The organism is Photorhabdus sp. RM323S, assembly GCF_042879375.1.
In the GTDB taxonomy this organism is placed as follows: domain Bacteria; phylum Pseudomonadota; class Gammaproteobacteria; order Enterobacterales; family Enterobacteriaceae; genus Photorhabdus; species Photorhabdus tasmaniensis.
The window spans coordinates 1-57,671 of the sequence record NZ_JBHFKZ010000007.1 but is presented as its reverse complement, the minus strand read 5'-3'; the positions used below and the strand labels follow the sequence as shown (position 1 = coordinate 57,671).

Here is a 57,671-nt window from a genome sequence, read left to right as displayed (position 1 = left end):
GCCTACTACCTCTACACATCAGGGACAACCGGAAGGCCGAAATGCGTTGTTTTATCCAATAAATCAACATCGAATGTCATCACCAGCACCCTTGACGAATGGTCCGTAACGCATCGGGATGTCTTCATTTCTGTCACGCCTTTGCATCATGATATGTCGGTCTTCGACGTTTTTGGCTGCCTGACTGCAGGTGCGACCCTTGTTCTTCCCGCTATCGGTGAAGAAAAGGATGCACTACTCTGGAACCAGTTGGTTGCCAAGCACAAGGTGACATTATGGTGCTCTGTGCCCGCTATTCTGGAAATGCTTCTCGCGTGCCGCCAGGGAAATGAATTGAAAAGCCTGCGGCTGATTGCGCAGGGTGGCGATTACATCAAACCTGCTGTTATTGGTAGCCTGCGTATACTCCTGCCGTCAGTACGGTTGATTTCGTTGGGAGGACCAACAGAAACGACTATATGGAGTATATGGCACGAAATAGGATGGGACGATGTTAGCCTGATCCCTTATGGAAAACCCTTACCGGCTAACCGCTATTTTCTGCTAAACGGGCGTGGCGACCATTGTCCGGTGGGTGTTACTGGCCTTATTCATACGGCAGGCGTCAATGTCGCATTGGGTTATCTGGAAAACGGAAGCCTCACCCAGGCCAATTTTGTGACCATTAAGGATACGAACGGAGAAGAGGTCCGCGCGTTCCGGACTGGTGATCACGGGCACTATCGTCGTGATGGCATCATTGTTTTTGATAGCCGTGTCAACGGTTACGTCAAGGTGCGTGGAATACGTATTTCGTTGCCGGACATCGAGAATGAACTGGTTCGTCACCCGTCGGTTAAGCATGTTCTTGTGGTGGACTATGGTGAGGAAATGCACGGTGAGACTTCCATCGGCGTACTTTATGTGCCGCTACAAGAGGATGCTTTGTCAGGAGCAGAATTGCGCAAATATGCCTGCCAATGTCTGCCACCATCGCATATTCCAACACGGATCCTGCCGGTCACCGAATTACCGCTCTCGTCAAATGGCAAGCCTGATCGCTCTAAAGCACGCAGCCTGCTGACGGAATCGGTGCATGAGCAACCGCCTATTCCGCACGACTCTTTCCCTGCACGAGAAACAGCGATGAAAAATAAGGTGCTGGAAATCTATCTGGACGTACTCGGCCAATCGCGCGCTAGCCATATCGATGGAGCCAGCGACTTTATCAGCATGGGGTTGCGTCCTCAGCATCTGAAAACAATTTCAGCACGGATCTATGAGGAATTTGCGATCGTGCTTTCACTCTCGCAACTGCTACGTTGCCGTAACGTGGCAGAAGTCGAACAGCATTTTAATGAAAAAACTTTAGAAAACAGTCCGGATTATTAATATGAATAATATTGACCTGATCGGTATTGGTATTGGCCCCTTCAATCTGGGATTGGCGGCGCTGCTTTCTCCACACTCTGATCTGACCAGCCTTTTCCTCGAACGTAAGCCTGAGTTTCGCTGGCATGAGGGTCTTCTGTTACCTGGTACAACGCTACAGGTTCCATTCCTGGCGGATCTGGTAACGATGGTAGAGCCTACACATCCTCTGAGTTTTCTTAATTATCTTCATAAGCATGATCGTCTTTACAAATTCTACTATTATGAAAACTTTCAGATCCCACGCCAAGAATATGACCATTATTGCCGCTGGGTGACGCAACAGCTTCCCTCCTGCCAGTTCGGTGAAAATGTCATTGATGTGGCTTATGATCCGGTTTCCGATCATTTCATTATTGAAAGTCAGCCTCATACGGGACCGACGCATCAGTATTACAGTCGTAACCTTGCTATCGGTATAGGAACCGCTCCGTTTCTGCCTAAGTGGGCTAAAATCCAGACCAAAGCTCCTATCTTACATTCAGCAGAGTTCATAAACAGACGTGCACAGCTCTCAACGTGCCGGCATGTCACGGTAATTGGTTCAGGGCAAAGTGCTGCCGAATGCGTGCTAGCGCTCCACAATGCGTTGACGCCTGAAATGATAGAGGCCGGCGCTTCAATCCAGTGGATCACCCGATCTGCCGGTTTTCATCCTATGGAATCATCGAAACTCGGTCAGGAATGTTTCACGCCGGCCTACATGAACCATTTTCACGGTATAACAAGAGAGAAACGCCGCAAGATCGTGGCGGGTCAGGGGGGGCTTTATAAAGGTATCAGCGTCTCAACTATCGCAGATATCTTCGACATTTTATATGAAGGCTCCATCGGTGGCCGTGATCCAGGACTTTTGCTTATTTCAAACTGTGAGGTCGAGCAGGTGGAAAACACCGGAGACTCTGAGGCGTTGCGGGTCGTTTTTCGTCATCGGCATTTCGATAAAGTCGGCGTCATTGAAACCGATGCTATTGTCGCTGCTACAGGTTATGAGCATACCAGCCCCGAATGGTTAGAAGGGCTCAAGAATACAGTGCTTGCAACCGACGATTATGGCGATTTTATTGTACAAGAGGACTTTAGTGCTCAACGCCTTGACAAAGGAAAAGGCCTTATTTTCGTCCAGAATGCTGAGATTTTTCAGCACGGTATTGGCTCTCCCGATCTGGGGCTTGGCGCGTATCGCAATGGGATTATTGCCAACCAGCTTCTTGGGCGAGAGTATTATCGCTTGCCTCAAAACTCTTCATTCCAGAACTTTAGTCTGCCAAAGTGTTACGATACCGGAGATAAAAATGACGTTGTCCCTTGCTGATAAGAACAGACTAGATGCGTTTTGGCATTACTGTGTTAAAAACCAGTATTTCAATATCAGCTATCCGGAGTCCTCAGACTTTGATTATTCTTATTTACAGAGATTCATGCAGTTCTCTATCAACAATTGTGGTGACTGGGGAGCGGAGTGCAACTATCTCTTAAACTCTTTTGAGTTCGAAAAAGAGGTCATGAAATACTTTGCTGAACTGTTCAAAATCCCTTTCGAAGACAGTTGGGGTTATGTTACCAACGGAGGAACGGAAGGTAATATGTTCGGCTGCTATCTTGGGCGAGAACTATTCCCGGAGGGGACACTTTATTATTCAAAAGATACGCATTATTCGGTGGCAAAAATCGTCAAATTACTGCGTATCAAATCTTGTTTAGTAGAATCCTTACCCACTGGTGAGATAGATAATAATGACCTGATACAGAAGATCATCGCTCATAAAGAACCACATCCAATCATCTTTGCCAATATCGGCACGACATTGCGCGGTGCGGTGGATAACATAAAGATCATTCAACAACGTATGCAGCAAGTTGGTATCGCTCGCGAGAATTACTACCTGCACGCCGACGCTGCCTTAAGTGGGATGATCTTGCCGTTCGTAGATAACCCGCAGCCTTTTACCTTTGCAGATGGTATCGACTCCATCTGTGTCTCCGGGCACAAAATGATAGGTTCCCCCATTCCTTGCGGGATTGTTGTTGCAAAACGGAAAAACGTTGAGCGTATTACAGTCGATGTTGATTACATTTCGGCTCAGGATAAGACCATCTCAGGTTCACGTAATGGCCAGACGCCACTGATGATGTGGGCGGCCATTCGCAGTCACTCGTTTGCCAATTGGCAGCGCCGCACCAAACACTGCCTAGAGATGGCACAATATGCCGTCAAGTGTTTCCGTGCTGCCGGGATAGACGCTTGGCGTCATGACAACTCCATTACGGTGGTATTTCCATGCCCGTCGGCAGCCGTCTGGAAGAAGCATTGTCTGGCAAGGTCGGGAGATGTTGCACATCTAATCACCACGGCACATCATCACGACAGTAGTAAAATCGATGCATTAATCAACGATGTCATTGCTGAATCGCACCAGATAGTTCAAGTGCTGGATACGGTCATGTGAGAGATAAAAACAACTACATTGGGGCTTACCCTGTGATTTTGGTATGCTAGCCAAATCATAACTATTACACTGTAATTTATTTTATATAAGGTAAAATGAAGGAGCCTTTGGTGCTTACAGCAAAAAATATCACCGCAACTTACGGCAAGAAAACCGTATTGCATGATTTGTCAGTAGACTTTGCCCAAGGGCGCATCACTGCACTTGTCGGGTCTAATGGCTGCGGTAAGTCGACGCTTCTGAAGTCCATCATGGGTTTCATCCCCCTGAAAAGCGGGGAAATTCTGTTGGAAGGTAAGCTGATTACAGGGATAGGTCGCAAAGCGCTGGCTCGAAAAGTCTCTTATCTGCCGCAGGAATGCCACTGTCCGGATTACATGACACTGGGAGATTTGATCGAGCTGGCAGCTTGTGGGCGCAATTCGCTTTTCGGCGGGCCATCCTCGCGGGATCGCAAATTGTTTCATGATGTACTGGAAATCGTCGGCTTGGCCGATAAGGCAGGCTCTCAAGTCAACTCCCTTTCAGGAGGGCAACGCCAGCGCGCTTGGGTGGCGATGGTGCTTGCACAGGACACTGACATCATTCTTATGGATGAGCCAGTGAACCACCTGGATATCAAATTTCAATACACGGTGCTTAAACTGGTCCGCGATCTCTCACTCCAGCACGGAAAAACCATCGTTGTGGTGTTACATGATTTAAATCTAACAACGACTTTTGCCGATGATGTGGTGATGCTGAATACTGGCAGCGTTATTGCAGCAGGTGCTGTCAATAAAACGATAACGGTAGATAATATCCGGCGCGTATTCGATATTCCAGCCGATATTTTTAGTTACAACGGCAGCCTTATCTGTCAGCCTTATCCGGGCATAAACCATCCTGGAAATCAGCCCGGAGTATGATAATGAAATCCAGTCTGTTCTTTATATTCGCGCCTTTTGTATTGCTGCTGCTCTTTTTTTCTAGTCTCTCTTCTGGCGTGAATATTGCGTCAGTTTCGCAAATTTATGCGGCCTTAACACAGTCCGAACCGCAAAACTATGAGCAAGCAGTTATTTTATACCAGCGGCTGCCACGGGCTTTGATTTCTGTTTATGTCGGTGCAGTGATGGCATCCAGTGGTCTCGTCTTCCAAGGACTTATCCGCAATCCACTGGCCTCCTCATCAACATTGGGAATCAATGCCGGTGCGACACTGTTTGTCATAATAGGCGCAATCAGCTTTGAGTTCGATCTGACATTACAAGGTATAGCAGCCCTTGCCGGCGGGTTATTCGGCTTTCTGTCATCTCTTGCAATATCTCGCTTGGCGGGTGTTAACGGCGTTTCTCGCGACTTGCTACTGATACTGTCAGGCACATTAATAGCGATGCTTTATCTTGGGATAAGCAATACTGTTCTTCTTGCCTATCCTACATTACGAACCGAATATTTGAGCTGGTTAGCAGGGGCTATAAATCATGCCTATATCACAAGACTTCACCATTTCTGGTGGTTCGGTATACTGGCCTTGATAGTACTTTTATTACTGGCACGTCCACTGACACTTATTCTGCTCGGTTACGAAAAGGCGCTTTCGATTGGCGCGAATGCAACGCTTATTTCACGTATTGCGCTAATTGCAGCCATAGTTGCATCCAGTTCTGCCGTTGCCATATGCGGTCCGATTGGTTTCGTGGGGCTGGTTGTCCCCCATATTGTCAAGCCTCTGGTTGGCCAGAATTTTATGTTGTCGCTGCCAGCTTGTGCTCTGACGGGGGCAAGTATCTGCTTGATTGCCAATCTCTGTGCGCAGACACTCTTCCAGCCTTATGTCATACATACCGGCATTCTGATGGATTTTTTGGGAGGGCTGTTTTTTATCTGGATTATCAGAAAGCGCTATCTTTCAGCAACATCGGAGAGATCGTTATGAACTTCGATCAGGCAACAGACGGACAAAGGGTATTACGTTTTGCCAACGGATTGCAGATGCGTACCCGTGATATAAAAGTCGGTTTATGCCTATTTACCATCACGATCATACTCGTGGCTATTTCTTTAAACGTCGGGGTTACGAACGTTGGTATACGTGAATTCACGCATATGCTTTTCGGATATTCCCTTGAGCACCACCAGTTTTATGCACTCTGGGTTGTACGGATACCTCATATTTTATTGGGCCTGATGGTGGGTTGGTGCGCAGCCCTTGCCGGTGCTATTTTGCAGCCGATTGCTCGCAATCCGCTGGCCGACCCCGGCCTTTTTGGCATAAGTCAGGGATCTATGACGATGATCATAGTCTTGCTGGCGTTTGTTCCTTCTGCACCTAAGATGCTGATCGTCCTTGCCGCACTAGCTGGCGGACTGATTGTTGCATTGTTTTTGACTTTGCTCGTCGGCAATAATCGCGCAAGTGGCTTGGCAATTTTACTGATGGGGATTGCCATCTCGTCCGTTCTTAGTTCTGTCAGCTCTTTTCTTATTCTCTATCTTCCGACAGAGTTATCCTTGAATCTTGCTGGATGGATGCAAGGATCGTTGTTTCAGGCCAGTTGGTCAATTATCGCATCATTCATGCCATTATTCTTATTGAGTATTATCGGAATTCTGATAACTGGCCCCGCCTTAAACCGCTATGAGCTTGGAAACGAACTTGCTACGTCCCTTGGGGAACCTATCAAATATTCCCGTCCGTTGCTAATGATGTTTGCTGTCTTGTTAAGCGCAGCATCTGTCACCGCAGTAGGACCATTGAGCTTTCTGGGGATACTGGCACCACATCTGGCCAGCTTTATTTCATCGGCCACAGGCCGCGCCCGACTGTTTCTTTCCGCTCTGGTAGGCGGCAATCTGGTTGTTACTGCGGATATCATGACGAAAACAGCACCTGCGGGAGTCTTTCTCCCTGTCGGGTTGAGCTTCACACTCATTGGAGTGCCCCTGTTCATACTGACGATGCGGTTGAGCGCACTACGTAAGCGCTGAATATCTGGGGCGTGATATCCATTTATTGAATTAACCTGAGGTTTGCTTAAGAAGGGAACTAAGTGCCTGAGGCACGATCAGAGTTTTTGTCAAAGAAAACAAAATCGTGGAGATCCTCAGGCATGCCTAATTTAGAAGAACTTTACTGCTGCGTCGATGACTTTTGCCAAAAATTTATTCCTCTCTGGCATCAACAGTTAATTGAACATGGTTTGCTCAAACCTCGCCGCGAAGCTTCCCTTTCTCTCAGTGAAGTGATGACGCTCCTCATTTCCGTAGTAACATGAAGACAAAAGCGTTATCTCTCTGGGATAAACTGATGTTAAGAAGGCGATTTTTGATATAAACGGTCGTGGATCAGCTCAAAAATATTTCTCAGATAGCGCATTCAAGACACCGCAATCAGCTCGGTTTTTTATTGGAAATCGTCGCTGGCCTAATTGCTTATACATTCCAACCTAAAAAACCGAGCTTGAATTTACGAGATTGTGATATCGCTATTTTTAAACGAAGCTGAGGTTTTTTAGATTGGTTTTTTATTCGTCTAAAATTCTGATCTTGGAACAGGATTTTAGTTCAATTTCTTATCCAGAATTCGGGTTAAATATCTTTTTATTTATATCTGTCATCTCAAAAGATAACTTATTTTCATTAAGATTTTGATAGTGATTTATATATTCGGCAGCATTAAAAAACACAGAAGAAAGTCAAATAAATCATTACCATCCTCTATTATAAAAGTTAATCACTTTTACTATGTGTAAATATCACCTTTCATATTTAAAATATAATAAACACCTTTATATTCACAGCATATAAAGGTGCCACAACTTTACTATCTCCCCCCCCCTAAGTTCCCTCTAATGCCAAAAACGGGCGAGTAACAATAATTGGCTACAGTTGCGATAACAACCTTATTTCATCAATATTTCTGTGTAAAAACTCAAAGCAGGCTCGCCTTTGCAAACAATGTAGCCATTCTTTACACGAAAAATCTATTGAAAAAATTTGATTTAATCGCAGTTTCTATAACGTAACCGACAAGTAAGTTCGTCGAATTATGTCGTAACCATCAGAATAAGATCAGACGCGAACTGGAAATTGTTTCTCTCAGAACGTATAAAGGGGTTTTTGCGAATATTTGAAGCCTATCCACCAGAAGAAAACACAACATGAATGAATCTTTAAGCCGAATTATTGCAAGTGAGCTACAGGCCCAGCCACAACAAGTACTTTCAGCGATGAGTCTGCTCGATGAAGGGAATACTGTCCCTTTTATTGCACGATATCGTAAAGAAGCCACCGGCGGTCTGGATGACACCCAACTTCGTCAACTTGAGAGCCGCCTTGGTTATCTGCGCGAACTGTCGGACCGCCGCCAAACCATTCTTAAATCCATTGACGAGCAAGGCAAGCTGACACCAGAACTGACCGAAGCAATTAATGGAACCCTGAGCAAAACAGAACTGGAAGATCTTTATCTGCCATACAAGCCGAAACGTCGTACCCGTGGGCAAATCGCTATTGAAGCAGGTCTTGAACCTCTGGCGAACTCTCTGTGGCAAGATCCACAACAAGAACCGGAACAAATTGCCGCTACCTTTGTTGATACCGATAAAGGGGTAGCTGATACCAAAGCCGCTTTGGATGGCGCTCGTTATATCCTGATGGAGCGTTTTGCCGAAGATGCAGCATTATTGGCAAAAGTTCGTGACTATTTATGGAAAAATGCCCATCTGGTCGCCAAAGTCGCCACAGGAAAAGAAGAGGAAGGCGCTAAATTCCGCGACTATTTTGATTACCATGAACCTATCGCACAGGTCCCCTCTCATCGCGCATTAGCCATGTTCCGTGGCCGTAATGAAGGAATACTGCAACTTTCCCTAAATGCTGATCCCCAGTTTGATGAACCACCCAAAGAGAGCTACTGCGAACAGATTATTACCCAGCATCTTAATCTGCGCCTGAACAATGCACCGGCGGATAGCTGGCGCAAAGCCGTCGTAAACTGGACCTGGCGTGTCAAAGTATTGCTGCATCTTGAAACAGAATTGATGAGCACTTTACGTGAAAAAGCAGAAGATGAAGCTATCAAGGTATTCGCCCGTAACCTGCAAGATCTGTTAATGGCCGCACCAGCGGGTATGCGTGCAACAATGGGACTTGATCCGGGTCTGCGTACCGGTGTTAAAGTTGCCGTCATTGATGCAACCGGCAAACTGATTGCCACAGACACTATCTATCCGCACACCGGGCAAACTGCCAAAGCAGCCGCCAGCGTGGCCGCATTGTGTATCAAACATCAAGTGGAACTGGTCGCTATCGGTAACGGCACCGCTTCCCGCGAGACAGAACGTTTCTTCGCCGATGTCCAAAAACAGTTCCCGGAGATAAAAGGCCAAAAAGTGATTGTCAGTGAGGCAGGCGCATCTGTTTATTCTGCCTCTGAACTGGCGGCACAAGAATTTCCTCACCTGGACGTTTCACTGCGCGGTGCAGTCTCTATCGCCCGCCGCCTGCAAGACCCACTGGCTGAATTAGTGAAAATCGATCCGAAATCTATCGGCGTAGGTCAATATCAACATGATGTCAGCCAGACTCAGCTTGCCAAAAAACTGGACGCGGTAGTTGAGGATTGTGTAAACGCCGTCGGCGTAGATCTGAATACCGCATCTGTTCTTCTATTAACCCGAGTTGCCGGGCTGACCCGTATGATTGCCCAGAACATCATAAACTGGCGCGATGAGAATGGCCGCTTCAATAACCGCGCACAATTACTGAAAGTCAGCCGTCTTGGGCCAAAAGCGTTTGAACAGTGCGCTGGCTTCCTGCGTATCAATCACGGTGATAACCCGCTGGATGCCTCGACTGTTCACCCGGAAGCCTACCCGGTGGTTGAGAAAATTCTGGCAGCCACTGAACAAAAACTCCAGGAATTGATGGGCAATCCTTCCTCATTGCGAGGATTGAAGCCTCAGGATTTCACCACAGAACAATTTGGTGTTCCAACCGTTACCGATATTTTGAAAGAGCTGGAGAAACCAGGCCGCGATCCACGTCCAGAGTTTAAAACCGCAACGTTCGCTGACGGTGTGGAAACGATGAATGATCTGCGACCAGGAATGGTGCTGGAAGGTGCTGTCACTAACGTGACTAACTTTGGCGCATTTGTCGACATCGGTGTTCATCAAGATGGACTAGTGCACATCTCTTCGCTGTCCGATCGCTTTGTAGAAGATCCTCACACCGTGGTAAAAGCAGGCGATATCGTCAAAGTCAAAGTGCTGGAAGTTGATCTGAACCGTAAGCGTATCGCGCTAACCATGCGGCTCGATGAACAACCGGGAGAAACCCACTCACGTCGCAGTAGTAATACTCAAACTGACCGCCGCCCTGAACGCAATGACAAAAACCGTACTACTCCGCGCGCTTCAACGCCAGCCGGAAACAGTGCCATGAGTGACGCACTGGCCGCCGCATTCGGAAAAAAACGTTGATAATCTTATAATTGCAAACAATATGCACTGCTTTAGCAGTGCATATCTCATCTCTGCCATCAGGCAAAATCCAAATCCACTTATCCTTGTCAACTTGAGTGACTTACTGAACATCCAATGATTGAAAATGCGATTAATATTGAAATTAATGTTGGTTATTATTCTTATTTGCAATTAACATGCATAGGATGAAAATCGTACTTTATCTAATATAAGTACGACTTTAGTTCTCAAGATTCTTTTACTTATCACACATCCCGGAAGGTTATATGCAATTTCTTCCAGACCATAGTTACAAGATCATTGGCTTTTCTCCCAAGATCAGCCCAGCTTACCGACAGAAATTGCTGTCATTAGGCATGTTGCCCGGTTCCTCTTTTCATGTTGTCCGTTTAGCACCTTTAGGTGATCCGATACAAATTGAGACCCGCAGAGTTAACCTGATTCTGAGAAAAAAAGATCTGGAATTTCTCACATTAGACGACGCCCAATGCAACGCATAATCCATTGCAAGCAATAAAACTGTTACTCCTAATTTGGCATCAAAAATATGAAAGCACTGACCATTGGCTTAATCGGCAATCCCAATGCCGGCAAAACGACGTTATTTAACCAACTTACCGGTGCCCGTCAACGTGTAGGCAACTGGGCAGGCGTCACGGTAGAACGCAAAGTTGGCCGTTTTACCACAGAGGACCATAAAATTGAGCTGGTTGACCTGCCGGGAACCTACTCTCTAACCACAATTTCTGAACAAACATCACTCGATGAGCAGATAGCCTGCCACTACATCCTGAGCGGTGATGCTGACATGCTGATTAACGTCGTAGACGCTTCTAACCTTGAGCGAAATCTCTATCTGACATTACAACTGTTGGAATTAGGCATTCCATGCATTGTTGCGCTGAATATGTTGGATATCGCTAAAAGCCAGCATATTCAAATCAATATTGCTGAATTGGAGAAGCAACTCGGTTGTCCGGTCATTCCAATGATTTCAACCCGCGCAACCGGACGCAATGAGCTGAAACAAGCAATTGACCGCCATAAACAAAATTCGGCGCAATCATTGATTTGCTACCCAGACAGCTTGTTACAAGAAGTTGAGCAACTCTCTGGTGTAATCTCAAACGATTTTAATACTCAACAACGCCGTTGGTTAGCCCTTCAGGTACTTGAAGGGGACATTTACAGCCTGGAACGCTCCGGCCTTGCGGCCTCAATGCTGGCTGAATCCAAAGAACGCCTGCAACAACAGCAATACGAAGAACCTGAACTGGTTATTGCCGATGCACGCTATCAAAGTATTAACACATTATGCATGGCCGTGATCGACAGCCAAAAAGCCATGCCAAACAAACTCACCCAGACAATTGATAACATCATCCTCAATCGCTGGTTGGGTGTGCCCATTTTCCTGGCTGTTATGTATTTAATGTTCGTACTGGCGATTAATATCGGTGGTGCATTACAGCCTATTTTCGACGCAGGTTCTATCGCTGTTTTCATTCATGGCGTTCAATGGCTTGGTCATACGTTACATTTTCCTGAATGGCTGACTATTTTCCTTGCGCAAGGTATTGGTGGTGGAATCAACACCGTTCTACCACTGGTACCACAAATCGGCATGATGTATTTGTTCCTCTCTTTCCTTGAGGACTCCGGTTATATGGCGCGGGCAGCGTTTGTTATGGATCGTCTGATGCAGGTTCTGGGGCTACCGGGTAAATCTTTTGTCCCGTTAATCGTTGGCTTCGGTTGCAACGTACCCTCAATTATGGGAGCAAGAACGCTGGATGCACCGCGTGAGCGCCTGATCACGATTATGATGGCACCATTTATGTCTTGTGGCGCACGGCTGGCCATCTTTGCCGTTTTTGCCGCTGCATTCTTCGGAAAAAATGGTGCAACCGTTGTTTTTTCTCTTTATATACTGGGCATTGTAGTCGCGATTTTGACCGGTCTGATGCTGAAATACACCATTATGCGTGGTGAAGCCTCGCCATTTGTGATGGAGCTGCCGGTTTACCATATTCCACATCTGAAAACCCTGCTGTTGCAAACATGGCAACGCCTGAAAGGTTTTGTTATCCGTGCAGGTAAAGTCATTGTTATCGCCAGTATGTTTATCGGTGCGCTCAATAGCTTCTCTTTCTCTGGTAAAACCGTGGATAGCATCAACCAATCAGCGCTGGCTTCCGTCAGCAAAGTTATTACACCACTGTTACAGCCAATTGGCGTTCACGCAGATAACTGGCAGGCAGCCGTAGGACTGATAACGGGTGCGATGGCAAAAGAAGTGGTTGTCGGGACACTGAATACCTTGTACACCGCAGAAAGCATTACAAATGAGCCATTTGATGCAGATGGATTCAACCTGCTTGGTGAACTGAAAGATGCTGCTGGTGAGACCTGGGAAAGCCTGAAAGACACCTTCACTTTGAGCGTGCTTTCCAACCCAATCGAAGCCAGTAAAGGCGACGGAGAGATGGATAGCGGTTCTATGGGAATCATGAGTACAAAATTTGGCTCCGCTATTTCAGCGTACAGTTATCTGATCTTCGTTTTGTTATATGTGCCCTGTGTTTCTGTGATGGGCGCGATTGCCCGTGAGACAAGTCGTGGCTGGATGACATTTTCCATTCTGTGGGGGCTGAATGTGGCTTACTCAATCTCAGCTCTGTTCTATCAAATGGTGACTTTCTCACAGCACCCACAAAGCAGTCTGATCATCATTCTGGCAGTTACCCTCTTTAACGCACTGGTGTTTTCCTTCCTACGACGCGCACGCAGCCGCGTGACGATGAAACTGAGCAGCAACACTGGAAATAGCTGCCACTGCTCCAGTGGAAACTGTCACTAGGAGTTGAAAATGATTAGCCTGTTAAAAGTAAGGGATGCAGTCGCTCTGAATGGACGGGCAGATGCCAGACTGTTGAGCCGCCAGCTTTGTGCGTCCGTACAGATGATTGCCGCTATGCTTGAACAGCTCGTAGTGATGGGCAAACTGGAAAAGGTTGATGCAACTGCCTGCCTGAGTGGCAGTTGCAAACAATGCTCTGAAATACAGAAATGTGATACGGCGGTTTATCGGATCACTGGGAAATACTGAATCATATTATAGAACAGCTCATCATATATTGATGAGTTCAAGATAAACCCTATTTTAAAAAAGTAGAGTTTATCAACAATTTATTTACCAAGTGGGTTATAAACCACAGGTTGATCCTACCGTTATTCATTTAAAAATAAAAACTCTTAGTTCAAGTACAACAGGCTATTGATTTACAGGCATTTGGAAAACAAATGCTCCTCCAAGCGCGGCAGCATAGCGGCTTAAAGTATCCAGATTTGGCACACTCTTGCCATTTTCCATACGGCTGATATTTTGCTTTTGAGTGCCAATTTTCTGAGCAACATCTTGCTGAGTAAGATGCAACGCTTTACGTGCATCCTTAAGCTGTTTCATCAATGTTTTACGGATCTGAATATCGTTATATGCTTCCAGAGTCGCGGCATCTTCTAAGAGCAGCGTTTTAGCTTCAGAAAATGGGATAATATCATAATCATTATCAGACATTGTTGAGACTCCGTTTAATCTCTTTCATTCGTTGGTTGGCCAGTTCAAGCGATTTCTTCGGCGTTTTTTGGGTTTTCTTTTGCAGTCTATGAACAACATAAAACTGTTGTCCAACTGCAAAAAAGAAAAACCCCCTCGCGATAACGTCAGTTCACCAACGAGATTGGCAGGTTTTTATTTATACACAGAAAAAATTAATTGAACCGCCGCATTCATGTGGCGGAAGCTCGACTCTTCCAAACCACGCCAATAATAAGTTGGTTATATTATCAGCCTCAAAACGCTTCTCTGCTGATAAAATCAATCAATAATCCAACAAATTCATCAGGATGAGAAATAAAAGGCGCATGGGCGGCATGACGCATCATAGCGGAAACTGAACGCGGCCATTTCTCATCAAGAATTCTGATAACTTTTCTTGGCACTAAACCATCCAGATAACCGTAAATACGCAAGAACGGTATGGAAAGTTCAGCCAAAGGCTCCCTTAAATCTTCAGTACTCAAAATCTCCAAACCAACATTAAGCACTTCAACAGAAGGCATCGGCTGCGCCAATACAACGGATTTCAGTAACCGCGCATCCTGACGGGCACTAGCTGTACCCAATGTCTGCAAAGCAAGGAAACGCTCTACTGTGCGCTGGAAATCTTCACTAAGCTGATGCTCGAAACCGCTCAAAACCTCAGGTTTGATCCCCGGCCAGTCACCTTCTGCACTGAAATGTGGTGAAGACGCCACAGTAATTAATCCGGCAACCTTATCCTGATGGTCAAGCGCAATCCGGCTGGCAACCAGCCCACCTAACGACCAACCCAGCCATAACGCATTTTTAGGTGCATACCGCCAGACTTCATCCGCCATATCATCAAGGCTCATCGGACCGTATTTTTGACTGCGGCCATAGCCCGGCAAATCCACCAGATGCAAACGAAAATGCGGAGCGCATCGCATTTCAATGGAACGCCAAACTTCCGCATTCAATCCCCAGCCGTGCAGCAACACAAGATCACGCGAATCTCCCGCAGAAGTCTGCCAAAACAGATCAGCCATTGTTATTCTCAACTTTATTTGCCATCAAGGAAGAATCCTATGCTAACAATGGTTGGGTACTGTTGGCTATGCCATCAGCCTCTTTGGTTTCCGCATCATGGAATATGCAGCTTTTGCAACAAACGGCTGAAACGTCTGACAAATATGTGCCCTCGTTGTGCACTGCCCTCAGAATTAACTTCACTGCCTTGTGGACGCTGTATCAAGAAACCCCCGCTATGGGAACATATGATCGCGATTACCGATTATCACCCACCATTGAGCGGCCTGATTCGCCGCTATAAATATCACAGCACGCCACAACTTGCGTCAGTTCTGGCGCGTCTGTTTCTACTGCACTGGCAACAAGGCTATCGCGATGGACGATGGTATAAACCCAATATTCTGCTCAGTGTGCCACTGCATCGACACAGACGCTGGAAACGGGGATTTGATCAAGGTGTATTAATCGCAAAGCAACTATCAGAATGGCTACAATGCGATTATCAGCAAAGCATTCTGCAACGGACGCGTGCTACACTAGCACAAAGAAATTTATCAGCGGCACGTCGTAAAACTAATCTCAGGAAAGCGTTCCGGCTTTGTGGCACCATCACAGGACAACATGTAGCCATAATTGATGATGTGATTACCACCGGTGCGACGATGACCGAAATTTCCCGTTTGTTAATTCGTGCTGGCGCCCGTTCAGTGCAGGTCTGGGCGATTTGCCGAACCTTGTAGTCAAGATGAGAATGGGCGTATTATAACCAACTAAAGCAGTCAACTATTGAGCAAATGATATGATTAATATTACTGAAGCAGCGCAAGCTCATTTTGCCAAATTACTGGCAAACCAAGAACCGGGCACGCAAATCCGCGTATTTGTCATCAATCCGGGTACACCTACCGCAGAGTGTGGTGTGTCTTACTGCCCACCTGACGCCGTTGAAGCAACAGATACTGAGCTGAAATTTGAGAAACTGTCCGCTTACGTTGACGAGCTGAGTGCGCCGTTCCTTGAAGAGGCAGAAATTGACTTTGTTACTGATCAATTAGGCTCTCAACTAACACTAAAAGCCCCTAACGCCAAAATGCGCAAAGTCTCTGATGATTCTCCACTGATCGAACGGGTGGAATATGTCTTACAGTCACAGATTAACCCACAATTAGCGGGTCACGGTGGCCGCGTCAGCCTGATGGAAATCACTGACGATGGTTTAGCTATCCTTCAGTTCGGCGGCGGTTGCAATGGTTGTTCAATGGTCGATGTCACTCTGAAAGAAGGGATTGAAAAAGAGTTACTGAACATGTTCCCGGAATTAAAAGGTGTAAGAGACTTGACTGAACATCAACGCGGTGAACACTCTTATTACTGACAACTGACTTTCCCGTTCGGATAACCGTCGGGAAAATATCACTACAATAATAACTTAATGGGATAATCTCTAAGTTCTAAGAGCAATTCAGAATATATATGGAACATTTTCAAACAATCAGCCTTGAGCAGGCTTATCAACATTGGCAAGATAAATCCGCCATTATGGTGGATATCCGCGATCCACAAAGTTTCCGGGGCGGTCATGCATCTGGGGCCTTTCATTTAACCAATGACACATTAAATGAATTTATGTTGCAGACCAATTTCGAGCAACCTGTAATGGTCATGTGTTACCACGGTCACAGCAGTCAGAGCGCCGCTCAGTATTTGCTGAACATGGGTTTTGAAGCGGTTTACAGCATTAATGGCGGCTTTGAAGCCTGGCAGAGAGACTATCCTCAAGCTGTTGATTCCTTATTACATAATCCGGCATAACAACACCTCATGATCCGCGTAATAGCTATTTCAAACCCGCGCCTGGCACAAGCTTTTATCGATTATATGGCAACTCATCAAGTACATCTGACTATGCGTCCGGGTCACGATGGGCAGCACGTAGAGCTGTGGCTGGAAGATGACACTAAACTCACCTTGGTTCAACAAGAGCTGGAACAATTTACCCGTGATCCGCTGAACGAACGTTACCAGGCGGCCAGCTGGCAATCCGGCGATGTGAATCACTCATTGAAATACCATAACAACCTGAATTGGCAATATTTGAGTCGTCAGGCTGGCCCGCTGACAATGACGGTTCTGATCCTAAATATCGTTGTTTATCTCTGGATGCAGTTCGCTGGGGATTATCAGGTTATGTCCTGGCTGGCCTGGCCTGACAACAGTCAGCACCTGGAGCTATGGCGTTGGGTTACTCATGGTTTACTGCATTTCTCACTATTACATATCATCTTTAATCTCATGTGGTGGTGGTATCTTGGCGGACAAACAGAAAAGCGCCTTGGTACAGGCAAGCTGTTTGTTATCACTATTGTTTCCGCTGTTTTCAGTGGCTGGGGACAATCATTATTCAGTGGCTCTCATTTTGGCGGCCTTTCCGGTGTTGTTTACGCTTTAATTAGTTATGTCTGGTTAACCGGTGAACGTGCACCTGATCGCGGCATTGGCGTTCCCCGTGGTTTGATGGCTTTTTCGATCCTCTGGCTGATTATTGGCTACTTCGACACGTTTGGACTCGCTATTGCCAACGCGGCCCATTTTTCTGGTTTAATTATCGGCTTACTGATGGCGCTGTGGGACAACCGTCATACCTTCAAAAATAACACTCACAACCGGCATTTTTAAGAAAATTAGGGGACTATCGTGAAGCAAACTCAACGGCATGATGCAATAGTTGAGCTGGTACGTCTTCAGGGCTATGTCAGTACTGAAGAGTTGGTTGAACACTTTAATGTCAGCCCCCAGACTATCCGCCGTGATTTGAACGACTTGGCAGACAAAAACAAAATACAGCGACATCACGGCGGTGCCGCATTGCCATCAAGTTCAGTCAATACCGCTTATAATGACCGCAAAAGCATGTGGTCAGAAGAAAAAGCCCGTATTGCCCAACGTGTTGCCAGCCATATCCCGGACGGCGCAACACTGTTTATTGATATCGGCACGACACCGGAAGCCGTCGCTCACGCACTGCTAAATCATAAAAATCTGCGGATCGTCACTAATAACCTCAACGTAGCTACCCTATTGATGACAAAGGAAGACTTCCGTTTAATCCTGGCGGGTGGGGAAATTCGTACCCGTGATGGGGGGATTATCGGTGAAGCTACACTGGACTTTATCTCCCAGTTTCGGCTCGATTACGGCATTCTCGGCATCAGTGGTATCGATATGGATGGCTCACTACTGGAGTTTGATTACCATGAAGTCCGCATTAAACGCGCAATTATCGAAAATTCCCGTTGCGTCATGCTGGTGACTGACCATTCTAAATTTGGTCGTAACGCTATGGTCAATCTGGGTAACATGAATCTCATTGATTTCTTATTTACTGACCAACCTCCCCCGCCAGGCATCCAAAAAGTGGTTGAACAACATAACGTTCAGCTCGAACTCTGCTAACCATTTTTCTCTTATTGGGGATAACACTATCCCCAGTCCCGCTTCTCATTCCACGTAATACTCTCTTTAATAGCTTCCTAATTAATGCCATATAAATCATACTGGTACGATAATATTTGTCAGCTACATCACGCGAATATATTTTTTCTTAGTTATATATTGGCTATTGAGCAATTTCTGATTACAATTGTGAGCGAAAACGAACATTAAAGAACTGTTTCGAACATTTTAGGGGGATGCATGGAAACCAAAGACTTGATTGTGATCGGCGGCGGGATCAACGGCGCGGGTATCGCGGCAGATGCCGCTGGCCGGGGGCTATCTGTTCTGCTGCTAGAAGCGCAAGACTTAGCTAAAGCCACGTCATCCGCCAGTTCAAAATTGATCCACGGTGGCCTGCGTTATCTGGAACATTATGAATTCCGTCTGGTCAGCGAAGCGCTGGCAGAACGTGAAGTTTTACTGAATCTCGCACCACACATCGCTTTCCCAATGCGTTTTCGTCTGCCGCACCAGCCACACCTGCGCCCGGCATGGATGATCCGCATTGGTCTGTTCCTTTATGACAATTTAGGCAAGCGTGTCAGCCTGCCGAGCAGTAAAGGGCTAAAATTCGGTGCTCATTCCGTTCTGAAACCAGAATTAGTCCGCGGCTTTGAATATTCCGACTGCTGGGTTGATGACGCTCGTTTAGTTGTCCTTAACGCTCAGGAAGTCAAAAAACACGGTGGAGAAGTCCGTACCCGAACAAAAGTTACCCGTGCATGGCGTGAACAAGATGGTTGGATGGTTGAAGCCGAAGATCTGCGGACAGGTAAAACCCATACCTGGCGTGCAAAAGGTCTAGTTAACGCCACCGGTCCTTGGGTTAAAGAATTCTTTGACGATGGTCTGAAACTGAAATCACCTTATGGTATTCGCCTGATCAAAGGCAGCCATATTGTGGTGCCAAGAGTGCATGATGAGCCACAAGCTTATATTCTGCAAAACGAAGATAATCGTATCGTATTTGTTATTCCCTGGATGGATGAATTCTCCATTATCGGAACAACCGATGTGGAATATAACGGCGATCCAAAAGAGGTGAAGATTGACGATCAAGAGATAAACTATCTGTTGGAAGTCTATAACAATCACTTTAAGCAACAAATTAGCCGTGAAGATATTGTCTGGACCTATTCCGGTGTACGTCCACTGTGTGATGACGAATCTGATTCACCTCAGGCAATTACCCGTGACTACACACTCGATATTCATGATGAGCAGGGCAAAGCGCCATTACTGTCTATATTCGGCGGTAAGTTGACCACTTACCGTAAGTTGGCGGAACACGCAATGGAGAAGATGATTCAATACTACCCCAATGCCGGAGAAGCCTGGACTAAAAATGGTCAGTTACCGGGCGGTAATTTAGAAGGCTGTGACCGTGACGGTTATGCTCGCTTACTGCGTAAACGCTACAACTGGTTACCGGAAGGCGTTGCGGTACGCTATGCCCGTACTTACGGCAGCAACAGCGAACTGATTCTGCAAGGTGCTAACAATCTAACAGATCTCGGTGAGTCCTTCGGCCAAGGTTTGTATGAAGCAGAGCTACACTATCTGGTCAATAACGAGTGGGTTGTTGAGCTGGATGATGCCATCTGGCGCCGTACCAAGCTGGGTATGTGGCTGAATGAAGCACAGAAGCAACGTATTGCCACATGGCTGGCGGAGAATGCTAAGCCACGTATAGAGATTTGATTTTTCTTCACAATAAGTCATTGCTCTTCCCGTTTAAAAAATGCGATTACCGCGAGAATGTTTTTAACATTCTCGCGGTTTTTATTATGTTGAATTTATGTCCTATTTCTCCCTTCAATGTTACATCAGTCTTTTCAATTCAGGATTGACGCATAAATTGGCATAGCTATTTATAATAATGAAGAGTGGATTTACATAATAAATGCAACATTGATAATCTGGAAGTAAACATGTCCGTATTCCTTTAAATGACATAATTCCATGGCTATTATAAAAACAAACTGGCAGAAATAAATCAATAAGATATTGAAGACAGAGTTTCTACTCCATAAAGTGAACGATTTAGCCAATAAACAACAACATTATCTACTGAAACACTGCATACTCCGAAGAAATTCATCAGGCGTTTTATATCACGAAGGATATATAAAAATATCAATCTATTTTTGAACCGGGCAGCTCATAGGGAAGAATAATCCCAGCGCCATCCTTAAAATCTTTAGGGTTTCTGGTAATCAATAGCCGCCCATTTTGTTGAGATGTCGCCCAGATTATTGCATCAGGGAGCTTTATCTTTTTCTCATGCCGGATTGTTACTGCGCGTTCTGCTACGTCACTTGTGACACTGAGAATTTCAAAACTATCTAAAAAAATTCTTGTTGCGTTTTCTTTGTCCTTGTCCAGCTTCTTAGCTCCCACCATAACCTCCATCCAAGTTATGCAACTAATAGCTGGACTGTTCCCATATTTTTTTAATGTCTCGGCAGCTTGTTCATATCCATTTAAATAGTCAATCAATATATTAGTATCGAATAGCGACTTCATAGCAATCATTGCCATTCCTTACGTAAACTATTCTGATATTCCAATCCATCTTGCTTTTTATCCCCCCATAAACCAAAGGCATGGTTATTCTGTTCTGAAATACTGGCATCAAGATAAGCATCTATTGCTTTTCGGATCTGCGCAGCACGTGACTTATCAGGAAAGCGCTCTTTTAAAACTTCAAGCTTTCTGATTGTTTCTTCCGGCAAATCTATATTAATTCTTACCATAGCAACCACATCTACTCCCTCCTATACACATCAGGTATATATATCATATATCTGATCATTTCAATTGTCTATTTTTAATCCAAAAAATTATAACTAGCGAGATGTTACATGGCTACTGATATGAATATTAATGAACTATTGGAAGCAGAAACTTCATTTATGCTGGGAACCCTGACGTTAGAATCTCACATTATCGGGGTTATGGAATACGAAAATGGCTGGATCAATTACATGATACCGGAATAATTTCAATAGATGACAAAGAGTTAGTGGTAACAAAAGTTTACACGGCGGGTCTTATCGAGGGTCATTTATATATAGACCGGGAAATAACGTAACAAGTAACATCTCCAGACAAGATCATTCCAGCACACTATTTACCTGATTTACAATAAATATCTGAGGAAGATCTTATAGGGAAGAAAGTAACTCTATCCGTGAATAATGAAGCAAGACACAGAGCAAATGCCGCACACTCAATGGCTCACTTTATGTTCCTAGCGTTAAACAAAGCAACAAATAATACATGGTCTAAAGTCTATGATACCGACGATTTAGGAAATTATAATCTAGATAAAGCTGCAATTTACCAATCTTCTATTACAGAGCTTAAATTAGTTGATATTTATCGTTTTAGTAAATAACTTAAGAAAAAGGCTTCGACAAAAATAAATTAATTGAACATCTTGATGAAATTAATAAATAAGTTAATAACACACTAAATAATTGGTTAGCCCAGGGAGCAGAAATAACCATCGAATATAAATAACTTTTCAAAATAGTGATACACCTTGCCAACGCCTTACACAACAAGGGTTAATGAGGCACCCTAACTCATCCCGGGTGATTTGAAGACTTGAAGCCGCATGAGGCAAGTTGGGAGCCTTATGAGGCAAGCTGGGCTCCTTATGAGGAAAGCTAGTCTCCTTTTGAGATAAGTCCAATCCATTGTTAACACTATTTATTGTTTCAGAGGAAAAAATCTCTTCTGGATTCGGTAACGACATACCCGGTAATGTGTAGGATTTATTCCGTTTTTCACCAGACGAAACCAAAAGCCCTTTACGTTCAAGACGAGGAAAAGACAAAATTACTTCTCGGGAATTTTTCTAGTTGTTCAAATTTGCTTCCAATAGTTGGATAAAAAAACGACTTCTGCTGAATCTTGGTAATTTCAGTGCATCCTTGCTTACATATTTTCTCACAGCACAGGGACGATGATGCCTTAAACATTAACCCAATCCACCGCCTCACGGGTCAGACGACCAATTTCTTGCCAATTCTGGCTATCCACCAGCACTTTACTCACCATCCATGAGCCGCCACACGCCACAACACGCGGTACTGCAAGATAATCACGGATATTCTTCAGCCCAATACCTCCGGTAGGCATAATCTGGAGTTCAGTATAAGGTGCCAGTATCGCTTTAATCATCGGCAAACCACCGGAAGGTTCTGCCGGGAAGAATTTCAGCAGTTTTAGCCCCAACTCCATTGCTCCTTCAATCGCACTGGGATTATTCACACCCGGAATAATCGGAATATTCAGTTCCTGACAGGCTTTGACGGTATTTGGATTAAAACCCGGAGAAACAATAAAAGTCGCCCCCGCTTCTCTGGCAGCAACCACTTGCTCACGATTCAGAACGGTTCCTGCGCCAATCAGCATATCCGGCCGAGCTTCTTTTAGCAGACGAATCGCTTCTGCTGCTGCCGCAGAACGGAAAGTAATTTCTGCTATCGGCAAGCCATTGTCAGCCAGCGCGTTACCCAGCGGAATAATATCTTCCGCACGATCAACCGCAATCACCGGGACAATTTTTAGCTGGCGTAACTGCTCAATCATTTGTTTCATCGCTTTTTCTCCTCCCCTTAAAAGAAGCTATCAATTATCGTTTTGGTGGCGCTAATTGGAATAATCGCCCCTTTATGCTGAATAACGATACCCGCAAGACAATGCCCCATTTTTACCGCTTGTTGTACTGAGCAATCTGTCAGATATCCAGCCAAAAAACCGGCGTTAAAAGCATCTCCCGCAGCCGTGGTATCAACCACTTTACTAACCAGCTCGGTTGGGATCTGCTCAATCGGCGTACCCTGCACCAAATTCTGATAATAGCAACCGGCTGCACCCCCTTTAACAATAGCTTCTTTAACCCCTGCCAGTTCGAGGCGAATCATGATTTCTGTCACTGATTTATCACCCCACAAATTGCTTTCATCGTCATCTGTCACCAGAGCCAATGAAGTGAAAGAGAGTAATTTCTGATAACAAGTCCGGGTTTCTGCCACATTTTCCCATAATGCCGGACGGTAATTACTATCAAAAACTATTGTTTTTCCTTGTGCAGCCAGTTCGGCTAACAGATTCAGTAATATTTCACGATCATCAGCAGGCAAGATAGCCAGGCTGATGCCACTGAGATAAATAGCATCCATCTGTTGCAACGATTGAATAACAGAAAAGAAATCAGGATGGCGAACCATATAACGAGCGGCAGAATCATTACGCCAGTACAGAAAACTGCGTTCTCCCTGCTCATCAAGCTGAATCAGATATAACCCTGGCTGATGAGCAGGATCACGCAACACCAGATGCGTATCGATGCCCTCATCCTGCCAATGTTTGATCATGCCTTCGCTGAGTGAGTCCATTCCCAGCGCAGTCACAAAATGAACCGCAATCTTTTTCTGGCTTGCCCGTGCTAAATAAACCGCACTGTTCAACGCATCACCACCAAAAGTCTGATGCATAGTGCCGAAAGGCGCGCCATTAAGCTCAATCATACATTCACCAAGAAATGCAATCCGCTTCATTGGTTTTCTCCCGGCAAGGCAAAATAACGGCGGGCATTATGAAAGCAAATATTCTCAACCATCTGCCCTAACATTGCTCTGTTATTAGGAATTTCCCCATTTTCTGCCCATTGCCCCAATAAGTTACAAAGAATCCGACGAAAGTATTCATGTCGTGTGTATGAGAGAAAGCTACGGGAATCGGTCAACATGCCGACAAACTGACTCAACAGCCCAAGTTGGGAAAATTGTTCAAGCTGGCGCAACATGCCATCCTTCTGATCATTGAACCACCAGCCTGAACCAAACTGTACTTTACCGGCAATACCGCTCCCCTGAAAGTTACCAGCCATCGTAGCAATCACTTCGTTATCCCGAGGATTCAGGCAGTAGAGAATTGTTTTCGGTAATTCATCTGTCACATCCATGCTATCCAGCAACCGGGATAGCGGCCAGGCGATATTGCTATCACCAATGGAATCAAAGCCACTATCCGCACCGAACAAATGAAACATGCGAGTATTATTGTTACGGATAGCGCCGATATGCATCTGCATGACCCAACCACGGCCCGCATATTGACGGCCAAGCCATATCAGAACCGCCGTTGTGTACTGCGTAATTTCGAGTTCAGAAAGAATATCGCCAGTCAGCCGTTTTTGCAGGATCCTATCCAATACAGCTTCATCAGGAACCGGTGCATAGCGCAGATTTTCTATACCGTGATCAGCCGCCCGACAGCCATGCGCGGCAAAATGATCAAGACGACGCTCCAGCGCATGTAATAGATCAGCAAAAGCAGAGATCGACACATCAGCCGCAGCCTCAAGCAGTTTGATGTAATCCGTGAAACCCGCCAGCTCAATTTTAAATACGCGGTCAGGACGCCAACTGGGTAATACTTCGATATCGAAATTGTCATCTGCGGCGATTTGATGGTGATATTCCAGAGAATCCACCGGATCATCCGTCGTTCCAACCATACGCACATTCATCTGCCGCATAATGCCACGAGTTGAAAATTCCGGTGTCGCCAGCTTTTCATTGCATTGATGCCAGATTTCATCCGCAGTTTCCGGCCCGAACACTTTCCCAGTAATACCAAACGGACGGCGTAATTCCAGATGAGCCCAGTGATAAAGCGGATTTCCCAACGTCAGTGGTACTGTTTTCACCCACGCCTGATATTTTTCATCATCACTGGTTTGTTTGCCGGTAATCAGTGATTCATCAACCCCCGCGGAACGCATTGCCCGCCATTTATAGTGATCCCCTTCCAGCCAAATCTGACCGAGGTTATCAAAACGGCGATTTTCGGCAATTTCACGCGGATTAAGATGGCAGTGATAGTCATAAATCGGCATAGCTGCGGCGTGTTCATGATATAGCTGACAGGCTGTTTGATTGCTCAGAAGAAAATCTTCACACATAAAATTTTTCATCTCTTTTTCCTACGCCCAGATCAGCGTGTCGCCACAGCGCGACGTGCGCCGTAGTCTAATAATTGTTGGTAAGCGTCACTCACTACCCGCACAAAATGCGGATTGTCTGACAATAGACCACCAAAAACAGCCAACAATGCGGGAACTACATCAACAGATAATCCATGTTGCCGATAAATAGATTTAAATTGGTCAACCAACGGATCACGTACATCAATCAATTCGCCTTGCTCATCTTTGCCGCTGATATAACGCATCCAGCCAGCAATGCCCAAGGCCAGATACCAATAATCGCTGCCATTCGCCAGATGATAAGTGACAGAATCAAGCATACGTTGGGGTAATTTCTGGCTGCCATCCATTGCTATCTGCCAGGTCTGGTGCTTAAGTCTGGAATTACTGAAACGCTCAATAAGGAGGTGTGCATATTGGAAAAGATCCGTTCCTGCCGGCATCGTCAGAGTTGGTGCCTGCTCTTTTAGCATCAGATCCAAAACGGCTTGCCTGTAATCGGGGTTCGTCATTGCGTCAGCAATATGCGCATATCCTCCCAAATAGCCCAGATAAGCCAAAAATGAGTGGCTGCCGTTGAGCATTCGCAATTTCATGGTTTCAAAAGGCACCACATCCTCAACAAATTGTGCTCCTGCCACATCCCAGTTTGGGCGGCCACTCACAAAATTATCTTCAATCACCCATTGGTGGAAAGGCTCACAGGCAATTGCGCATGGGTCATAGACACCCAATTGTTCAGCTATTTCTTCCAGCAATTCAGGCGTCGCCGCCGGAACAATGCGGTCAACCATAGTGCATGGGAACGTCACATTCCGCTCAATCCACTGCGCCAGTTTTTCATCTCGTAAACAGGCAAAACCAATCACCGCTTCACGGGTAACTTTGCCATTCTCTCTGACATTATCGCAGGACATCACCGTCAACGGTGATAAGCCACGCTCATAGCGCAAGCGAAGCGCTTCAACAATATATCCGATAGCCGATTTGGGCGCTGTTGGATTGGCTAAATCTTGTTGAATCAACGCATTATTCACATCCAATTTGCCACTGGCAGTATCGGTACAATAGCCTTTCTCGGTAATTGTCAGCGAGATAATCGCCACCTGCGGCTGTGCCATAGTTTCCAGAATACCTTGCTGACCCACCAACTCAGGATGTAAAGCATCGATCATCGAGCCGATAATTTTCAGCTCAGTTTGTTCTGCCCCTTTTTCCGCAATGGTACACAAGCAATCTTGATCTCTAAGTTGCTGAATAAGCGTCTGACCGGAGAACAAACTGACTTCACAAATCCCCCAATCACTGCCGGTTTTTTCCAGCATGTGATGAGTAAAAACCGCCTGATGCGCCCGATGAAAAGCGCCACACCCCAGATGAACAATGCGGGTATCCAGTTTCTGGCGATCATAGGCAGGAAAAGAAGCAACAGGACTGATTTCACCGTTGGCTATATTACGGATCATGGAATAGTTCCTTTAACGACGCAGATTATCTGAATAATCAGTAACTCAGTAACTCAGTAACATCTGAGGCAACCACAGGCTCAGTTGTGGCATAAAAGTCACCAGCATCAGAGCGATAATCAAAGCACAGTACATAGGCACCAAAGGTTTCAGTACCTTATTAATGCTGACCTCACCGATAGAGCAGCCAACAAACAGCGCACTACCTACCGGCGGCGTGCAGATACCAATAGCCAGGTTGAAAGTCATAATGATACCGAAGTGTACCGGGTCAACCCCCATATTCTGTGCCACCGGCAGGAAAATCGGGGTGAAAATCAGAATCGCCGGGGTCATATCCATAAAAGTGCCGATCAGCAACAAAATAAGATTAATAACCAACAGAATAACCAGCGGGTTTTCAGAAACCGCCATCAATGCATCAGCGATCAAATAGGGCAGATCAGCATTCGCCATTGCCCAAGACATTCCCATTGACGCACCAATCAGCAGCAGAACAATGGAGGTGGTCACAGCAGAATCGAGAATGATTTTTGGCAGTTTAGCGATACTGACTTCACGATAAATCAGTACCGCTAAAACAAAGCTGTACAACACAGCAATCGCCGAAGCCTCTGTCGCGGTAAAAATACCGGCAATGATACCGCCCATAATGACCACAACCAGCATCAGGGAAGGCAAGGCGCGAACCAAGGTGGTAAAAAACGCGCTCCATGTCGGCTTTGGCGATACCGGATAATTACGGTGCCTGGCAATAATCGCCGCCACAATCATCAGGGATACCCCCATCAGAATGCCGGGAATATAGCCTGCCAGAAACAGGGCAGCAATGGATGTACCACCAGAAACCAGTGAATAAACAATCAAGGTATTACTGGGCGGGATCAACAAACCCGCAGGACAGGAGGCAATGTTGACAGCAGCAGAATATTCCGGCTCATAGCCCTCTTTTTTCTGCATTGGCGCCATCGTTCCACCGACTGCCGCAGCCGATGCCACCGCTGAACCTGAAATCGCCCCGAAAAACATGTTCGCCATAATATTGACGTGAACCAGAGAGCCAGGCAAACGACCACCAATGACTTTTGCCAGATTAATCAGCCGGGCAGCGATCCCCCCCTGATTCATCATATTTCCCGCCAGAATAAAAAACGGGATCGCCAGTAAAGAGAAGTTATCAACACCCGCAGCCATACGTTGAGCGACAACGGTAACTGCCGCCTCCATTGGCAGAGTCATCATAATTGCCAGTAATGACGACAAACTAATCGCAAAGGATACGGGTATACCAAGTGCTAACAGCACAGCAAAGCTACCAAACAAAGCTAAAACCACTTGCCAATCCATAAACTCATCCTCTTCTGTCTGGTGATGTTAATGACTTTCAGAAACCGCAGTGTCTTTACCTGAAAAATTCTGAATCAGAGAAACAATGTCTGCCAGCACATAGAAAATCATCAGCATTCCACTGATTGGCAAACATAAGTAGACATATCCCATCTGTAGCCCTAACGCCGGTGTAATTTGCCCGGTTTCAAGCGTTGAGATAGCCAATACCGATCCGCCATACACCAGTACGACCGCAGCAAACAACGCTACCGCCGCCTGTATCACCAAACCCACAATATTTTTACCTGTCCCCTTAAGTTTCATCATTAACAGGTCGATAGCTAAGTGGCGGTGTTGACCTGTGGTATATGCCGCGCCAATCATGGCGACCCACATAAACAGATAACGGGCAAGCTCATCCGTTACCGTACTCGGCGTACCCAGCACATAGCGGGAAACCACCTGCCATGTGACACAAAACACCAAAAAAGTAGAAAGGCAGAGGGTAAAAAATGCCAAACCTTTATTGATGCAATCCACCAGGTTTTTCATGGGGTTTGTCCTTATTGGCCTTAATGAAGCCTCGTTTGGTTAACCAGATAGGGGAAAACTGCCTGACCAAAATAAGTAAAAAGCACTTTACGTCACCCGGATTATAAGATCCAGGTCAAAAAAACATCCAGTGAGCGGGATCACAAACTGACTGGTTGACCAAAAAACCGGGCTGTTTTGGGATCTTGGTCAACCAAATGGTTTTTACTTTTTGACTAAAGCCAAAGTAGTGCTTATGGTTTGACCGTCAGTTCAGTTGTACCCGTAACCTATTTACAGCAATTGGAGAACGAACAATGAACAATTCTAAGCGTGTTTTATGTACTGTCATCGGCGCAATGTTCGCCTTGGGAGCATCACAAGTCATGGCAGTGACAACATTAAAACTCAGTCATAACCATAACCGCGATCACGCAGTACACAAGGCAATGACTCAGTTTGCTGATGAAGTTCGCCAAAAAACAAATGGTGATGTTCGTATTCGGATCTATCCAGATGCACAATTGGGCAACCAGCGGGAATCGATGGAGCTGATGCAAAATGGGGCGCTGGATTTAGTCAAATCTAACGCGGCAGAACTGGAAGCTTTTACACCCGCCTATTCTGCGTTTAATTTACCCTATCTGTTCCGTGATAAAGCACACTACGAAAAAATCAAAAACGGAGAGATCGGTAAAGAGATCCTCACTTCCAGCAAAAACAGCGGGTTTGTCGGAATAACCTATTATGAAGCCGGAGCACGCAGCTTTTACGCTAAAAAGCCTATCCGTACTCCTGCGGATTTAAAAGGCATGAAAATCCGTGTACAACCTAGCCCAACCGCCATTTCAATGGTGAAAAACTTGGGCGGCAACCCAACACCATTGGCTTACGGCGAACTGTATACCGCCCTGCAACAGGGTGTCGTGGATGCCGCAGAGAACAATATTCCCTCTTTCAACCTGAGCCGTCACAGTGAAGTTGCAAGGTATTTCTCACTGGATAAGCATACGATGGTGCCGGATGTCCTGGTGATTTCTAATAAATCGCTAAATAAACTGTCATCAACACAACAAAAAATCCTCATGGATGCGGCAGCCGACTCTTCGGAATATATGACAAAGCTATGGGAAAAATCAGAAGCGAAGGAGCGCCAGAACGCAGAAAAAATTGGGGTCAAGTTTGTTGATGTTGATAAAAAATCGTTTGAAGAAGCGGTCAAACCTATGTACGACGACATCAAGAAAACTGATCCGATGCTTTACCGTATGGTAGAGCGCATCCGCGCAGTAAGATAATCATCATGGTGAAGGTCAAATGACCTTCACTCTTAAGCGGCATTTTTGGTTGACCAATTCCTGTTTTTGACTATGATCTATGCAATAATAATTATCATAATGGTAGTGATGTGATGAAGCATTTACTTGAGCCAAAACGCCCTTACCAAGAAGTCGGCGTTTCATTAAGGCAGATGATTGCCAACCAGCAATATCGTATCGGAGATCGTTTACCACCGGAACGAGAACTTGCTGAATTATTAGGGGTTTCCAGAACCGTTGTGCGTGAAGCCTTAATCATGCTCGAACTGGAAAACCTGATTGAAGTTCGCAAAGGTTCTGGGGTTTATATTATCAACCTCCCTCACTTGTCGTCGTCTTCATGCTCAGTCAACGCGGCAGGGCCTTTTGAACTGCTACAGGCTCGCCAATTGCTGGAAAGTAATATTGCTGAATTTGCCGCCATGCAAGTTACACCAAACGACATTGCGAATATGCGCCGAGCACTGAAAAGAGAGTCGGAAGATTTGGCTTCCGGTGAAGATGAATCCGGTGACAGAGAATTCCATCTGGCAATTGCGGAAGCGACACATAACAGCATGTTAGTCGAACTACTTAAGCAATCCTGGGCATGGCGGGAAAATAATCCCATGTGGCTGAAACTCCACACCCGAATCACCGACAAAGATTACCGTAAAGAATGGTTGCATGATCATCAGATCATTTTGGCCGCCATGATCAAGAAAGATCCGGCGGCAGCCAAACAGGCAATGTGGCAACACCTGGAGAATGTGAAATTACGTTTGCTGGAATTGTCTGATATTGATGATCCCTATTTCGATGGTTATCTGTTTAATTCATATCCCGTTGAAATAGCAAAGAAGCGTAATTAATTCAGTAAGATAATTTATAAATAAGTTTTTATATCCAGTTATTCTGGTGGCTGTTTTTCATTCTGAATTTGTGCAAAGGTAAATAACAATGGAACAAACCTGGCGTTGGTTCGGCCCAAATGATCCTGTTTCCTTAGATGATATTTGTCAGGCTGGTGCAACGGGTATCGTCACCGCATTACACCATATTCCTAACGGGCAAGTTTGGCACAAAGATGAAATTCTGGCCCGTAAAACCCTAATCGAAAATAAAGGGCTTATCTGGTCGGTTGTTGAAAGTGTGCCTGTTCATGAAGAAATTAAAACTCAGACAGGTCACTATCAACAATGGATTGATAACTACAAAATTTCGCTGAAAAATCTGGCTGAATGCGGCATAGATACCATCTGTTATAACTTTATGCCAGTGCTGGACTGGACACGTACTGATCTTGAGTATCTACTCCCTAATGGCTCTAAAGCCCTGCGTTTTGATCAAATTGCCTTTGCCGCATTTGAGATCCATATCCTCAAACGCCCTGGCGCGAAAATTGATTATACGGTTGAAGAACAAGCCCAGGCAAAAATCTATTACGACAATATATCTGATGCTGATATTGATAAACTCACTGCTAATATCATTGCCGGCCTGCCGGGTGCCGAAGAGGGCTACACACTGGAAAAGTTTCAGGCGCAATTGGATCGCTACAAAGATATTAGCCGCGATAAACTGCGTGAGCATCTGGCTTATTTCCTGCACCAGATTATTCCTGTGTGTGAAGAACAAGGTTTACGTCTGGCAATTCACCCGGATGATCCACCTCGCCCGATTCTGGGCTTACCACGTATCATTTCCACCATTGAAGATATTGAATGGCTGACAGCCATTGAACCCAGCCAGGCTAACGGCATCACGATGTGCACCGGCTCCTACGGCGTTCGTGGTGATAATGATCTGATTGAGATGATTCAGCGCTACGGCAACCGGATCTATTTTACTCACCTGCGTTCCACCCAACGGGAAGAAAACAGTAAAACTTTTCATGAAGCCGCTCATCTGGCAGGTGATGTAGATATGTATAGTGTAGTTATGGAAATCCTGCGTGAAGAATATCGCCGCAAAGCAGCCGGCGATAACCGTTTAATCCCAATGCGTCCTGATCACGGCCACCAAATAATTGATGACCTGAAAAAACAGACGAACCCCGGTTATTCCTGTATTGGCCGATTAAAAGGTCTGGCAGAATTTCGCGGGTTGGAATTAGGTTTAAAACGCGCATTTTTTGAGAGAAAATAATAAATACAAGTTACTGAATATATTTATTAGCAACCCTATAAAGGGTTGCTTTTTATATTTATCTACATTGATGTTACTATCAGGATATTGAAATAAAACTCTACTTTATTATTTTAATTAATTTGCTAACGGCAGAAAAATCTTGGCGAATTCTCTATTTTTCAATAAGTAAGAATAAGTTTCGGTTTCGCATATTAACTGCATTTACTCGGGTAAATTATATAAATAGTTGTGTTGAGGGTAATGGAAATATATACAAATAATATAGTGTCGGTTAGTTTTCATTTAAATTTAACGGGTTCGATAAGTTGTCATATTTAATGAAGCTATTTGATACATTAAATAAACCCCACGAAATATATTTCATAACCACATGATTTTAATTTGTTTACAAATTTAATTTTTCGTATAATATTTTACCTTAACGATTGCAGTGTTAATTTAGGTTCGCGTAAAAAGAGGGTAGGGTATAGTAATATTTTATCGTTAAGTTTGTTTAATATTTCATGATGAAAAATTTGAAAAGAAATTATTATGTATTATTTTATTATTTCTGATGGAAAATACTAAGTTATATTGCTGGGATTATTAATCCAGTAATAAGTTATAATAATTTAATTTCTGAATTAAGAGGTATATATGTCTACAAAGAATATGAATACAACTGATCAAACAGTTGGTAAAGATTCAGTTGTTGTTGGGAATGCAGAAGCACCAGCAATATATGCTATAGCAATTGGTGCTTCACCACTAGTTTCTAAATCAATTAGTGAGGCCGCTATTGCTATTGGGCAAAATCAACTGGCGGGTAGAGAAGAGAATAAGAATGAGGATGATAAAGTCATATGGCCAATTGCGATTGGCGCTGATTCTGTATCCAGTGGTTCAGCGTCCATTGCCTTGGGGCAAAAGGTTGTTGCTAGTGCGGTTCAGGCAGTAGCAATTAGTCAAAACTCCACTGCAACAGGAAATGCGAGTGTTGCATTGGGATCAGACTCTAGATCCAGCGGTTCGGCTGCTATTGCTCTGGGAAAGAAAGCTATTGCTAGGGGGAATCAGGCAGTAGCAATTAGTCAAAACTCCTCTGCAACAGGAAGTGCAAGTGTTGCATTAGGGGAAGGCTCTGCATCCAGCGGCTCGTCTTCTATTGCTCTGGGGCAAAAGGTTTCTGCCAGTGGGTCTCAGGCAATTGTGATTGGTCAAAACTCCTCTGTAACAGGAAGTCGGAGTATTGTATTAGGATCAGACTCCAGGTCCAATTCTTCGTCTGCTATTGTCGTGGGGCAAAAGGTTAACGTTAGTGCACCTCAGGGAATTGCGATTGGCCAGAACGCCTCTGTAACAGCAAGTGGGAGCATTGCATTAGGTGCAAATTCTGTTGCCAGCAAATCGAATGTTATTTCTGTAGGAAAACCGGGTAATCAACGTAAGATTGTGAATGTTGCTGCCGGGGATATTTCCAAGAACAGTACGGAGGCGGTAAATGGTCAGCAATTATATGTTGAATTGACAAGAATGAGTGCATTGGATATAAAAAATAAGCAACTGGAAATGGATATTAAAAAGCTGGAGAATACTATAGATAATCTTACCCGTTCTATTACTAATCTTACTCTGTTGTGCCAGAAAAATGCAGATGAAGTTGATTTGTTGAAGAAATAAATTCTTAACACATTGGATGATTAATAATAAATGGATTCAGCTAAACTAATAAGTGCATTTTCATGAAGGGCGGTTAGTTGCTATTATCTTAGCATCTTTCCTTTTCCAAAGGAAAATGCACTGAAGTCCATCAACCATTATCAAAACGTTGAAACAAAATTAGGAAATAAATTTTGTGGTAAACCAATTGAATCATCGTCCGCGAAAAGTCAGTGGAGGCAAAACACCAAATAAATTATTTAAGAGAACATGAGCATATTTACTTCCATAATTACGATATTGCACTTATTATGTGAATCTGCCAAAAATAGATAATAACGCAATCAAAGATATCAAAATCATATAAAAAAGGCAGAACATGAATATTACAATTCTGCCTGATGAAATACATTTGATAGAAAATATCTTTTGGTTCTAGATAAAATCACTCCCATCCAATCAGAGAAATGCTGTTCTCAATTCGTATTGGCAACCCTATCAATTAAACCCGGACAAACTCTATCTTCCAACAACGTATATCATTGACATAAAGACGAGGCGTATTCGTCTCAGGGTCCAGCTCAAAATCAATAATAAGTTCAGTACTAGGATAAAAATAACTATTCCCGTAAATTCGCCGTAAGGCTTCTTTTTTCCCGGGTAAGACAACCGCATCAATATAAAGCTTGTCACCCGAAGCTTCAATAGCAAATATCGCTTCTGTTTCGTGGCTATAATAACGCCCTGACACTAGCTGAATATCGATACCACCTTCATCGATCATCTTTTTCAAATAAAAAACATTCCCTTCTTCATCAATCTGCTCCAGTGCGATAACACGCTTATTTTCAATTACCGGTCTAAACCGGATTTGACTTCCCCTCTCGTGGAATGTCCCATCATGGCTAAAAATAATCGGGTTACCCTTTTCGAATAAATTACCTAATAAGTAACAATCTTCCTGAGTAATAATATAGGGATAAGGATCTGCCCCTTTGAACATACCAGTGATATCAAGATTATTGGTCTGGCAATCCGGTTTTTCTGGCTCAGTCATGTCAGTATTAAATAATACATCAAGACATCGATCAATAAATTCAACAACATTGATACCTGTTGCAACAGTAATAACAATACCTAATTTGGCATCAGGTAAAATACAAACTTCGGCTTTAAAGCCAGCATAGGAACCATCATGTCGTATTATCTTTTGTCCTTCACGTTGGCTAATAAAAAAACCGTAAGCATAATTATTACGATTACCATTGGTCAAATCTGGCATACGGGATAATTGAGGCAACAAATCCTGCACAATGGATGGCGAATAAAATGCTTTGATCCAGCGACACAAATCATTCACCGTAGAACGAAGCCCTGCACTACCCACTGTTGAATCGTTATGATCATCTCTTATCCACCGCTTCAAATTCTCTTTATAGGAATAGCCTATCGCCCGGTCAGAGATAATCTCGGTGACATCATCATAGAAAGAAGTATTATTCATCTTTAATGGGATAAAAATATTTTCCTTTGCATACTCTCTCAACGATTTACCCGAAACCACTTTAACTATTTCAGCCAGTAAATTATAGCCGGTGTTGCTATAAACATGGCGTTCTCCCGGAGTGAAATTAAGTGCTTGTTGCCGTTGAATCAGTTTTCTTAACAAATCTATATTGCGGTGATCAAAATCTGAATTTTTACCTGCCAAGCTATAGGGGACATATTTATCCCGTAATCCACTAGTATGGTGAATAAGATGCGCAATAGTAATGTCAGAGAAATCGGTAGGGAAATAATCCACATATTTTCCGACCTTATCATTGACGTTGAGCTTTCTTTCTCTTTCCAGCAGAGCAATGCAGAAAGCAGTGAATTGTTTTGAAATACTTGCTAAATAGAATTTAGTATTAGGGTGTATAGGAACAGCGTGTTCAATGCTGGCTTGCCCAATATAACGATTATAAATGGTTTCATTTCCATAAGTAACAGCAACTGCGAGAGCAGCGCCATTTTTTTTATTTTCAATATCAACCAGTTTGTCTATTTCCTTGAGAAAATATTTAATATTATCGGTAGATATAGTGGCTTCCATTATAAGTTTCCTTATTTGAAATTATACAAATAGATATATACATACTGGTCATACTACGTATGCACACAAGTACTGGCAGAATATGACCATTCTGCCAGGGATGAAGTTCATCTACCTTTTAGAAACAAACAGAATCCCCCACATCCTGCTAAAGAAATGCTATTCTAAATTCGTATTTACACTACATCAGTAAACTGAGACGAACTTCACCCTCCAACAACGTGAATCACTGATATAGAGATTAGGCTTATTCGTTTCAGGATCCAATGCAAAATCGATAATAAGCTCAGTGCTTGGTGAGAAATAACTATCCTTGTAAATACGCCGTAAAACTTCTTTTTTTCCAAGATAGACAACACCATCAATATAAATCCCATTACCAGAAGCTACGACAGTCAGAGTCGCTTCTGTTTCATGGCTATAATAGAGACCTAATAACTGCTTAATATCGATACCACATTCATCAATCTTCTTATGTAAATAAAAAATATTTCCATTTTTGTCAATCTCTTCCAGTGCTATTACACGGCCATGTTTAATGATAGGCCTGAGTCGGATTTTACCTCCCTCTTCCTGAAATGTGCCATCAGGGTTAAAGATAATCGGATTGCCTTTTTCGAATAAATTCCCTAATAAATAGCAATCTTCCTTGGTAATAATATAAGGATAAGGAGCCATCCCTCGGAAAATACCAGTGATATCGATATGACTAGTTCGGCAATGCGGTTTTTTTGGCTCAATCCTGTCAGTGTTAAACAACACATCAAGCCCCTGACCAATCAATTTAGTGACACCAATATTTGTTGCAGCGGTAATAGCGACACCTAACTTGATATCAGGCAAAATGCAAACATCGGATTTGAAGCCACCATAAGTGCCATCGTGCCGTATCATCTTTTGTCCTTCATGTTCGCTGATAAAAAAACCATAAGCATAATCATTACGATCGCCATTCGTTAAATCTGGCGTACGAGATAAATAAGGCAACAAATCCTGTACAATAGATGGCGAATAAAATGCTCTTATCCAGCGACACAAATCATTTACCGTAGAATGAAGCCCTGCACTCCCTACCACCGCATCGTTAAGATCATCCCTTTTCCATCGGTTCAAATTCTTATCATAAGCGTAGCCTATTGCTCGATCAAAGATAATCTCGGTTATATCATCATAGAAAAAAGTATCTTTCATCTTTAATGGGGCAAAAACATTTTCTTCTGCATATTCTCTCAGTGATTTACCTGAAACCACTCTGACTATTTCCGCCAGTAGATTATAGCCAGTGTTGCTATATAGATGGTATTCCCCAGGAGTAAAATTAAGTGCTTGTTGCCGTTGAGCCAATTTTCTCACTAAATCAATATGGCGGTAGTCAAAGTTTGAGTTTTTACCCGCCAAACTATAAAGCAAAAACTCATCCCGTAACCCACTGGTATGATGAATAAGATGCGCAATGGTAATATCAGAGAAATCGGCGGGAAAATAATCCAAATATTGTCTGACCTTATCATTAACGCAGAGCTTTCCTTCTTTTTCCAACAAGGCAATGCAAAAAGCCGTAAATTGTTTTGAAACACTCGCCAAATAGAATTTAGTTCTGGGATGTACAGCAACCGCGTGTTCAATATTGGCTTTACCAATATAGCGTTCATAAATAGTTTCATTGCCGTGGGTGACAACAACAGCAAGGGCCCCACCATTTTTCTTATCTTCAATATCAACCAGTTCGTTTATTTTATTGATAAACAACTTAATATTATTTGTAGATATATTCGATTTCATTATTAATTTCCTTACATTAAGGTTATACAAACAGGACATACAGATGCAGTCTAATAGATAATATCTTTAGGATCCCAATAGAATCCACGCCATAATGCCAGAAAAACGCTATTCTCCATTCCTATTTTATTTTCAACAATGCCAATTAAACCGGGACAAACTCTATCTTCCAGCAACGTGAATTACTGATAAAAAGGTGAGGTTTATTCGTGTTAGAGTCTAATTCAAAATCAATAACGAATTCAGTACGGGGAGAGAAATAACTATTCCCGTAAACCCACTGTAAGACTTCTTTTTTTCCAGGATAGATAATTCCATCAATGTAAATTTCATCGCCAGAAGCTGAGATAGTAAGAGTCGCCTCTGTTTCGTGGCTATAATAGCTCCCTAATAACCGCTTAATATCAATACCACCTTCATCAATCATCTTCTCTAAATAAAACGTATTTCTATCTTCATCAATCTGTTCCAGTGCTATCACACGATCATGTTTAATGATGGGTCTGAATCGGTCTTTACCTCCCTCCTCTTGGAATGTACCATCATGGTTAAAGATAATCGGGTTACCTTTTTTCAAAAAATCACCCAATAAATATGAATCTTCTTTGGTAATAATATAAGGATAGGGTTTCACCCCTCTAAAAATACCAGTAATATCAACATTACTGGTCCGGCAAGGCTGCTTTTCTGGTTTAGTACCGTCAGGATTAAACAATACATCAAGACATTGACCAACCAGTTTAACAACATCAATACCCGTTGCGGTAGTAATAGCAACACCCAATTTGGCATCAGGCACCATGTAAATATAAACTCTGAAGCCAACGTAGTTACCACTATGTTGTATTATTTTCTGTCCTTCACGTTGGTCAATAACAAAACCGTAAGCATAATTGCTAATATTGCCATTGGCTAAATGTGGCGTACGGGATAACTGAGGTAGTAGATCTTGAACAATAGATGGCGAATAAAACGCTCTAATCCAACGACATAAATCATTCACCGTAGAATAAACTGCTCCTGCACCGGCCACTGAATCGTTGAGATCATCTCTTATCCACTGGTTCGACTCCTCTTTATAGGCATAACCCGTCGCCCGATCAAAGATAATCTCGGCAGCATCATCACAGATACTGGTATCTTTCATCTTTAATGGGGCAAAAACATTTTCTTCGGCATATTCTCTCAGTGATTTACCTGAAACCACTTTGACTATTTCCCCCAGCAGATTATAACCAGTGTTGCAATACAGATGGTATTCCCCCGGCGTAAAGTTAAGCACTTGTTGCCGTTGAATTAGCTTTCTCGCTAAATCAATACTCCTGTGGTCAAAGTTTGCATTTTTACCCGCCAGATTATAAAGCAAAAGCTCATCCCGTAATCCACTGATATGGTGGATAAGCTGTGCAATGGTAATGTCAGAAAAATCTGTGGGTAAATAATCCAAATATTGTCTAACCTTATCATTGACACAGAGCTTTCCATCTTTTTCCAACAACGCAATGCAAAAAGCCGTAAATTGTTTCGAAGCGCTTGCCAAATAAAATTTAGTTCCGGAATGTGCAGCGACTGCATGTTCAAGATCAGCTTGCCCAATATAGCGCTGATAAATTGTTTCATTTTCGTGGGTAACAGCAACCGCGAGGGCGCCACCCTTTTTTTTATTTTCAATATCAACCAATTCGTTTATTTTATTGAAAAATAACTTAATATTATCTGTAGACATAGTCGGTTTCATCATTAATCTCCTTATTTTAAAGTTATAAGAACAGAGCATATATATGCAGTCTGTTAGATTACGCATGAGGGCAATACTGTAAGACGGAAATAGTCAATATCCAAGTGATCACTATTATCATTTAATATATAAGGAGCAATACAAAGTGACTGCGAGCACTCATCCAGATCAGTGAACTCATAATGGCAATTATTTTGGAACTAATAATGGCGTCAAGGAAAAGGCTATTGCCGGGCTAATTGCGACCCGGCGACACAGCTTTATTTAGTGGAAAGAGATATTTTCTTGGTACGAAAGACCAATACAAGTCCTGATAAAATAGCAGCCATACCCAGTAGACTTAGAGCCGGTAACGAATTTCCCAAAAATAAATAATCCATTACGGCAGTAACACCAGGAACAAGATAAAACAAACTTGTTACATTCACCAAATTACCACTCTGAATAAGCCGGTAAAGTAATAGTTGAGCGACAACGGAAATCACTAACCCAAGCCATAATAATGAAATAATAAAGCCCGGCACCAGTTGAAATTCAAAAGGCTGGAAAGGAACAAACAGCAAGCAAAGCAGTAAGCTAACACTATATTGCAAAGGTAAAACCTCAGAAGGAGCTTGATGAATTCGTTTCTGTAAAATTGCACCGGTGCTCATACAAGCCAATGCTGCCAGCGCAAAAGTAATACCCGCAAAAGAAAACCGGGATAGCACCAGGCTTTGATACACCACTAATATCAACCCCAGTAACGCTAATAATAAACCCGCTAAACGTACGACCGAAAAACGACGCTCGATCACTAACAATGTGATAATCGGTTGAATTCCCATCACTGTTGCCAGAACGCCAGGCGTGATCCCGTTATCTAAAGCAAAAAAGTAACAAATAGAATAGCCACCAATTAATAAAATACCGGTACCGGCTATCTGTTTGCGTGTGCCGTGTACAGGCAGATAATGGCTATTACGCCTGAATAATAATCCCAGAAATAGCAAAAAAGTAAACGCAATCGCAAAACGCATTGTGAGAATGGCAAACGCGGTACTGTGATCAAGTCCCCACCGCGAAAAAATCGCACCACTGCTCCACAATAAGACAAACAGCAAAGTTGAGCCATAAGAGATCCATTGAGCTTTAGAAATCATAAGAATTCACACCTGTCTCACATTTAACGTACCCAAACCAACGCAGCCAGCCAAATCTGGCAATACATTGAATGTAGACCATCTCTCAAAGACGATCATATTATACAGTTATGGATAATAACGGAGGTGGTGGAGAAGCAGGAGGAAAAATGAAGGTAAAACGCATGCACACATCCGCTTCGGCTAATACTAACCTACCAAGTGCAATCAGTGTGCATACGAGTAACGGCATAGTTTACATCTTCTAACATTTACATTAGTCATTTTTAAATATAGATGCATATTCCGTTATGGTCAAATATCTGTGAACAATTTTCAACATCATGAACACGTCTATGTCCACCAAATAAGATCACCATTTTGCAGTAATCCCATAAAGCAGGTCACCAGTAAACGCCGTTCTGGTGATGAGATAGTCTTACCATTTAGTACCGCATGGACTAAATTCCCATTCAGCAATACCAAATCTCCCGCCTCGATATTAATCACCATACTGGCATGATTTTCCAATAATTCAGATGGGTATGGGAAACCACTGTAGGTTAAACCAAGGACACTGCGTGATTGGTCATCAGGTTGAATGTTCCATACTTTTAATTGTCCGCCATTTTGAGGAACATCAGCGTAAAAATTTACCGCCATGACACGATTAATTTGTTGGATCTCAAAATCACTCTGACGCGGATCACTCAACTGTGCAAGATCATCATGAGGTAATAAAAGGAATTCGCCGAAATTATTCCAATACACAATTTTTGCATTTCCCGCAGCAACACCATGATACATGGCAGGGCGAATTACCTGTGAGTTATTACCACTAAAATGAGTTATTTGCTTAATGAAATGATCCATTGGATTGATCGTATCTTGAAACATCTCATTAATTGCCGGGCGGAAATTTTCTGCTTCTTCTATATATTGACTGGTATCTTTTTCAATATGAGATGCCCCAATAAAATACCCTTCAACGCCATCAATACCTTCGCCGTAACGAGGAGTTCGTGCTGGAGAACGCCAAAAATTCTCAATTATTCTCTTTCTGTGTTCTGGCGGAAGAAAATTACGAACCCGACAAGCAGCAAGGTGACCATTCAAAAGGCCAGAAACCACATGTATTGATATATTGTTTGATGTTTCGTATACAATAAATTCTGATTCTGCCAGCTTTATACCTCTAATGCCGGATCCTTCTTGCATAATAACAGACCTCCCCAACAGTAAATTCTTCGGGCTATCTATCAAACCTGTCGTGATTAATTGGGATTATTTTTCCTTTATAGATCTATGCAGCAGAGATCTACGCCTATGTAAAAAACCTAATATCGCAGGTACTGGACTAATAATCCTCTTCTGCGCAGCAAGCTGGGTTGCATACTTCTTGCGTAAATCAGGTAACAATTTCCAGTGAGTGCCACCTGAGATATGATGTTCTTGATGATAGCCATCATTAAACATGAATAAATTATAGATGCGGCCATAATAGCTCACTGAGTTTGCAAATCTGCTCTCCGGTTGTGCCCCGTAATGTTCGTAGTAGTTTTGAATATTAACCAGAACAAAAGCAAAATAGAGAGAAGGTAAATAACAAAATAAAGCCCATTCCCAGGACAGAGTGAATAAGATAATCATCCACACCGCCTGAAACAATCTATCTAACCTCAATTGCCATAACTCTTTAATTTTACTGGTTCTGGCATTAGAAAGAAGTTTTTCATACCCTTTATCAGCTTTACTAAGCGGTTTGTGCCAGATAAATAGAGACCAGCACATACGAACAAAACTATTATAAAAGGTCAATGCTGCGCCAAGGACAACATAGTTCCAAAGAGTACTATGTTCCCCGATTTCTTCTCCATTTATAAAGGTAGAAGAGGTATCCTGGGGCCCATCTTCACCTACTCCCCGATCGTTATTATATTTGTGGTGATTACGAACATGGGACAGGTGATAAGCCTGTACAGACTGCCCAATATTCATTGAATTCAGTATCGACACAAACATATTCATCACACGAGAAACAAACCAGGGAGTATGGGTGAAAAAATGCGATATCACTATTATATTGTAAGTTGTCATCAGTGTAAGAAGCACAATATTGACTAACCACCTCATAATAGTGAAATGATCCCAATACATGACCAGTGTAACTGTGGCTATCGTTTGCAGAATGCTGAATATGAACATGACTGCATCCCAAGCGGAATATTTCCAGATAGCCATCATTACTCTCCTAGCCAAGATAAGACTGTAAACTTCCGCGCCGCCTTACATCCACTGTTGCACAATGGAAGGAGCCACCGAAGGAGTTAAAATTCCTGAAATTACATGGAATCGGCGTAAAGCCCCAACGTTTCATCGCCGCGATCATGGGTTCATCCTGCTTTTCAACAATTACCCGCTTCTCATCCAGCATCAGAATATTCATGTTGATCCATTTACTGGTCATATACAGCGGATGATCGTCAGGAATAATCGGTTCAGGCGCATGCAGCACATCCCATCCCTTAAACAGCTCAGGAACTTTTAACACCTTTTTCGGGTTAATTAATAGTTTCCCAGGCGCCATAGGAACAAATGTGGCATCAATATGCATAGGACTATCATCATTAAATTCAAAAACATGAATACGATAATCATCACCTAAATGACGACGAAGCCACTCGATACCAAATTCATTCGTGACATGGCTTTTTTGCGCAATAATATCGCGCCCACACCGGATAAAATCCGCAGCATCAAATGTCGGTTCAAACTCAGTCACAGCAAGAGGAACACGATCCTTGCCATTAGGTTGATCCCATTCGAAATTATATTGTTCATCGATCAACTGTGGCTTTGGCCCAGAGCTCCATTTCGCGCCCTGTTTAAAGTAATCTTTAAGTAAAGTCTTATATGCCGCCGTTTCAAAATAACGGGAGCGCCACGCCAGCGGACATTCAATAATATCATCACCAATAACCAACAATACATCACGGGGCATTGCACAATATAGCCCTGTGCTGCTCCAGCCCGGTGCACCAAACACCAGAGATTGATCCTGAGGTTCTGGCCGACGTACGGTTACCCCTTCGCTTTCAAGAATATGAACAAACTCTTCTAATTCCCTGGAAGCCGCTTCAATTTGCTGTTGTGGAAATGACCGGCCAGCATGGCGTTGAAAAGTAGCAACTTGATTTTCTGGTAGTACAGACTCCAGAGACATATGCCAGGAAGGGAATCTGGCACCATCAACAACACCGACGATCACCTCTTCAAGAGGATCCCATTCGTTAAAGGAATTAACTGGGGAAGAAATTTCACTATCACGATCTATTAAATTTGAATCAAGCATGTCGTCTCCTGATATTTGAATACTATGTCGCCTTAAAACTGTAACAACTGTATTAATTGCGACCCTATCGCCATCAATGTAGACTTCGCAGAAAGCATTCAGTTTGAATATGAGGTAATGATTAATATGATGGCTCTACGCATCCCTACAGTTTGAAAAATTAAATGACTATGATTTTTTCAGGCTCAATAAACTCAAAAATAAATTATAATGCTTTTATTAAAAACGGTAATACACAGTTAAAAGCTTTATTTTTCCATCATGAAATATTAAATCACTGTAATCATCTATGATAAAAATATTATAATTCTATCGTGCTTTTACAAAGCTAAAATGATGCCATAAATTCACCTACCAACAATAATATATAGACATTGAGATTTGTAAAGGCATTAGATTTAAGCTCTGTGAAATAGAGCACATGTTATTGCTTGTCATATTATTATTTACTTATAAAATATTACCATGGGTAAATAAAGTGGGATTTATTTATGAGATATTGTTATTTTATTTTCTAATAATTAATTCCAACAGAAAAAGGCAGAACGATAATATTACCATTCTGCCTTTGACTAAGTGCATTTAATAGAAAACATACTTATGATTTAAATAAAACCAGCTCTATCTGATTATATCTTCCAAACCAAATTAAATCATTCTACAGAATCTGTGATTCCACGCACTCATTCAGAGATTTAATAAATACTTATTAAATCTCTACACCTACTATATATTTCAGCTTCATCAGCTTACTTTTTGCAATTTTTACTTTCACATCTAATTTTTCATGAAGAACACGTAAAAGAGACAGATAGAGCAGCACAACCTTCTCTTTATCTTTTTCACCATCAACCAGTAATAGATGGAAATCTTCAACCACGCCTAAAATATTCAGACTAACGATAACTGAACTGGGTGACAGAATATCAATCCAGACCTTCTCTACTTTACCTACTTTCAGTTCATCATCTACAAGTAATTCTTCATGTAACAGAATATCTTTCTTAATCATGATATAAACTCCGAAATTTAATGTAACTAATTGATAAATAACTTATATCATTCCAGAATACAGACAATAAGCTATTCACTTTTGCAACATAAGATTGTGACCATTTTCACTAGAAAATAAGTGCCCATCAGGAATTTATCCAGCATTTAGATAACATACACAGCATTTTTGATGCCATATTAACGCTTTATCTAATACATATAACTATAGATGCCATTAATGTATTGTCAATAAAATACAAAAATAAATTTAATTATTTAAAATCAATATTTTATTACCAAACAACAAATAAAAAAGATATTTCACAATGAAATGAATATACTGTTTCAGTAATTTTTTCTACCGGACATCATGACAGGCATTAATAATAATGAGAAATAACACCGCTATTTACCCCTACTATATAAAAGGCAAAGTCGAAAAATTCATTTCAAAACAACAAATAGCTTATAACATTTCATTATTATATTTTATGGAAATTACAAGCAGACAATTAATTATGTAAATCCACCGATCATGCAATTATTATATTATCAAATTGATTGCAGGCTATTAATTATCATTTTATTATTTATATCTATTTTAATTCTTGCATTAAATGTAATTATTTGCCGTTAGATAGATTTTTTTGACTCAAAATAAATATGATATTAACAACGAATACAATCCCAAGATAATACTATCAAAACGTGGTATCAATATTAATTATACCACGTTTTATCACTGAACTCAGTTTGGCTTCCCTAACATGGAATAAAAGTCCTGACCAACACCATTTAACTCAAAAACGCTTATCCAGAAGCCCTGGATAACCAATTTCTGATGTCTTCAACAATAGGCGTAATTTGCAAAACACCCTCTCTATCTTTAAATCCATGGCTTAGTCCCGGGTATTGATAGAAGGTAATATTATTTTTATTTAATTGCGCTTCCATTTCCATTGCTGCACTCACACTGACGGAATTATCATTTAGTGTTTGAATAATCAAAATAGGTCTTTTCGTCTGACTTAATACTTTATATTGATTAATACCGAGCGAAACCTTCCACCAATTAACGCCATGATTACTCATTTCCAGCTCACCAGCATGGTTACCGGTACGTATTTCTTTCTGGAACTCTCTGAATCCCTTAATAGCCTCATTAATATGCTCTGGTGGGACCTCACTCTTCATACTGTGAATAACATCATCAGCGAAATACCGGCCACCGCCATTCAGTGCAATCGTTCTATCAATATAATTAACTTGTGATGTAATTAAATTAGCGACCAAAGCACCTTCACTCCCACCTAAAATAATGATTTTATTATATTTACCTTGATTATTCAGATAACCAATAATCTGAATATAATCCTTAACCCGCTGTTCTGGCGTATCTGATCTTATATAAGCCTTAGGGCAATCCGAACGTTCCACCGCATCAGACCAGGGGAGAGAGGCATTAATGCCATATTTCTCTACAGTCAAAACATCAGTATCCGGATAAATATCACTGAATGTCTCATTCACAAATTTATTATTAGCTATACTATTACAATCAGAACCTTGTATCAGCACCAATAAGTTTTTTCCACCTCTTTGCTTGAGATAGTAAGTTATTTCACTACCGTCATGACGGAAAAACTGTTTATGCGTATCTGAGTAAACAGAACTTATATAACATAAAAAAACTAGCACAGACGCCAGGATTCTCTGGCGTAAATTAAAAACATATGCTTTCATTAATACCTCCTTTAGCTGACATATTAAAGACCACAAACTGGCAATATTGTTCCCGTCAGAAAAATTTTTAGAATTTGAAAGCAAGGTTCAGAGTTTTCTTACCCTAAGTCCTAACTATAATTACTACAACACCAACTTCCTAGAGATAAGTAATGAAAAGTGATAAATGCACTCAGGCAAAGAAAACATTAGCTGATCCCCGTTGGCAAGACATTCTCAATAAAAGTCCTGAACCCAATATCCCATTTGTTTATTGTGTACTGACAACGGGGATCTATTGCCGTCCATCCTGCCCTGCCCGTTTTCCTAAACCTGAAAATATTCTATTCAAGGATACATGGCAGGAAGCAGAACAAGCGGGTTTCAGAGCCTGCCAACGCTGTCATCCAAACTCAGAATCACTTGATGAGCAAAATATTCAAAAAGTTGCTCAAACCTGCCGGTTAATTGAAGAATCATATAAACCTATCAGCTTAAAAGTCTTGGCTGCTCAGGTTGAACTCAGTGAGTTTCATTTTCACCGGCTTTTTAAAAAACAGACAGGCCTGACACCCAAACAATATGCCGACTTACACCAAGAAAAACGGTTGCGCCATAACCTCATCGCCACAAAAGATTCTGTTACTCATGCTATCTACAATGCCGGATATGGATCTAATAGCCGCTTTTATGAAAAGTCTGAAAATATATTAGGTATGCGCGCTTCTCAATATAAAAAAGGAGGTAAAGGCTATACTATCCGTTTTGCTATCGGCACCTGTCACCTTGGGGAAATTCTTGTTGCGCAGACCGATAAAGGAATATGTGCTATATCCTTGGGTGATGATGCGGAGCAGCTTCTCCATAAACTACAGGATATGTTTCCCGCAGCGGAACTGATTGGTGGGGACCGTAATTTTGAAAAAACGATGGCTTACGTCGTCGGCTTTATTGCACAGCCTAAACCGAGATTTAACCTGCCCCTGGATATTCAAGGCAGTACATTCCAGAAACAAGTCTGGCTGGCACTAGAGAAAATCCCAATTGGTCAAACAATAAGTTATCAGGAATTGGCTGATTACATTGGTAATCCAAAAGCTGTTCGGGCGGTAGCAAATGCTTGTGCCGCCAACAAACTTGCTGTGGCGATCCCATGCCACCGGGTAGTACGTACTGATGGTTCAATATCGGGATATCGTTGGGGAATTGAACGTAAAAAAGTGCTGCTGGCGTATGAGAAAAAACAATCGCTGTAATATTCGAGATTTTTAAAATGAAAACCACTTTATCAACAAAAATCACATTACCCGATAATTATCATACCCACGATTTTTTCGCTTTTCACCAGAGGGATAAACAAAATATCGCTGAAATTGTCGAACAGAATCAAGTCAGAAAAGGGATCTGCTGGGATGGAAAACCGGCTGAATTAATCATAGCTATTGATTCGGCAATCGCACAGATACAACTCGATATTGATGGTGACACAATAACAAATGCGGATGATCGCCTGCCGGCTTTAGCCTCTCATATGTTAGGGCTTTTACAACCTGTTCACCTATTTGAGCTTTTATATAAAGAACATCCGATTATTGGTTCACTTATTTCCAAGCAATCAGGTTTAAGAATTTATCAGTCAGCCACACCATTTGAAGCATTAAGCTGGGCTATTATTGGTCAACAAATCAGCGTCAGTGCTGCTATATCTATTCGCAGGCGATTTATTCAGGCAGTGGGGATTCAACATTCTTCCGGGCTATGGTGCTTTCCAACCCCCAGACAAATAATCAACCGTTCAGAAGATGAATTACGCCAATGTGGATTTTCTGTCAGCAAAGCCAAAGCGCTACTCCTTTTAAGCCAATTAATTGAATCTGGCGAATTAACATTAGCAACCTCTGATAGTGCACAAGACATCCAACAGTTAACAGATAATCTGCTGGCGATAAAAGGCATTGGTATGTGGACCATTAATTATGCCCTGTTGCGGGGATTTAGTTACCTAAACGGTTCATTACATGGTGATGTCGCAGTAAGGCGTAATATCCAAAGACTGCTCAATCAGAATGAAAAAGTTTCCGCCGAACGGGCAGAAAAGTGGCTAGCAGATTTCTCACCCTGGAAAGCCCTGTTAGCAGCACATTTATGGCGGCAAGAATCAAATGCCGGGTATTAATGTTGGCTGTCAGTTTTTATTTGGCAGGTGCGGCTCACAGCAGACATCGAAGATTGCAAAACTGCTTCCACTTTCTAGCGCATATTTAACAAACAAGTTTTAGCTTAGGGTAAACAATACTTCTAAATTCAACTGGAATTTTTTCTTTAATATCTGCTAATATTTTTTTGTCTGCCCCGATATCCGCTATAAGCTCATTAATAATAGACTCTAGTTTCTCCGTTCTATCCCATTGAACTTTATAAGCTCCCGAATTTATCTTTTGTTCTACCCTCTGTAATTGTTTATTTTGTTTATAGGTGATCATCATGTGAATATCATTAAATTTTTTAATGGTTTCAATACTATCGTATTCACTCTCAAAAATAGCAGTTATGAGCTCATCAGGTTGAACACCTCTCACTAAACAAAAGGCTACCATTCTTTCTATAATCTCGTTTATTTTTAATGAACCGCTCATCGTATCATCCTTTTAACTTCTTCAAGTATCCCCGATATTGCATCTATTGATTTTAGCAATGTTTTATTGTCTCGATCCCTAACAAGCCCATATATCCTAGATAATTTTTTATTAATGAAGCGAACAACAATACCATTATTAGCATCTGTTGTCTTCAGATTAGGAATATAACGATTAAAAATATGATAGAGTTCAGAATTTTTTTCATCAATACCGTTCTGATGGAAAAAAATTTGTTATCACTCGATAGCAGCATAAGAATATAAATAAATGGTTTTGTAGTCGCCAATGAGTTCGCGCATGGGAGCTTGATATCACTGAGTTGCTCCTATTGGTGTAGATACTGTTGCTTGATGGTGCGGATGCTGTCACTGTCCGGTATCAGCACCAGACAGTCGTTCATGATTTTGATGGTGAGTGTGCCTACCAATATCAAAGCAGGCATCTTTAAGCCAGGGAAAAGCATTATCTGAATCTTGTAACAGAGGTTATATCAATCAGGTTTTTATTAGCAAAAATGAATATCATTATCAGGATAAAGCCGATCAACATATGTTCAATGATTTTAACCCCATCTTTCCATATGTCCCCATTCGATTCGCTAATCTGTTTACCATCTCATCAATAACTCAACCAAGGTAAGCTTATTCCAATGTTAGGAAAAGTATTTTTTACTACAAAGTAATTAATTTTTTTATTTGATGTTGCAGATCGCATTTTGGTGATCAAAAGAGGCGCTATTATGCATCAGTAAAATCGCTTAACGGCGGATAAAGATAAAACCGCACTCTATTTGCCCGTATAACGATGAAACTTGCCATTCAATCTTAATCATTACTATTCATTCAGAGGTCTATTATGGGCAGTACCGGGAGTGTAAGTGCGTGGGATGAAGCATTATTAATTGCGGCTATTCAATATCCTGTTCCAGTGATTAAGAGACCTGAAGATATTCAGGTTCAGGTACAGCAAATCTGTAAAACGATAAATTCAACTAAAGCCGGTTATCCTGATCTGGATATAATTGTATTTCCTGAATATTCTGCTCAGGGGTTGAATACTCAGATCTGGACTTATGATGAAATGTTGTTATCGCTGGACAGTCCAGAAGTTGACAGTTTTCGCCAGGCTTGTATTCGCAACGATATCTGGGGCGTGTTTTCGTTGATGGTACGTAATGAAGATCCGTCGCAGCCACCTTATAACACGGCGATCATTATTAATAACAGCGGTGAGATTGCACTGCATTACCGCAAGTTGCAACCTTGGGTACCGATTGAACCTTGGATGCCAGGTAATTTGGGTATGCCGGTCTGTGAGGGGCCAAAAGGCGCAAAACTGGCAGTGTGTATTTGTCATGATGGTATGTTTCCTGAGCTGGCGCGCGAAGCAGCCTATAAAGGTTGTAATGTTTTTATCCGCATTTCCGGTTATTCTACTCAAGTCAACGACCAATGGATCTGGACTAACCGCACTAATGCCTGGCAGAACTTAATGTATACCGTATCGGTTAATCTGGCAGGCTACGATGAGGTTTTTTATTATTTCGGTCAAGGTACAATTTGTAATTACGACGGTAATATTATCCAACAAGGGCAACGTAACCCTTGGGAAATTGTTACCGCCGAATTGTTCCCGCGTCTGGCAGATAAGGCCCGTGAGAATTGGGCGCTGGAAAACAGTATTTTTAATCTCGGTTGTCGAGGTTATGTTGGTAAACCCGGTGGAGAGAGAGCTAATTATTTAACCTGGGTACGCGATCTGGCAAATGGTGAATATAAACTGCCTTGGGATGAAAATATCCGAATTCGTGATGGTTGGAAATATTATCCAGAAGGTGTAAAATTGGGGCCATTACCGAAGATTGATAAGTAACTCTGAGAGGCCGATACTGTAGCACCATTTTAATTCATGTATTATTGCCAAGATTAAAAAGGCTGAGTTCCGTTAATTACAGAACTCAAACCTTATTAATCTATTCGCTGAAAGGTGTATATATAATAGAAATAGTTTACTTGCCAGAATTAATCATTATCAACAAAGCTTTTTCAATGCTGAGATCAGTTTTTGGATACCCAATTCAACTTTGCTACGGGGGCATCCTGCATTAAAACGAAGGAAACCATTGCCAACTTCACCATAAATTCTACCCGGCATAATAGCAATTTTCTCTTCATGGATAAGTATCTGCTGCAATTTGTCATCGTCAATATGCAAATTACGCAGGTCTATCCAGGCCAAATAAGTCGCCTGCGACGGCTGCCAGTTCAGTTGTGGAAATGCAGCATTGAGTTCCTGAGCAATATAATTCAAGTTACCATTCAGGTAATCGCGTAGTGCATCAAGCCAGAGTTGCCCTTCCCGGTAAGCCGCAATATGAGCTAATATCGAGAAAATAGCAGGAGAAGATAATCCATTACACTGCATTAATTGATGGGAATATACCGCACGACTATGATCATCATAAATGAAACCATAAGCCCCCGTCAGCGCAGTAAGATTAAATGTCTTAGATGCCGAAGTGATTAATGCCCAGCGAGTCGTAGCAACTTCACTCCAAGGAATATGTTTCGTTTCTCCCCTGAGTATATCCATATGAATTTCATCACTGATGACACTGACATTATAACGCTTACACAATTCAGACATAGTTTTAAGTTCAGAATAACGCCAGACTTTGCCAGTTGGATTATGTGGACTACACAGTAATAATATTTTTGTTTGCGGTTGAGATAGCAAGGCTTCAAGTTGATCCATATCACACACCCAATCATTGCCTTGTTTCTCAAACGGGCAAGAAAGCAGTTGCCGCTGGTTCTCTTGAATAATTTTATAAAAGTTATTGTAAGCAGGAGTATGGACGACAATACCTTCACCGGGTTCAGACCAGATTCGGATTAACTGCGAAACCATGTACATCACAGAAGGGCCATAAACCATCCAATTTGTATTAATTTCACAATTAAATTGTTGCTGATACCAATGACGTATAGCACCAAGAAATTCTTCATGCTGCCAGCTGCTATAACCCAATATGCCATGATCCACACGTTTCTGTAATGCCTGAATAACACAAGGAGCTGTGGCAAAATCCATATCAGCGATAGTAAAAGGGAGGAGATCGTCAGCACCAAAAAGATCTCCAATATAGTCCCATTGAATACACCAAGTACCGCGGCGATCAATAGGGGTATCAAAGTCAAACATTATTTTTTTCCTTTAAATTAATGCATCAAGCTCATCTTTTACCGACAGAGCTTGCGGCCCAATAACAATTTGTGAAGCATAATATCATCATGACTGACGGGGGAAGTATCCATCCCCAACATAATGGCTTTAACGGGTATTGTTAAATATTATTTAATAAATAGCCCTACGAATTATCTGGGGAAATCGCCTATCGTCGATAAAAATTTCAGAATAAAGTCTAACGTTCACCCCTTGTTGGATTAACAGACACATTACAATGACTTAAATAGTCATTAACAACCTCAGAATTATACATATATTAAGCAGAGAACAGGCAGAACGTAATATTACAATTCTGCCCAAGGAGAAGTGCGTTTGGTTGAAGCTGTTTTTAAATTTTTAATAAATATCATTTTCATCTCGTCAGAGAAAATCTTTCCAACTCCTATTTACAATAGTACCAATAAAGGTATAGCGGTAAGAAATTATTTTTTGTTCGAATTCTCCTACCAATTCATTTGAGTAATAACATTAATAACTCCAGTTGATTTATAAAGTTAAAAATATAAACATCTGATAGTTTCAAATTGATATTAATTATATATAACCCAGTAATGCCGCTTTAGCTATTGCCTGAAATTTGTTTCTACAACCAAGTTTCTTAACAATATTCATTAGGTGAAAATCAACGGTACCTTTAGTGACACAGATGGTTGCTGCAATTTCATTTGATATCATCCCATCTGCGGTATACCTTAATATTTCTAATTCTCTATTTGAAAATGAAGTTTCATCTATATAGAACGATTGCAAATATTTTGCGTTTGATGTCAAATATCTTATTATCCTAATATATACTCCTAAAATTTCTCCACTGCATTTATACATTGTCTCGTTATCAATATGCCCGTCTTTCCCCGCAACAGAAAATATTCCGTCAGTTCCTGAAAATGCAGGCAGCCCAAATGTGATCCCAGAACGAAATCCATATTTCTGATTCACATACCAAAGTTCTTGTCCATTAGATTCTGAAAAAAAATCTAAGTCCCATACTTTTGAAAAAGAAGGTGGAATAGGCCGGAAATTTAGAACGGGATCAATCATCCAATACTTTCTTTCTATATAAATGTTTCTCCAAGATTCATGATAATTATCAAAAAAATACACTTCACGGTTAGATATAGGAAAGCGGGCCTTTAAGACAAGAGAGAACAAGCTAAACCCCGAGATTTTATTAATAATTTCACAAATTTCAGCCACAAAATGAGCATCTAAATCTAATTCATGAAATTTATAGGGTGAGGTATATGTTCTATAAATATTCATTCAATGTCCTCTTGAAAATTAAGAATATTGATAGTAAATCCCAGTATTAATTATAGTAGCAAAACTCCCATTTAATAAAGAAAATAATCATTTACTGTTATACAGACTAAAGATATCTGGTAAGTCACAATGTACTATTAGTAAATAAGAGAAATTATATAAATATGACTGAAATTTTAATAAGCAAGAAAAACTATATCTAAAGAGATAATATATTCATATGGATAATATTAAACTATTCACAAGAAAATATAAGCAACCATTCAACACATTAATCTAAAACTCTTTTATTTTATCTTTTGTAACAATAAGTTAAACAAAACATTTAACTATATAAATCAACCCCTAATAAATATATTAGTAATTTTTTCGTATAAACTATGATTTATACCAGTGGATATTTCAGATTTAATAGTTAATTATAAAGAAAATTATTATTATAATAAAAAAATAACCTTGCTATCCCCAATAGATAATTTTAATATGTAAAGAGGTATTATAATGAGTGAAGCAATTCAAGATCAAAATAATATTGTCACAGCCAGGAATTCTGTTATAGCCGATGTTACCTTTGTTATTGATGTTGATTCAATTATTGAATTTATTCGTGATAACCAAGTTAAGAATTCTCTGGACTCTAAGAATCCAATAACGATCAAGGAGTATGTATATATAGCAAGTTATACTCCCACAGATGGAATGAAACTTAGTAGTTCATCTGGTGCCCGTATAACTGTTCCCGTAAATGCAAATATTAGATGGAGGGCTACAACTGTATCTAATAATTTCGACTATTCTATTATATTGTATAAGTTCCAAAAACTTAGTCTAGGAGAAGATGTCATCTCTATTCCATCACAAATATGGTCACAGAACCCAACAGGTAAAAAAACGCCAATGATCCCTTCTGGGGTTAATGCAGCAGAGGATGAACCTAAGCCAATTTTTGTTGAATCTCGAGATAGTTATTTTCAAGCAACAGCTCATAAGCCAGGTGTAGAACGATATACATGGTTTTTTGCCGCTTATGACGGTACAAAGCTCCTAGGCTATTATCGATACGATCCATATGTTGAAGTAACTAATAGTTAAGCATTTGTATACTGTCATTCCCTACTGGAAAATTATCAAAATAGTTTTCCAGTATTTTATTTTCCACTTTATTAATTTACCTAAACATATATAACAAACACCGAATTATATAAAAAAATTAATAGTATTATTGGGCGGATTCACATAATAAGTGCTCTTATTAACTTATTATTATCTGCATAACCAATCAATTGAAATTTATAATAGGAAATCGAGATGTAAAAGAAACGCCAATCGTTAATCAGAGCATGATATAACCAGGAGTATGCTTTAATAACGAATCAGTTAGCCAATACGAATGCAATTACCTATCAGGCTAAAACCCCATATTTTTGTTTTATGGAATAAAATATCATCCTTATCGGTGAATGTATGATAAAAAGAATATCTATTTTAATATTGTGTGCTATTTCCTTTCAAATAACCGCTTCACCCGCAGAGTTAAATGATAATCTGCCGATGACTGAGGCCAGGAGAACGTTGTAAGAGAGTTCCCGGGAAATTAACCAACTGATAGAACAACGCCGATATCAGCAATTAAAACAGCAGGCTAATACCATCCCTGAATCGACACCTGCGCCTGCACTGCCGGAATCCAGGCAATGTCTGCCGTTAACAGGTGTTTATCTGAAAGGGGTCAGCAGGAGGTGTTTGGTTCGCCGCAGATTATGTACTGGCAAACCCAAATGGCATCACCTGTAATGGATGCGGTTTTGTCAATACTAACCGCGCTTCTCTGGTCGTTGGCAATCCACTAGTGGAACAGGATAATCTGCAAGGTTTCAGCACTTTTGATAATCAGAATAGTCTGAGAATTAAATCGGACGGCTTAATTGCCAACGCGGTTCTTGATCTTATTGCGCCTAAAATTGATAGCCGGGGAACCATCACCGCTCAAAAATGCCGGTGTAGATGCTAAAGGTGATATCCATTTTGATAACGCCACCAACAGCACGACGAAAACAGCGACCGGTTATAACGGTGAAGCATCAGCTAAAGGAGGAACAACTCCAGAAGGCAAGAATATTCATATCGATCTTGGCGGCGGTTACCACACTGATAGCAAAAACAGGAATTAAGTATCTGTGTATGTTGAATTGTTAATCATCATCTTAAAGTGGCATGATGTGATCACTCCTATTTATTCAAGGTAATGATTGAGGCTATACATGCCAAAAGATGTAGAAAGACAGGAAATAACAGAACATCAGTTGGAAAGGTTATCCAGAACACCTTTGGAAAAGGGCATTCACCACGGGAAAAAAGCGATTTCTCTGACGGTCAGAGCAGGAAACTATATCCGCAGTATTCCTATCGTCGCTCACTTTATCCGGGCAACGCTGCGCTTTAATGATCGGATGGGTAATCAGTTTGGGGCGGCAATAACCTATTTTTCATTCTTATCACTTATCCCCATTCTGATGCTCTCTTTCGCCATTGCGGGTTTTATTCTGGCTTCTAATCCTGATTTACTGGCAAAGCTAATCAATGGTATCGCAAACAGTATCAGTGATCCGACACTTGCCAATACGTTGAAAAATAGTGTCGATACTGCGATTAAACAGCGTACTACTGTGGGATTAACCGGTTTGGCAATTGCTCTTTATTCCGGTGTGAACTGGGTAAGTAATTTACGCCAGGCAATTCTTGCCCAGTTTCACCCTGTCTGGATACGGAATCAGGAAGAGAACGAGAAAATCTATTTTAAATATATCCGTGATGCCATTTCTCTGATTGGGCTGTTATTAGCTCTGGTGATCACCCTGTCACTAACCTCTATCGCCGGCTCCGCTCAGGCAACCATCGTTAAGATATTAGGGCTAGATGGTATTGAGTGGCTACGTCCATCCTGGTTCCTGATTGGCCTGACAATTTCTATTTCAGCCAACTATCTGCTTTTCCTGTGGCTATTCTGGGTATTACCCCGCCACCAGCCCGAACGCAAGGCGTTGTTGAAAGGAACACTGATGGCAGCTATAGGTTTTGAAGTTATCAAATATATTATGACCATGACGCTGCCACGCCTCGCCAGCTCCCCTTCCGGCGCGGCTTTTGGCTCTGTTATTGGCCTGATGACATTTTTCTATCTCTTTGCCCGTTTAACGCTATTCTGCGCTGCCTGGATAGCGACCACGGATAATAATCATAAAAATACCGAATGAATGCGCCCCGGCAGAGCGAGTCTGCCAATAATAACCAATGAGAAGGAGCTGTTTATGCCGTTTGTCAATATCAGAATTACCCGTGAAGGTGCTACAGCAGAGCAAAAAAAGCAATTAATTGAAGGAGCTACTCAGTTACTGGCCGATGTATTGGGAAAAAATCCCGCAACAACTTTTGTCATCATTGATGAAGTCGATACTGATAATTGGGGAATCGGCGGTAAGAATGTCACTGAACTTAGGGCTGAGGCTAAAAAGTAGTCTTCCGAACATGATAAAGGGCGGTATTCCAGCCCTTCACATTACTGACTTTTAGCGTCTCGATTATCAACTGTTTAGTTTTCATCAATGATATTAGCCCGGCAGGAAAATACATCGACTAAGCTGCATACTTGATAAACCTCGAATTGAAATAACTGATGACGCGTTTTGGTTGGCGTTGTAACTTGCGCATACAAGAACGAGTTCGTTTTTTGATCTCTTCGACACTACGCATTGCTGGCCTGCTGTGGCCTGCTGTGTATCATCCCTTTGACATCACAGTTCAGATATTCATCTGAATTCAGTTCCGGTGAATAAGCCGGAAGATAAAACACCTCCAGAC

Annotated in this window: 54 protein-coding genes and 2 pseudogenes (1 of these 56 running past the window's edge); 32 read left to right on the top strand and 24 right to left on the bottom strand. The window is 42.1% G+C overall.

Annotated features, from left to right (window positions below):
* The 12 genes and pseudogenes from ACGF7G_RS05390 to ACGF7G_RS05335 form a co-directional block, all read left to right on the top strand.
* Positions 1 to 1,371, top strand: partial view of an amino acid adenylation domain-containing protein gene (locus tag ACGF7G_RS05390; protein WP_387464031.1) — the 3' portion only. 3,111 nt of this gene lie to the left of the window's left edge; only the last 1,371 of its 4,482 coding nucleotides appear in the window; its start codon lies off the left edge, out of view; the stop codon is at positions 1,369 to 1,371.
* Position 1,372: 1 nt separating this feature from the next.
* Complete coding sequence (gene basC, locus ACGF7G_RS05385) at positions 1,373 to 2,725, top strand: putative histamine N-monooxygenase (protein WP_387464029.1); 1,353 nt, start codon at positions 1,373 to 1,375, stop codon at positions 2,723 to 2,725.
* Positions 2,706 to 3,860, top strand: a complete 1,155-nt coding sequence (locus ACGF7G_RS05380) for a histidine decarboxylase (protein WP_387464027.1) — start codon at positions 2,706 to 2,708, stop codon at positions 3,858 to 3,860. Before basC ends, ACGF7G_RS05380 begins: the two co-directional genes overlap by 20 nt.
* Positions 3,861 to 3,970: 110 nt before the next feature.
* On the top strand, positions 3,971 to 4,768 hold the full coding sequence (locus tag ACGF7G_RS05375; RefSeq protein WP_387464025.1) for an ABC transporter ATP-binding protein: 798 nt from the start codon (positions 3,971 to 3,973) through the stop codon (positions 4,766 to 4,768).
* 2 nt (positions 4,769 to 4,770) lie between these two features.
* The gene (locus ACGF7G_RS05370; RefSeq protein ID WP_387464023.1) at positions 4,771 to 5,781 is read left to right on the top strand and encodes a FecCD family ABC transporter permease; all 1,011 of its coding nucleotides are present in this window, start codon (positions 4,771 to 4,773) and stop codon (positions 5,779 to 5,781) included.
* Positions 5,778 to 6,833, top strand: a complete 1,056-nt coding sequence (locus ACGF7G_RS05365) for a FecCD family ABC transporter permease (protein ID WP_387464022.1) — start codon at positions 5,778 to 5,780, stop codon at positions 6,831 to 6,833. Before ACGF7G_RS05370 ends, ACGF7G_RS05365 begins: the two co-directional genes overlap by 4 nt.
* Before the next feature lie 122 nt (positions 6,834 to 6,955).
* Positions 6,956 to 7,120, top strand: a complete 165-nt coding sequence (locus ACGF7G_RS05360; protein ID WP_387464021.1) for a hypothetical protein — start codon at positions 6,956 to 6,958, stop codon at positions 7,118 to 7,120.
* Positions 7,108 to 7,350, top strand: a pseudogene (locus ACGF7G_RS05355) (transposase); the annotation flags it as partial. The gene ACGF7G_RS05360 and the pseudogene ACGF7G_RS05355, both read left to right, overlap by 13 nt.
* Before the next feature lie 655 nt (positions 7,351 to 8,005).
* Positions 8,006 to 10,330, top strand: a complete 2,325-nt coding sequence (locus ACGF7G_RS05350; RefSeq protein ID WP_387464019.1) for a Tex family protein — start codon at positions 8,006 to 8,008, stop codon at positions 10,328 to 10,330.
* Positions 10,331 to 10,599: 269 nt separating this feature from the next.
* Positions 10,600 to 10,833 (top strand): ferrous iron transporter A, encoded by a 234-nt coding sequence (gene feoA / locus ACGF7G_RS05345; RefSeq protein ID WP_133814381.1) that lies wholly within the window; start codon positions 10,600 to 10,602, stop codon positions 10,831 to 10,833.
* A 47-nt stretch (positions 10,834 to 10,880) separates the two neighbouring features.
* The gene (gene feoB, locus ACGF7G_RS05340) at positions 10,881 to 13,193 is read left to right on the top strand and encodes a Fe(2+) transporter permease subunit FeoB (protein WP_387464017.1); all 2,313 of its coding nucleotides are present in this window, start codon (positions 10,881 to 10,883) and stop codon (positions 13,191 to 13,193) included.
* A 9-nt stretch (positions 13,194 to 13,202) separates the two neighbouring features.
* The gene (locus ACGF7G_RS05335) at positions 13,203 to 13,442 is read left to right on the top strand and encodes a FeoC-like transcriptional regulator (RefSeq protein ID WP_387464015.1); all 240 of its coding nucleotides are present in this window, start codon (positions 13,203 to 13,205) and stop codon (positions 13,440 to 13,442) included.
* Positions 13,443 to 13,607: 165 nt separating this feature from the next.
* Here ACGF7G_RS05335 and ACGF7G_RS05330 read toward each other — a convergent pair whose 3' ends face one another.
* The 3 genes from ACGF7G_RS05330 to bioH all read right to left on the bottom strand — a co-directional run bounded on the left by ACGF7G_RS05330 (position 13,608) and on the right by bioH (position 14,962).
* Positions 13,608 to 13,910, bottom strand: a complete 303-nt coding sequence (locus tag ACGF7G_RS05330; RefSeq protein WP_046974701.1) for a helix-turn-helix domain-containing protein — start codon at positions 13,908 to 13,910, stop codon at positions 13,608 to 13,610.
* Complete coding sequence (locus tag ACGF7G_RS05325) at positions 13,903 to 14,052, bottom strand: type II toxin-antitoxin system RelE/ParE family toxin (protein WP_387464086.1); 150 nt, start codon at positions 14,050 to 14,052, stop codon at positions 13,903 to 13,905. Before ACGF7G_RS05325 ends, ACGF7G_RS05330 begins: the two co-directional genes overlap by 8 nt.
* Before the next feature lie 133 nt (positions 14,053 to 14,185).
* Entirely contained in the window at positions 14,186 to 14,962 is a 777-nt protein-coding gene (gene bioH / locus ACGF7G_RS05320; RefSeq protein WP_387464013.1) for a pimeloyl-ACP methyl ester esterase BioH, read from the bottom strand.
* 39 nt (positions 14,963 to 15,001) lie between these two features.
* On the opposite strand from bioH, the gene gntX reads away from it, so the two are divergent.
* From gntX to glpD, 6 genes are all read left to right on the top strand, one after another.
* A complete protein-coding gene (gene gntX, locus ACGF7G_RS05315) occupies positions 15,002 to 15,685 on the top strand; it encodes a DNA utilization protein GntX (RefSeq protein ID WP_387464011.1) in 684 nt (227 codons plus the stop codon).
* Positions 15,686 to 15,744: 59 nt separating this feature from the next.
* A complete protein-coding gene (nfuA, locus tag ACGF7G_RS05310; RefSeq protein WP_387464009.1) occupies positions 15,745 to 16,320 on the top strand; it encodes a Fe-S biogenesis protein NfuA in 576 nt (191 codons plus the stop codon).
* Positions 16,321 to 16,418: 98 nt separating this feature from the next.
* A complete protein-coding gene (gene glpE / locus ACGF7G_RS05305; RefSeq protein WP_387464008.1) occupies positions 16,419 to 16,757 on the top strand; it encodes a thiosulfate sulfurtransferase GlpE in 339 nt (112 codons plus the stop codon).
* A 9-nt stretch (positions 16,758 to 16,766) separates the two neighbouring features.
* A complete protein-coding gene (gene glpG / locus ACGF7G_RS05300; RefSeq protein ID WP_387464007.1) occupies positions 16,767 to 17,621 on the top strand; it encodes a rhomboid family intramembrane serine protease GlpG in 855 nt (284 codons plus the stop codon).
* Positions 17,622 to 17,639: 18 nt separating this feature from the next.
* Positions 17,640 to 18,398, top strand: coding sequence for a DeoR/GlpR family transcriptional regulator (locus ACGF7G_RS05295; RefSeq protein WP_133814389.1), 759 nt, complete (start codon positions 17,640 to 17,642; stop codon positions 18,396 to 18,398).
* Positions 18,399 to 18,638: 240 nt separating this feature from the next.
* Positions 18,639 to 20,141 carry a glycerol-3-phosphate dehydrogenase gene (glpD, locus tag ACGF7G_RS05290; RefSeq protein WP_133814390.1) on the top strand — a complete coding sequence of 501 codons (1,503 nt, stop codon included), beginning with the start codon at positions 18,639 to 18,641 and terminating at the stop codon, positions 20,139 to 20,141.
* Between the two features lie 435 nt (positions 20,142 to 20,576).
* On the opposite strand, the gene ACGF7G_RS05285 is transcribed toward glpD, so the two are convergent.
* Both ACGF7G_RS05285 and ACGF7G_RS05280 read right to left on the bottom strand, forming a co-directional pair.
* Complete coding sequence (locus tag ACGF7G_RS05285) at positions 20,577 to 20,975, bottom strand: type II toxin-antitoxin system VapC family toxin (protein ID WP_133814391.1); 399 nt, start codon at positions 20,973 to 20,975, stop codon at positions 20,577 to 20,579.
* A complete protein-coding gene (locus ACGF7G_RS05280; RefSeq protein WP_133814698.1) occupies positions 20,972 to 21,196 on the bottom strand; it encodes a ribbon-helix-helix protein, CopG family in 225 nt (74 codons plus the stop codon). Before ACGF7G_RS05280 ends, ACGF7G_RS05285 begins: the two co-directional genes overlap by 4 nt.
* A 108-nt stretch (positions 21,197 to 21,304) precedes the next feature.
* Here ACGF7G_RS05280 and ACGF7G_RS05275 point away from each other — a divergent pair, with 108 nt between their 5' ends.
* Complete coding sequence (locus ACGF7G_RS05275) at positions 21,305 to 21,442, top strand: hypothetical protein (protein WP_242688684.1); 138 nt, start codon at positions 21,305 to 21,307, stop codon at positions 21,440 to 21,442.
* A 191-nt stretch (positions 21,443 to 21,633) separates the two neighbouring features.
* Positions 21,634 to 21,840 carry a hypothetical protein gene (locus ACGF7G_RS05270; RefSeq protein ID WP_387464004.1) on the top strand — a complete coding sequence of 69 codons (207 nt, stop codon included), beginning with the start codon at positions 21,634 to 21,636 and terminating at the stop codon, positions 21,838 to 21,840.
* Between the two features lie 581 nt (positions 21,841 to 22,421).
* Here the strand turns inward: ACGF7G_RS05270 and ACGF7G_RS05265 are convergent.
* From ACGF7G_RS05265 to ACGF7G_RS05240, 6 genes are read right to left on the bottom strand one after another with little or no spacing between them, the layout of a single operon-like run.
* Positions 22,422 to 23,051 carry a bifunctional 4-hydroxy-2-oxoglutarate aldolase/2-dehydro-3-deoxy-phosphogluconate aldolase gene (locus ACGF7G_RS05265; protein ID WP_133814393.1) on the bottom strand — a complete coding sequence of 210 codons (630 nt, stop codon included), beginning with the start codon at positions 23,049 to 23,051 and terminating at the stop codon, positions 22,422 to 22,424.
* A gap of 17 nt (positions 23,052 to 23,068) precedes the next feature.
* A complete protein-coding gene (locus tag ACGF7G_RS05260; protein WP_387464001.1) occupies positions 23,069 to 24,013 on the bottom strand; it encodes a sugar kinase in 945 nt (314 codons plus the stop codon).
* Positions 24,010 to 25,434, bottom strand: a complete 1,425-nt coding sequence (gene uxaC, locus ACGF7G_RS05255; RefSeq protein WP_387463999.1) for a glucuronate isomerase — start codon at positions 25,432 to 25,434, stop codon at positions 24,010 to 24,012. Before uxaC ends, ACGF7G_RS05260 begins: the two co-directional genes overlap by 4 nt.
* Before the next feature lie 20 nt (positions 25,435 to 25,454).
* Positions 25,455 to 26,912, bottom strand: coding sequence for a fructuronate reductase (locus tag ACGF7G_RS05250; RefSeq protein ID WP_387463998.1), 1,458 nt, complete (start codon positions 26,910 to 26,912; stop codon positions 25,455 to 25,457).
* A gap of 45 nt (positions 26,913 to 26,957) precedes the next feature.
* The gene (locus ACGF7G_RS05245; protein ID WP_387463996.1) at positions 26,958 to 28,259 is read right to left on the bottom strand and encodes a TRAP transporter large permease; all 1,302 of its coding nucleotides are present in this window, start codon (positions 28,257 to 28,259) and stop codon (positions 26,958 to 26,960) included.
* 27 nt (positions 28,260 to 28,286) lie between these two features.
* The gene (locus ACGF7G_RS05240) at positions 28,287 to 28,793 is read right to left on the bottom strand and encodes a TRAP transporter small permease (RefSeq protein ID WP_387463994.1); all 507 of its coding nucleotides are present in this window, start codon (positions 28,791 to 28,793) and stop codon (positions 28,287 to 28,289) included.
* A 296-nt stretch (positions 28,794 to 29,089) separates the two neighbouring features.
* On the opposite strand from ACGF7G_RS05240, the gene ACGF7G_RS05235 reads away from it, so the two are divergent.
* The 4 genes from ACGF7G_RS05235 (at position 29,090) to ACGF7G_RS05220 (ending at position 33,880) form a co-directional block, all read left to right on the top strand.
* Positions 29,090 to 30,070, top strand: coding sequence for a TRAP transporter substrate-binding protein (locus tag ACGF7G_RS05235; protein ID WP_387463992.1), 981 nt, complete (start codon positions 29,090 to 29,092; stop codon positions 30,068 to 30,070).
* A gap of 113 nt (positions 30,071 to 30,183) precedes the next feature.
* Positions 30,184 to 30,942: an FCD domain-containing protein gene (locus tag ACGF7G_RS05230; protein WP_387463990.1), complete on the top strand. Its 759-nt coding sequence runs from the start codon at positions 30,184 to 30,186 to the stop codon at positions 30,940 to 30,942.
* Positions 30,943 to 31,030: 88 nt separating this feature from the next.
* Entirely contained in the window at positions 31,031 to 32,218 is a 1,188-nt protein-coding gene (gene uxuA, locus ACGF7G_RS05225; protein WP_387463988.1) for a mannonate dehydratase, read from the top strand.
* 639 nt (positions 32,219 to 32,857) lie between these two features.
* Complete coding sequence (locus ACGF7G_RS05220) at positions 32,858 to 33,880, top strand: hypothetical protein (protein ID WP_387463987.1); 1,023 nt, start codon at positions 32,858 to 32,860, stop codon at positions 33,878 to 33,880.
* 481 nt (positions 33,881 to 34,361) lie between these two features.
* Here ACGF7G_RS05220 and ACGF7G_RS05215 read toward each other — a convergent pair whose 3' ends face one another.
* From ACGF7G_RS05215 to ACGF7G_RS05175, 9 genes are all read right to left on the bottom strand, one after another.
* Positions 34,362 to 35,954 carry a serine hydrolase domain-containing protein gene (locus ACGF7G_RS05215; protein ID WP_387463986.1) on the bottom strand — a complete coding sequence of 531 codons (1,593 nt, stop codon included), beginning with the start codon at positions 35,952 to 35,954 and terminating at the stop codon, positions 34,362 to 34,364.
* Between the two features lie 186 nt (positions 35,955 to 36,140).
* Positions 36,141 to 37,736: a serine hydrolase domain-containing protein gene (locus ACGF7G_RS05210; protein WP_387463985.1), complete on the bottom strand. Its 1,596-nt coding sequence runs from the start codon at positions 37,734 to 37,736 to the stop codon at positions 36,141 to 36,143.
* 145 nt (positions 37,737 to 37,881) lie between these two features.
* Complete coding sequence (locus tag ACGF7G_RS05205) at positions 37,882 to 39,477, bottom strand: serine hydrolase domain-containing protein (RefSeq protein WP_387463983.1); 1,596 nt, start codon at positions 39,475 to 39,477, stop codon at positions 37,882 to 37,884.
* 257 nt (positions 39,478 to 39,734) lie between these two features.
* Entirely contained in the window at positions 39,735 to 40,616 is an 882-nt protein-coding gene (locus ACGF7G_RS05200; RefSeq protein ID WP_387463981.1) for a DMT family transporter, read from the bottom strand.
* Positions 40,617 to 40,949: 333 nt separating this feature from the next.
* Entirely contained in the window at positions 40,950 to 41,813 is an 864-nt protein-coding gene (locus ACGF7G_RS05195; RefSeq protein ID WP_387463979.1) for a hypothetical protein, read from the bottom strand.
* 66 nt (positions 41,814 to 41,879) lie between these two features.
* Positions 41,880 to 42,836, bottom strand: coding sequence for a fatty acid desaturase family protein (locus ACGF7G_RS05190; RefSeq protein ID WP_387463977.1), 957 nt, complete (start codon positions 42,834 to 42,836; stop codon positions 41,880 to 41,882).
* A 10-nt stretch (positions 42,837 to 42,846) separates the two neighbouring features.
* Complete coding sequence (locus tag ACGF7G_RS05185; protein WP_387463975.1) at positions 42,847 to 43,947, bottom strand: amidinotransferase; 1,101 nt, start codon at positions 43,945 to 43,947, stop codon at positions 42,847 to 42,849.
* Positions 43,948 to 44,656: 709 nt separating this feature from the next.
* On the bottom strand, positions 44,657 to 44,959 hold the full coding sequence (locus ACGF7G_RS05180) for a Cro/Cl family transcriptional regulator (RefSeq protein ID WP_207627318.1): 303 nt from the start codon (positions 44,957 to 44,959) through the stop codon (positions 44,657 to 44,659).
* A 791-nt stretch (positions 44,960 to 45,750) separates the two neighbouring features.
* Positions 45,751 to 46,683 (bottom strand): alpha/beta hydrolase family protein, encoded by a 933-nt coding sequence (locus tag ACGF7G_RS05175; protein ID WP_387463973.1) that lies wholly within the window; start codon positions 46,681 to 46,683, stop codon positions 45,751 to 45,753.
* Between the two features lie 152 nt (positions 46,684 to 46,835).
* On the opposite strand from ACGF7G_RS05175, the gene ada reads away from it, so the two are divergent.
* Both ada and ACGF7G_RS05165 read left to right on the top strand, forming a co-directional pair.
* Entirely contained in the window at positions 46,836 to 47,918 is a 1,083-nt protein-coding gene (gene ada / locus ACGF7G_RS05170; RefSeq protein WP_387463972.1) for a bifunctional DNA-binding transcriptional regulator/O6-methylguanine-DNA methyltransferase Ada, read from the top strand.
* Between the two features lie 17 nt (positions 47,919 to 47,935).
* Complete coding sequence (locus tag ACGF7G_RS05165) at positions 47,936 to 48,838, top strand: DNA-3-methyladenine glycosylase family protein (RefSeq protein ID WP_387463970.1); 903 nt, start codon at positions 47,936 to 47,938, stop codon at positions 48,836 to 48,838.
* A gap of 85 nt (positions 48,839 to 48,923) precedes the next feature.
* Here the strand turns inward: ACGF7G_RS05165 and ACGF7G_RS05160 are convergent, their stop codons facing one another.
* A complete protein-coding gene (locus ACGF7G_RS05160) occupies positions 48,924 to 49,298 on the bottom strand; it encodes a hypothetical protein (RefSeq protein WP_387463969.1) in 375 nt (124 codons plus the stop codon).
* Between the two features lie 858 nt (positions 49,299 to 50,156).
* On the opposite strand from ACGF7G_RS05160, the gene ACGF7G_RS05155 reads away from it, so the two are divergent.
* Positions 50,157 to 51,173, top strand: a complete 1,017-nt coding sequence (locus ACGF7G_RS05155) for a formamidase (protein ID WP_387463967.1) — start codon at positions 50,157 to 50,159, stop codon at positions 51,171 to 51,173.
* Between the two features lie 159 nt (positions 51,174 to 51,332).
* Here ACGF7G_RS05155 and ACGF7G_RS05150 read toward each other — a convergent pair whose 3' ends face one another.
* Positions 51,333 to 52,505, bottom strand: a complete 1,173-nt coding sequence (locus ACGF7G_RS05150; protein WP_387463966.1) for a MalY/PatB family protein — start codon at positions 52,503 to 52,505, stop codon at positions 51,333 to 51,335.
* 579 nt (positions 52,506 to 53,084) lie between these two features.
* Entirely contained in the window at positions 53,085 to 53,813 is a 729-nt protein-coding gene (locus tag ACGF7G_RS05145; RefSeq protein ID WP_387463964.1) for a LuxR family transcriptional regulator, read from the bottom strand.
* Between the two features lie 501 nt (positions 53,814 to 54,314).
* On the opposite strand from ACGF7G_RS05145, the gene ACGF7G_RS05140 reads away from it, so the two are divergent.
* The 5 genes and pseudogenes from ACGF7G_RS05140 (at position 54,315) to ACGF7G_RS05120 (ending at position 57,328) form a co-directional block, all read left to right on the top strand.
* Positions 54,315 to 54,905 (top strand): AidA/PixA family protein, encoded by a 591-nt coding sequence (locus ACGF7G_RS05140; RefSeq protein ID WP_387463962.1) that lies wholly within the window; start codon positions 54,315 to 54,317, stop codon positions 54,903 to 54,905.
* Positions 54,906 to 55,540: 635 nt separating this feature from the next.
* Positions 55,541 to 55,800, top strand: a pseudogene (locus ACGF7G_RS05135) (hypothetical protein); the annotation flags it as partial.
* Entirely contained in the window at positions 55,739 to 55,984 is a 246-nt protein-coding gene (locus tag ACGF7G_RS05130; RefSeq protein WP_387464090.1) for a hypothetical protein, read from the top strand. The pseudogene ACGF7G_RS05135 and the gene ACGF7G_RS05130, both read left to right, overlap by 62 nt.
* A 90-nt stretch (positions 55,985 to 56,074) precedes the next feature.
* Positions 56,075 to 57,067: an inner membrane protein YhjD gene (yhjD, locus tag ACGF7G_RS05125; protein WP_133814414.1), complete on the top strand. Its 993-nt coding sequence runs from the start codon at positions 56,075 to 56,077 to the stop codon at positions 57,065 to 57,067.
* 54 nt (positions 57,068 to 57,121) lie between these two features.
* Complete coding sequence (locus ACGF7G_RS05120; RefSeq protein ID WP_011144704.1) at positions 57,122 to 57,328, top strand: 2-hydroxymuconate tautomerase family protein; 207 nt, start codon at positions 57,122 to 57,124, stop codon at positions 57,326 to 57,328.
* A 227-nt stretch (positions 57,329 to 57,555) separates the two neighbouring features.
* On the opposite strand, the gene ACGF7G_RS05115 is transcribed toward ACGF7G_RS05120, so the two are convergent.
* Positions 57,556 to 57,663 carry a hypothetical protein gene (locus tag ACGF7G_RS05115; RefSeq protein WP_387464085.1) on the bottom strand — a complete coding sequence of 36 codons (108 nt, stop codon included), beginning with the start codon at positions 57,661 to 57,663 and terminating at the stop codon, positions 57,556 to 57,558.
* Positions 57,664 to 57,671: the final 8 nt, after the last annotated feature.

Bases quoted from the DNA above. Each gene is read 5' to 3' on its own strand.
- ACGF7G_RS05215 (WP_387463986.1), bottom strand. From the start codon at position 35,954: ATGGAAGCCACTATATCTACCGATAATATTAAATATTTTCTCAAGGAA.
- ACGF7G_RS05140 (WP_387463962.1), top strand. From the start codon at position 54,315: ATGAGTGAAGCAATTCAAGATCAAAATAATATTGTCACAGCCAGGAAT.
- ACGF7G_RS05220 (WP_387463987.1), top strand. From the start codon at position 32,858: ATGTCTACAAAGAATATGAATACAACTGATCAAACAGTTGGTAAAGAT.
- ACGF7G_RS05330 (WP_046974701.1), bottom strand. From the start codon at position 13,910: ATGTCTGATAATGATTATGATATTATCCCATTTTCTGAAGCTAAAACG.
- ACGF7G_RS05250 (WP_387463998.1), bottom strand. From the start codon at position 26,912: ATGATCCGTAATATAGCCAACGGTGAAATCAGTCCTGTTGCTTCTTTT.
- ACGF7G_RS05280 (WP_133814698.1), bottom strand. From the start codon at position 21,196: ATGGTAAGAATTAATATAGATTTGCCGGAAGAAACAATCAGAAAGCTT.
- glpG (WP_387464007.1), top strand. From the start codon at position 16,767: ATGATCCGCGTAATAGCTATTTCAAACCCGCGCCTGGCACAAGCTTTT.
- ACGF7G_RS05230 (WP_387463990.1), top strand. From the start codon at position 30,184: ATGAAGCATTTACTTGAGCCAAAACGCCCTTACCAAGAAGTCGGCGTT.
- ACGF7G_RS05275 (WP_242688684.1), top strand. From the start codon at position 21,305: ATGGCTACTGATATGAATATTAATGAACTATTGGAAGCAGAAACTTCA.
- feoA (WP_133814381.1), top strand. From the start codon at position 10,600: ATGCAATTTCTTCCAGACCATAGTTACAAGATCATTGGCTTTTCTCCC.
- ACGF7G_RS05240 (WP_387463994.1), bottom strand. From the start codon at position 28,793: ATGAAAAACCTGGTGGATTGCATCAATAAAGGTTTGGCATTTTTTACC.
- yhjD (WP_133814414.1), top strand. From the start codon at position 56,075: ATGCCAAAAGATGTAGAAAGACAGGAAATAACAGAACATCAGTTGGAA.
- ACGF7G_RS05185 (WP_387463975.1), bottom strand. From the start codon at position 43,947: ATGCTTGATTCAAATTTAATAGATCGTGATAGTGAAATTTCTTCCCCA.
- ACGF7G_RS05150 (WP_387463966.1), bottom strand. From the start codon at position 52,505: ATGTTTGACTTTGATACCCCTATTGATCGCCGCGGTACTTGGTGTATT.
- ACGF7G_RS05380 (WP_387464027.1), top strand. From the start codon at position 2,706: ATGACGTTGTCCCTTGCTGATAAGAACAGACTAGATGCGTTTTGGCAT.
- ACGF7G_RS05180 (WP_207627318.1), bottom strand. From the start codon at position 44,959: ATGATTAAGAAAGATATTCTGTTACATGAAGAATTACTTGTAGATGAT.
- ACGF7G_RS05370 (WP_387464023.1), top strand. From the start codon at position 4,771: ATGAAATCCAGTCTGTTCTTTATATTCGCGCCTTTTGTATTGCTGCTG.
- ACGF7G_RS05155 (WP_387463967.1), top strand. From the start codon at position 50,157: ATGGGCAGTACCGGGAGTGTAAGTGCGTGGGATGAAGCATTATTAATT.
- ada (WP_387463972.1), top strand. From the start codon at position 46,836: ATGAAAAGTGATAAATGCACTCAGGCAAAGAAAACATTAGCTGATCCC.
- glpD (WP_133814390.1), top strand. From the start codon at position 18,639: ATGGAAACCAAAGACTTGATTGTGATCGGCGGCGGGATCAACGGCGCG.
- gntX (WP_387464011.1), top strand. From the start codon at position 15,002: ATGCTAACAATGGTTGGGTACTGTTGGCTATGCCATCAGCCTCTTTGG.
- ACGF7G_RS05210 (WP_387463985.1), bottom strand. From the start codon at position 37,736: ATGAAATCGAATATATCTACAAATAATATTAAGTTGTTTATCAATAAA.
- ACGF7G_RS05235 (WP_387463992.1), top strand. From the start codon at position 29,090: ATGAACAATTCTAAGCGTGTTTTATGTACTGTCATCGGCGCAATGTTC.
- ACGF7G_RS05365 (WP_387464022.1), top strand. From the start codon at position 5,778: ATGAACTTCGATCAGGCAACAGACGGACAAAGGGTATTACGTTTTGCC.
- basC (WP_387464029.1), top strand. From the start codon at position 1,373: ATGAATAATATTGACCTGATCGGTATTGGTATTGGCCCCTTCAATCTG.
- ACGF7G_RS05285 (WP_133814391.1), bottom strand. From the start codon at position 20,975: ATGATTGCTATGAAGTCGCTATTCGATACTAATATATTGATTGACTAT.
- ACGF7G_RS05165 (WP_387463970.1), top strand. From the start codon at position 47,936: ATGAAAACCACTTTATCAACAAAAATCACATTACCCGATAATTATCAT.
- ACGF7G_RS05145 (WP_387463964.1), bottom strand. From the start codon at position 53,813: ATGAATATTTATAGAACATATACCTCACCCTATAAATTTCATGAATTA.
- nfuA (WP_387464009.1), top strand. From the start codon at position 15,745: ATGATTAATATTACTGAAGCAGCGCAAGCTCATTTTGCCAAATTACTG.
- ACGF7G_RS05245 (WP_387463996.1), bottom strand. From the start codon at position 28,259: ATGGATTGGCAAGTGGTTTTAGCTTTGTTTGGTAGCTTTGCTGTGCTG.
- feoB (WP_387464017.1), top strand. From the start codon at position 10,881: ATGAAAGCACTGACCATTGGCTTAATCGGCAATCCCAATGCCGGCAAA.
- ACGF7G_RS05160 (WP_387463969.1), bottom strand. From the start codon at position 49,298: ATGAGCGGTTCATTAAAAATAAACGAGATTATAGAAAGAATGGTAGCC.
- ACGF7G_RS05260 (WP_387464001.1), bottom strand. From the start codon at position 24,013: ATGAAGCGGATTGCATTTCTTGGTGAATGTATGATTGAGCTTAATGGC.
- ACGF7G_RS05265 (WP_133814393.1), bottom strand. From the start codon at position 23,051: ATGAAACAAATGATTGAGCAGTTACGCCAGCTAAAAATTGTCCCGGTG.
- ACGF7G_RS05335 (WP_387464015.1), top strand. From the start codon at position 13,203: ATGATTAGCCTGTTAAAAGTAAGGGATGCAGTCGCTCTGAATGGACGG.
- ACGF7G_RS05360 (WP_387464021.1), top strand. From the start codon at position 6,956: ATGCCTAATTTAGAAGAACTTTACTGCTGCGTCGATGACTTTTGCCAA.
- uxuA (WP_387463988.1), top strand. From the start codon at position 31,031: ATGGAACAAACCTGGCGTTGGTTCGGCCCAAATGATCCTGTTTCCTTA.
- ACGF7G_RS05190 (WP_387463977.1), bottom strand. From the start codon at position 42,836: ATGGCTATCTGGAAATATTCCGCTTGGGATGCAGTCATGTTCATATTC.
- ACGF7G_RS05350 (WP_387464019.1), top strand. From the start codon at position 8,006: ATGAATGAATCTTTAAGCCGAATTATTGCAAGTGAGCTACAGGCCCAG.
- bioH (WP_387464013.1), bottom strand. From the start codon at position 14,962: ATGGCTGATCTGTTTTGGCAGACTTCTGCGGGAGATTCGCGTGATCTT.
- ACGF7G_RS05205 (WP_387463983.1), bottom strand. From the start codon at position 39,477: ATGATGAAACCGACTATGTCTACAGATAATATTAAGTTATTTTTCAAT.
- ACGF7G_RS05175 (WP_387463973.1), bottom strand. From the start codon at position 46,683: ATGAAAGCATATGTTTTTAATTTACGCCAGAGAATCCTGGCGTCTGTG.
- ACGF7G_RS05195 (WP_387463979.1), bottom strand. From the start codon at position 41,813: ATGCAAGAAGGATCCGGCATTAGAGGTATAAAGCTGGCAGAATCAGAA.
- glpE (WP_387464008.1), top strand. From the start codon at position 16,419: ATGGAACATTTTCAAACAATCAGCCTTGAGCAGGCTTATCAACATTGG.
- ACGF7G_RS05120 (WP_011144704.1), top strand. From the start codon at position 57,122: ATGCCGTTTGTCAATATCAGAATTACCCGTGAAGGTGCTACAGCAGAG.
- uxaC (WP_387463999.1), bottom strand. From the start codon at position 25,434: ATGAAAAATTTTATGTGTGAAGATTTTCTTCTGAGCAATCAAACAGCC.
- ACGF7G_RS05200 (WP_387463981.1), bottom strand. From the start codon at position 40,616: ATGATTTCTAAAGCTCAATGGATCTCTTATGGCTCAACTTTGCTGTTT.